Source organism: [Pseudomonas] carboxydohydrogena, assembly GCF_029030725.1.
GTDB classification, from domain to species: domain Bacteria; phylum Pseudomonadota; class Alphaproteobacteria; order Rhizobiales; family Xanthobacteraceae; genus Afipia; species Afipia carboxydohydrogena.
This window is the reverse complement of the sequence record NZ_CP113162.1, coordinates 228,196-283,998: the sequence shown is the minus strand read 5'-3', so window position 1 is coordinate 283,998 and position 55,803 is coordinate 228,196. Positions and strand designations below refer to the sequence as shown.

Genomic DNA, 55,803 nt, shown 5'->3' with positions numbered 1-55,803 from the left:
TCGCCTGGGGCAACTGACCCTCCGGCACTTATCAAATAGTGCCACGAATGGCTGCTTCTGATTTCCCTTGCCGGTAAAACGGACTAAACAGCGCGCAACGGCCGCGCCGTTCGCGGCCTTTATTCCTAATCAGGATTATCCATGAATATCGACGCCATTTCGGTGGGTGCCAACCCGCCGCACGAAGTCAATGTCATCATCGAGGTTCCGATCGGCGGCGAGCCGATCAAGTACGAACTCGACAAGACCGCGGGCACGCTGGTGGTCGACCGCTTCCTGCACACCGCGATGCGCTACCCCGGCAATTACGGTTTCATTCCGCACACGCTGTCCGAGGACGGCGATCCGTGCGACGTGATCATCACCAACACCCGCGCCATCGTGCCCGGTGCTGTGATGGCGGTGCGCCCGGTCGGCGTGCTGTTGATGGAAGACGAGGCGGGCGGCGACGAGAAGATCATCGCGGTGCCGGTGCCGCGGCTGACCAAGCGCTACAACCGCATCAAGACCTACAGCGACCTGCCGGAAATCACGCTGGAGCAGATCCAGCATTTCTTCGAGCACTACAAGGATCTCGAGCCCAACAAGTGGGTGAAGATCGTGCGCTGGGGCGATGCGGAAGAAGCGCAGAAGCTGATCCTCGACGGCATCGCCCGCGCCAGGAACGAGAAGAAGTAAGCGAAACTATGTGAAGCCTGCGGTCAGACCGCAGGCTTCGGCAGCTTGTGGATCGCGCAGGCCGCGCGCACGGTGTTGACCAACAGGCACGCCACCGTCATCTGGCCGACGCCGCCCGGGACCGGCGTCACCGCACCCGCCACTTCCATCGCCTCATTGTAGGCAACGTCACCGACAAGACGGCTCTTGCCGCCTTCGCCGGGCAGACGGTTGATGCCGACATCGATCACCGTCGCACCCGGCTTGATCCAGTCGCGCTTGACCATTTCAGGGCGCCCCACGGCGGCGAACACCAGATCGGCCTCGCGGCACAATGCGGGCAGATCGCGGGTGCGCGAATGCGCGATGGTCACTGTGGCGTTTTCATTGAGCAGCAATTGCACCAAGGGGCGGCCGACGAGATTGGAGCGGCCGAGCACGATGGCGTTCATGCCTTCGAGCGACGCATGCACGGTTTTCGCCAGAATGATGCAGCCGAGCGGCGTGCACGGCGTCAGCGCGGGCAGCCCGCTCGCGAGCCGTCCCGCATTGACCGGGTGCAATCCATCGACATCCTTCGCCGGATCGATGGCGTTGACGATGGTGTTGGCGTCTAACCCCTTCGGCAGCGGCAGTTGCACCAGAATGCCGTGAACGGCGGAATCGCGATTGAGCCTGTCGATCAGCGCCAGCACCTCGGCCTGCGGCGTGTCGGCGGCGAGCTTGTGCTCGAACGAATTCATGCCCGCAGCCAAGGTCTGCTTGGTCTTGCTGCCGACATAGACCTCGCTCGCCGGATCGCTGCCGATCAGCACCACGGCGAGACCGGGCGCAAGATCGTGATCGCGCTTCAGCCGCGCCACTTCCGCCGCCACGTCCTCGCGCAGCTTCGCCGCAATCACCTTTCCGTCGATCACACTGGCCGGCATCGATGTCCTTTCAATCCTTGTCGGTTGCGGCGGTCGCGGCCTTCAGGGCCTCGCCGAGTTGTTTGGGGTCGCCGTCGATCGTCAGTTGCTTGACGCGCGAGGTCACGCCGGAGGCAACGCGGACCCTGCTTTTCGGCACGCGCAGCAGACCTGCGAAAAGCTCGGTCACCGCGCGGTTGGCTTCGCCGCCTTCCGCCGCCACCCGCACGCGAACCTTGACTACCGACTTGCCGTTGGCGAGTTCCTCGATGCCGTCCACCGCGTCGCGCCCGCCGCGCGGCGTTACCCTTACCGCGACCATGACGCCGTGCGCCGCATAGCGCCAAGGGTCCATCATAGGTCCGCCATCGCCCGCGAACGATCAGATCACGTTCGGGTAGACGTAATAGGTGATGACCCGCTGGAGAAACATGATGATGAGGATGACGATGATCGGCGAAATATCGAGGCCGCCGAAATTCGGCATCAGATTGCGGATCGGCCGCAGCACCGGCTCGGTGATCTTGTAGAGAAACTCCGCGACCGAGGCGACGAACTGGTTTCGCGTATTCACGACGTTGAATGCGATCAGCCAGGACAGGATGGCGGAGGCGATCAGCAGCCAGACGTAAAGGTCGAGAACGATAAGGACGATATCGAGAACGGCGCGCATGGCGGGTTTTCCAGTTGAAGGCTCCTCTTATCGCCTCAGGGGGAACCAAACAAGAGAGCAGCACAGCCTCTGCGGCGGTCCGTGCCGCGGCCATAAATGTGGCTTTTCAGCCGGATCGGGGGGCCTCGGCAGAGTTCTTGAGTTGTCTTGACTTGGGGTTGGAGCGGATTGTAAATGACGCCCGCGCCGGAGCATCCCACCGGCCGACGGGGCCATAGCTCAGCTGGGAGAGCGCGTCGTTCGCAATGACGAGGTCGGCGGTTCGATCCCGCCTGGCTCCACCAATTCCCTCCCTTTCCTATCTCCCTCCAGATTGATCCGCGCCGGTATCGCCCTGCCTCGCGCCGATGCCGTTTGTCTGGCATCCTGCGCCGGACTTGCCGCACAATGGAGGTTGCCTTGCCAACCGAGCGTTTCCAGTTTCCCGGCGCGGAGGGGCAGCTTCTGTCCGCAGCGCTCGACCGGCCCGAGGGCACGCCCCGCGCCACCGCGCTGTTCGCCCATTGTTTTACTTGCAGCAAGGACAACCTCGCGGCGAAGCGCATCGCCGGCGAACTGGTGCGGCGCGGCTTCGCGGTGCTGCGGTTCGACTTCACCGGCCTCGGCAACAGCGAGGGCGAATTCGCCAACACGCATTTCTCATCCAACGTCGCGGATCTGATCCGCGCGGCCGACCATCTGCGCGCGGAGCATCACGCGCCCGCTTTGCTGATTGGCCACAGTCTCGGCGGCGCGGCAGTGCTGGCGGCGGCGGAACGGATCCCGGAAGCGAGAGCCGTCGTCACCATCGCAGCACCTTCCGATCCCGCCCATGTCGTCGGGCTGTTCAGGGATCACGTCGAGGCCATCCGTTCCGAGGGCGAGGCCGAGGTGTCGCTGGCCGGACGTCCCTTCAAAATCCGGCGCGGCTTTCTGGACGATGTCGCGAGCCAAAACCTCGCCAATCACATCGCCAACCTTAGACGCGCGCTGCTGATCTTCCATGCGCCGACCGACGACACGGTCGGCATCGAGAACGCCACGCAGATTTTCGTCGCGGCCAAGCATCCCAAGAGCTTCATCTCGCTCGCGGGCGCGGACCACCTGCTGACAAAACGCGAGGATGCGCTTTATGTCGCCGACATGGTGGCGGCGTGGGCGGAACGCTATGTCGATGCAGCCGCCGGTGCGGCGGAAGATCTCGCGGAGAAAGACGGCGTCATCGTGCAGGAAACCGGCGAAGGCCGCTTCCAGCAGATCGTCACGGCGGGCCGTCATACGCTGATTGCCGACGAGCCGGTCGGAGTGGGCGGGCTCGACAGCGGCCCCGGCCCCTACGACCTGTTGCTCGCAGGGTTAGGCGCCTGCACCTCGATGACGATGCGGATGTATGCCGAGCGCAAGGCGCTGCCGCTCGACCGCGTCACCGTGAAACTCAAGCATTCGCGCATCTACGCCAAGGACTGCGCGGACTGCGAAACCAGGGACGGCATGATCAGCCGGATCGAACGTGTCATCACCATCGACGGTGACCTCGATGCCGGGCAGCGCGGCAGACTGATGGAGATCGCCGATAAATGTCCGGTGCATCGCACGCTGACATCGGAGATCGACATCGTCACGCGCGCTGCCGATTAAATTTTAGCGGCGACGCTGCTGCACGTTCGCGACCGCCGCCAGCGCCCACGCGCGCGGAACGAACCGCAGCAGGAACGGAATGGCGCGAACCGCGAAGCCCGGCAGCACCACCTGCCGGTTCGCCATCAGGCCCTCGTACCCGGCACGGGCGACATCGGCAGCAGAGACGGTCAGCAGTTTCGAATCCATCCCCGGAACGAACCCGGCGCGCGACTGGAATTCGGTCGGCACCGGACCCGGACATAATGCGGTGACGCGCACGCCGCTCTTGCGCAACTCGGCCCGCATCGCCTCGGTGTAGGAGAGCACGAACGCCTTGGTCGCGTAATACACCGCCATCCCCGGTCCCGGCAGGAAGGCCGCGATCGATGCGACATTCAGAATGCCGCCGCGATGACGGATGATGCTGTCGGCGAAGCGCAGCGTGAGATCGGTCAGCGCGCGGACGTTGAGGTCGATCATCTCGAGCTGCTGCGCGCGATCGAGCGTCAGCGCCGCTCCCGCCAGCCCGAAGCCCGCATTGTTGACGAGATACTCCACCTCGAAGCCGAGCGCCGCGACGTCCTCCGCCAGCCGCGCGATGGCGCCTTCCGCCGCCAGATCGCAGGCAATGGCGATGGGCTTTTTGGCGCCGGTCGCGGCAATGATCTCCGCCAATTCCGAAAGCCGGTCCGCCCGGCGCGCGACCAGCACGCAGGCATGCCCTTTCGCGGCAAAGATGCGCGCCAGTTCAAGCCCGATACCGGATGAGGCTCCGGTGATGAGTGTCACACGTTCGGTCATCCGGTCCTGCCCGCGAGAAAGCCTGAACCAGCCATCAATTCACGGCGTCGGAGTCCAGCGCGCCATCCTGCACCTGCTGGCGCAGGTTGACCCGCTCGCGGGTGGAGACGCCGAGGAGATCGGCGGCACGCCAGATCACGTTTTCCTCGAACTCGCTGACATGGCCGTCGGCATAGACCAGTTCCCACATCATCTCGACGATCCGCAGCCGGCCCTCCTCGTTCACCGAGCGCATGATGACGCTGGTGAAATGATAGAGATCGACCGCCTCGCCCTCCACCCGCATGGCGTCGCGAACCAGCACGTCGGCGGTTCCGGGATCGAGATTGAAGCGATATTCCAGCAGGGCATGCAGCTTGCGCTTCTCGGCGGCCGACGGCTCGCCATCGAGCGAGATGACATGAATGAGCAAGGCGGTCGCCGCCAGACGATAGTCATCGTCGGCAAAACCGGCTTGTCCCGTTCCCGTGGGAGACACGACATCGGTGATGAACTGGCGCAATCTATCAAGCATCCGGGGTGGTCCTCGAATGGGGAACGGCGTTCTTACCCTATTCCGCGCCGTCTTGTCATTTCATGGCGGGAACATGAAACTCCGGCAATGAAGCCATGTTCCCGGGGACTTTCCCATAACCCCGGACCGGCCTTCTGAATCCGCGATTCTCCGATTAAGACATATTCTGGCCTCTCCGGTTCGAGCCCCGCCCGCCATGCTGCAAGCCTTTCAAAACCTGACCTGGCGCGAGGTGGTTTTCTCGCTGAAAAGTTTCGCGGCGGCGGTCCTGGCACTTTATATTTCGCTGCGGCTCAATTTCTCCCAGCCGATCTGGTCGGTCACCACCGTCTATATCGTGTCCCAGCCGCTCGCCGGCATGGTGCTGTCGAAATCGGTTTACCGGGTGCTCGGCACCGTGATCGGGGCCGTCGCCTCGCTGGTGTTCGTGGCGCTGTTCAACAACAGCCCGGAACTGTTCTGCCTCGCCCTGGCGCTCTGGATCGGGCTCGGCACCACGATCACCATCTATCTGCGCGATGCCCCGCAGGCCTATGTCGGCATGTTGTCGGGCTATTCGGCGGCGATCATCGGACTGCCCGCCGCGCTCGCCCCGGATACCGCCTTCGACTATGCGGTGTCGCGCTGTCTGGAAATCTCGATCGGCATCGGCTGCGCCACGTTGATGCATCACCTGATCCTGCCGCAGCGCGCCGGCGATGCGCTGCGCAGGGCGCTGAACGCGACCTTGCCGAGCATGGCGCGCTGGGCGCAGGACGCGCTGCAAGGCCAGCAGAACGAGATCACCGGCCTGCTCGACCGCCGCCGCATTCTCAACGCCGTGGTGTCGCTGGATTCGCTGCGGGTGTTCGCGACCTTCGACACGCCCGAGATCCGGGTGGTCGATCCGGCGATCCGCCAGCTCGAAGGCAAATTGCTGGCGCTACTGGCGATGCTGATGTCGGTGTACGACCGTTTCGCAGCACTCGTGCAGGAGCGCCCCGCCACCGCCGACGCGCTGCGGCCGCTGCTGGAGAAGGCGGCGGCGCACATGGCGCAATCGGCGGGGGCGAAAACCACAGCCGACGCGCAGGCGGAACGGTTCGATGAGACAGAACTTCACCGCGAGATCGACGCCCATCTGCCGGATATCGCCACGCTGCGCGCCGACACCCGTTCCTTCCTCGTGCGCAGCATGCTGCTGCGGCTCGGCGACGTGCTCGATCACTGGCGCGATGCGGTGTGGCTGCGCACCCATATCGTCAGCGGACGCCGCTTGCCCGGCAATCAGCCCGCGCCATCCTTTCGTCCCTACCGCGACCTGTCCGCAGCATTGCTCGGCGGCGCGATCGCGACATTCGCCGTCCTGTTCGCCAGCGCCTTCTGGATTTTCTCAGGCTGGCCGAACGGCCCGACCGCCGTCACCTTCGCCGCCATCATCTGCGCGATCATGGGCGGCCGCGACAACCCGGCCGCCGCATCGGCGGTGTTTCTCTGGATGAGCTTCGCCGGCATCGCCATCGCCGCGTTCTACCTGTTCGCGGTCTTGCCGCCGCTGTCCGGTTTCATCGCGCTGGCGGTGGCGCTGGCGCCGTTCTACCTTATCGCGGGCGCCTTTCTCGCGGTCCCGCAGGCGGTACGCTTCACCCTGCCGCTGATCCTGACCGCGGGCGGCCTGATGCCGATCGTCAACACCATGACCTACGACTTCGCCGCCTTCTTCAACAGTGCGCTCGGTTATGTCACCGGCATTGCCATCGGCGTCGCCTCGCTCGGGCTGCTCTGGCCGCTGCGGACCGACTGGGCGGTGCAGCGGCTGAAGCAGGGCATGTTTCGCGATCTCACCGCGATCAGCCGGAACGAACATGCCGACCGCGCCGCGTTCGAGAGCCGGATGTTCGATCGCAACAACGCCCTGTTCGCCCGGCTCGATCCGATGAAGGCGGACGAACGCGCAACGATCCAGGGCGGACTCGGCAGCCTTCGCCTCGGGCTGAACGTGATGGTGCTACACTCGCTGCAACATCACCTGCCGCTGTCCGCCGCGCGCGTCGTCGCCGCGGCATGCAGGGACATATCGGATTATTTCGCGGGCGCGGCGCGCAACCGCGCGGGCGGCGCGCCGTTGCCCTCGCTCGGCGCCGCCAGCGCCGAGCTTTTGAACTGCGACGGCGGCACGATGACGCTGCGGGCCGCCGAGGCGGTCTACAACATCGACATGCTGATGAAACGGCACGCGGTGTTTTTCGGCCAGCCGCCCCGGGATGAATCTCCACGGATGGAGACGGTGACCGCATGATCAAGGAAATCAACTTCGCGGGCGTGTTGCTGCCGCCCCTGATGGGATACGGCCTTGCGGCGGCATTGCTCTGGCTGGCCGCGCGCTTTGCGCTGTCGCGCACCGGCCTTTATCGTTTCATCTGGCATCCACCTTTGTTCAATACCGCCCTCTACGTCATTCTGCTCAGCATCGTTGTCGTCGCAACGCTCTAACCGGAAACCGATTCAACTGGAAATGTTGGGATGTCCGAACGCCTGCCGATCCTGCGTCTTTCCGTGACCCTGCTCACCCTCGCCGCCGCGGCGGTCGCGGGCTGGTTCCTGTGGCGCACTTACGAAGACAGCCCCTGGACGCGCGACGCGCGGGTGCGCGCCAATGTGGTGCAGGTGACGCCGGACGTCTCCGGCGTCGTGATCGACGTCCGCGTCACCGACAACCAGAGCGTCAAGGTGGGCGACGTGCTGTTTGTGATCGATCAGGCGCGGTTCCAGCTCGCGCTCTCGAACGCCGAGGCCGCCCTCGCCGGAGCCGTGAGCCTGCGCGACCAGCGGCAGCAGGAATATGAGCGGCGGCAAAGGCTTTCCTCCGCCTCGATCTCGGATGAGGCGCTGGCGCAGGCTCACAGCGCCGCCCTCTCCGCGCAGGCCGCCTACGATCAGGCGCAGGCCGCTCTCAACATCGCCAAACTCAATCTCGCCCGCACCCAGGTGCGCGCGCCGGTCAACGGCCACGTCACCAATCTGCTGCTCGACAAGGGCGATTACGCCACGGCAGGAAAGGCGATGGTCGCCGTGGTCGACAGCGATTCCTATTACGTCGCCGGCTATTTCGAGGAAACCAAACTGCGCTCGATCCATATCGGCGACAACGTCTCGATCCGGCTTCTCGGCTTCAGCCCCGAATTGCGCGGCCATGTCGCAAGCATCGCGCGCGCGATCACCGACCGCGACAACGCGCCGGGCAGCGAACTGATCGCCAACGTCAATCCAACATTCAACTGGGTGCGGCTCGCGCAGCGCATTCCGGTGCGCATCGCGATCGATCGCGTGCCCGACGGCGTCACGCTGAGCGCGGGCATGACGGCGACCGTGGTGGTGACGGGGCCGAGTGAGACGAAGCGCTCATCGTCCAGGACGCCGTAAGCGATTTGCTCACGACGCCGCGCTTTTCCCATGACAAGCACAGCGCGTTGAGAGCGGTTTTGCGCTCACTCCATATCGCTTAGCATAAACACGCGGGAATCCTGATGTCGCGTGTTTCTGGGAAGGCAGGGTTTCGAATTTACCGTAGCCCAGATATCAACCTGGTCGGTGCCAGGATGCATGGCGAGATCTTGCGATAGATTGCGGGTGCGGATTTCCGAGCGCTGCAAATTGATATTTCTGAGCCACCGGAACTCCTCGGAAAAATCCCTCACTACTTTGGGGTAAGTATCGTCGCCGACCGCCGCGGGTTGATCCGTGGCGCGGGCAAGCACCGTGACATAGTTGAAGCGATCCTCGCCGGGTTCGATGAACTCGACATCGATCGGCTCCAGTGAGCAAAGGCGCATCGCATATTCGAGGAACCCGACGGAGACGTACCAGAAGACATTGTAGTGGGGTTGCAGTCGTCCCCGGTCGTTGAACTCCATGAAGCATCCGGGCTTGAAGATTGCGATTGTCGCGATCTCCATGATCCCGTTCGGCTTGAGCAAGGCCCGCGCCGACGCGATCGCATCAAGCGGCGATGACACATGATAGAGGACGCCGGACAGGTTGATGAAGTCGAAGCCCTCCGGATATTTGCCGGCCAGCAGATGCACTTCTTCCGCCCTGAAAATCTCCTGGAACTCCATCTCGGCGCCGTGGAGATTTTGCAGGAAGCGCAATTTTTCATAAAAGCCGTAGGCGAGATTGTCCGTCGCGACGACTTTGCGTGCGCCGTTCTTCTTGCAGAGTATAGGGAGAAGCCCCTCGGCACTTCCGATGTCGAGACAATCCATTCCTGAAAAATCGACGCGTCTTTGCACGATCCTGGGCGGGAATGGCAGCTCGTCGGAATAGACACCCTGGATCACATCGCCAGCAGACATCTCGACCGTATAGTACCACCACGCAGCCTTCATCTGTGCGAGCGCGTCTTGGCTTTGCCCTCGTTCGTCCATCGCCAAATGTCTTCCCCTCACATGCAGGCGTCTTCCCGCGCGCCTTTTCCCTGGAGCACATCCGAATACCGAATTCATGGAGACGCGAGCACGTCGGCCTCTGAGCGAAACGACCGTGCCCCCCTGCCGCAATCCTTCGCACTTGCCGCGCCACCATAGCATCATACGGATACGCTCCTCACAAGCACCGGGCCGCGCATATGCGCGCCGAACGCTATCTGCGTGAGTGCACCAACTGCTGCTTCCGGTCTGAACAGGATGAAGGAATGAGGTGGTGCCGCAAGAGGGACTCGAACCCCCGACCCCGTCATTACGAATGACGTGCTCTACCAACTGAGCTATTGCGGCGAACCCTGATCGCTGACCGGAATCCGGCGCGAACAGGCGCGTGTTTATCGGTCGCAGCCCGGTTTTGCAAGATTTCCGGGCCGGTTTCAGCCGCCAAGTCAGCTCCCAAGCCGCGACACGAATCCCTGCCAGCCGCCGGGCTGACGGTCTTGAGCGGCATCCGGGTCGTCAGAAAAATCGTCCTCGGGAACACCCGGATCGTCGGGCGCGCGCACCAGCGGAATAATCGCGGGCGGCGCGGGGCTGCGGGCCTCGCCTGCCGGGCGCGCCCGGAATACCGGCGGAGCCACATTGTCCGGCTGGACCGGAACGGGGGCTGTTTCCACGGAAGTCTTTTCGACAACGGGTTCTGGCTCGGCGGGGACGGCTTTCGATTCGATCGCAACCGGAGCGGGCTGAGGCAGCGTTTCCGGAAGATCGAGGGGTTCCGCCGCGGCCGCCACATGATCGGAGGTCAGGGCCGCCACCGGCGTGACCCACTGAAACGCATCGAGCCGCCCGGAGACCGGCGACACCGGCCGCCAGCGATCCGACACATAGCCGTCCGCCGTCCACGCCGGATCGGGCGCGGCGCGCACCGCGCGCGCCGTCCATTCGCGGGCGCGGCCCTCGTCATGATTTCCGGCACGCTCCAATTCCGCCATCAACAGCGCCACGCGCTGCGTCGGCGCGGCCAGCAGCGGCGCGAGCGCGGCGCGGGCGCGGTCGAATTCGCTCGCCTCGATGGCGGCGCGCGCCACCGCCAGGAGACTCTCGCGATCCTCCGGCATCTTCCGCGCGAGAAGCTCGACGCGCGCGAGGCGTTCGCGCGCGGAATCGCCGAGCCGGACATGCGCGTAGGCATCGGCAAGATCGGGATGCGGATTTGCGTTCCACGCCACCTCGATGGCGCGCATGGCACGCCGAACCTGATTGTCCTCGCTGTAGAACTTCGCGGCCAGCACGGCGGCGGGCACCAGTTGCGGCGCGAACCTGACCGCCTCCATCGCGCTCTTGCGCGACAAATCGCGATCGCGTTCCTCCAGCTCGAGCGCGCGCGCCGTCAGCAGCACGCCCCGCTGGCGGCGATACGGCGCGTTCTCGATCAGGCCCGCCGAGTAATTGCTGTCGAGCAGAGCAAGCGCGCCGTCCCAATCGCTTTGCGCGCAGCGGAAACCGAGCACCGCATGCGAGGCCCAGGGCGAGCCCGGCGCGATCTTCAGGGCCTCCTCCGCCATCGCGACCGCCGTGTGAAGATCGTCGTTGCGTTGCGCCTCGATGAAAAGACCGCGCAGGCCGAGAAGCCGCATGTCCTTCCGTTCGGCCATGGCATGGAACGCGTGCTGCGCGCCGGGGCGGTCGCCCTCCAGTTGCGCGGTCTGGGCCTGCAACAGCAACGTCATCGGATCGTGCTCCGCCAGCCGCTTCGCCGTTCCCGCATGCCGCCGCGCGAGCGATGAATCGCCGGTGCCGACGGCGATCAGGCCATGCGTGATGGCGTGACGCACCTTGGCCTCGCGCTTCTCGTGCCGGTAGCGGCGCAACCGCGCGGGCGTCTTCCAGAACGCGCGGACGATCGTCCATACCAGGATCGCCGCGACGACAAGGATGAGGACGAGGAGCGCCAGAACCGGGAGCGAGGTCTCGGCCCGCCAGCCGTTCCACGACAGCACGACGCCGCCGCTCTGATCGGCGACCCATGCCGCGCCCAGCGCCGCCACCGTCAGCAGGATCAGGAAGGAGAAGATGCGAACCATGCGGATTCCGATCGCAACGCTACATCAGTGGGACGACGACGGCAGCGCCGCCGTTGCGGCCTGATTGAAAGCACGCGACGCCGCAAGTGCTGCCGCGCGCGCATGAACCTTGTCGATCCAGCCTTGCAGCGCGCTGCGATCATGCTCCGGCAATTGCGCGACGGTCTTCTCCGCCTCCCGCAGATCGCCGCGTTCCGCCGCCGTTTTCGCGCGCGACAGCAACGCCGTGCGATCCGAGCCCGCGTCGTCGATCCGCGTCACGCGCACGAGATGCGTGGCGCTGTTGCGCAACCGGTCGAGCCATCCGCTCGCCGCAGGCGCATTCTCACGCTTGGCCTCAAGGCGCGGCAATTGCGACAGCAGTTCGCGGCTCAGGGCGTCGGCGCCCGGCACGCCGGTCGCGGCAAAAGCCTCAAGCGGCTTCAGCGTATCGGCCGCGCCCTCGCCAAACCGCGCGGCGGTGGCCAGCGCGGTCGCATAGGGAAGACCCTGCTGCACGGCCTGATCGAGCGCGGACGCGGCCAGCGCGCGGCGCATCGCGGTATCGTCCGGCGGCGGAGCAACCGGCTTTGCGGCTTCCGTGCTCACAACCTGCTGTTCGAGCTTCGACAGACGGCCCTCGATGCCGGACATATCCGGCGCGGGCGCGGCCTTTCCGGCAGACGTTGCCGATGCGGCGGCCTTTTCCAGAGTTACGATTTTGGCGGACGCATCCTGCACTTGTTCGCGCAGCGCCGTCACGTCCTTGCGGATCGCGGCGAGCGAGCCATCGAGCGCATCGAGGCGTTTCATCAACGCGCCGACATCGGCAGACGCGGCCGGCTTGTCCTCGAGGCGGGTGACGCGCGTATTCAGCTCTTCGATGGTCGACGTCTGCGCGGGAGGAATGTCCGGATCGGAATTGTTCGGCGACAGCACATTCCACAAGCCGCTCACCAGCAGCGCCACCACGGCGGCGCTGAACGCGGCGGCCAGAATGATCCGCGACGGCACGATGGTCGCCGGAGGCGCCGCCTCTCCCGGCTCGGACTTGTCTTTCGATGAACGCGCGCCGCCGAAGCGGGCGCGCCAGCCGGTGCGCGGCTTGTCCGCCTGGATTTTCTCCTCAGCGCCGGGCGTGGTGTCGGTCACATCGGAAGGATCGAGATCGATGGTCGGCGCCGCGCGCTTGCGGGCGGCGGCCTCGTCGGTCTCGCGCTGGTCGTCGTCTGTAGCCATGGTCCGCCCGGTTTCCCTATCCTTTACCAGATTTGGTCGCGCGCCGCTTCACCGGAATCGCCCGATAAAGCGTCTCGAAGATTGCATTTTCGTCAGGTGACGCCGCGGCCAGCACCCGCGACGCGCCGGCTTCGCGCAACACCGCGGCCACCGCATCCGAAATACAGCATTGCGGCAACGCCAGCGCGGAAATCTCCAGCCCCGCCGCTTTCACCGCGCCGACAAACGATTGCGCGCTGCGCCGCGAGTAATGCAGCACGGCCTCGACGTCGCCCGCGGCCAGGGCCGCTTCCACGGCTTCCGAAAAATGTAACAGCGGTGTCATCCGATAGGTCGTCAGCATGGTGACGTTATACCCGCGCGTGCCCAGATCCGTTCCCAGATCGCGGCTGAGATCGGCGCCCGCGAGATAACAGATCCGGCCGGAGCCATGCAGCCGCCCCCCGACCAGTTCGCAGAGCGCCACGGCATCGCCGGACGCGCTTTCGACATTGCCAAAACCGAAGGTGCGGGCGGCTTCCGCGGTCGCATCGCCGACGGCAAATACTTTCGTATCGCGCAACCGCTCCAGCAGCGGCTGCCCGACGATGCCGCGCAAGGCATTCGCGCTGGTGACGACGACCGCATTATAATGTGCATTCGGCTCGTCGCGGATGGCGATCGGCTCGAACCGCAGCGCGGGCGACAGCAAAACGCCGTATCCGGCCTCGCGCAGGGCCGCCGCGGTCGCCTCGTTGTCCGGAAAAGGCCGCATCACCAGTATCGCCATTCATGCCTCAATTCGCGGAACTCCCTTTTACCGGACGCCCGCTAATGCTACCCGAGAACCAAGCAGAACGCCGCTTTGGCGGCAAACGCAAGTGCCCGGCCGATCCATCCGGCGACATGGCTTCCACTTGACTTCCACTTGGCTTGAAGGCTGATCTTGGCGCAAGACCCCGCAATGCTGGTTTTGGGAATAGAGACGACCTGCGATGAAACCGCGGCCGCCGTGATCGAGCGCCATGCGGACGGTTCGGGCCGGATTCTCTCCAATATCGTGCGCTCCCAGATCGCCGAGCATGCGCCGTTCGGCGGCGTGGTGCCGGAAATCGCCGCGCGCGCCCATGTCGAAATGCTCGACGTGCTGGTTGAAAAGGCCATGACGGAAGCCGGTGTCGAATTTTCGCAACTCGATGGCGTGGCCGCCGCGGCAGGGCCGGGGTTGATCGGTGGCGTCATCGTCGGCCTCACCACGGCCAAGGCTATCGCGCTTGTGCACGACACGCCATTGATCGCGGTCAATCATCTCGAAGCGCATGCGCTGACGCCGCGCCTCACGGTGCCGCTGGCGTTTCCCTACTGCCTGTTCCTCGCCTCCGGCGGACACACCCAGATCGTCGCCGTGCTCGGCGTCGGCGATTATGTCCGGCTCGGCACCACGGTCGATGATGCGATGGGCGAGGCGTTCGACAAGGTCGCGAAAATGCTCGACCTGCCCTATCCCGGCGGCCCGCAGGTGGAGCGCGCCGCCCGCAACGGCGACCCGGAGCGATTTTCGTTTCCGCGCCCGATGCTCGGACGGAAAGATGCGAACTTCTCGCTGTCGGGTCTCAAGACCGCCGTGCGCAACGAGGCTTCCCGGCTCGATCCGCTGGAGCCGCAGGACATCGCCGATCTGTGCGCGGGATTTCAGGCCGCCGTGCTCGAATCCACCGCCGACCGGATTCGCTCCGGCCTGCGCTTGTTTCGCGAGCAGTTCGGCACCCCGCGCGCGCTGGTCGCGGCGGGCGGCGTCGCCGCCAATGTCGCGATCCGTAACGCCTTGCAGGAAATCGCCGCCAACGACCAGATCACCATGATCGTGCCGCCGCCGCAGCTTTGCACCGACAACGGCGCGATGATCGCATGGGCGGGCGCGGAGCGGCTCGCGCTCGGCCTCACCGACGCCATGGCGGCCCCGCCGCGCGCGCGCTGGAAACTCGACGAGACCGCGGAGACGCCGACAAAATTCATCAATACCCGCGCGCGGCATTGACGAGCGCCCTCAAAGATTCCTCAATCGCACTCCACATAACGCCAAAGCAGTTTCATGGTATCCTTCAACACCATTTCGGTCATCGGCGCTGGCGCATGGGGCACGGCGCTGGCCAACGCCTGCGCGCGCGCGGGCCGCGCGGTGACGCTGTTTGGCCGCGATGCCGCAGCACTCGATGCGATGAAAACAGGCGGCGAAAATCCGCGCCTGCCCGGCATCAGGCTCGATCACACCATTCGGATCACCGACAGCCTTTCAAACGCCGCGAAGGCCGACGTCATTCTGCTGGTCACGCCCTCGCAAAGCCTGCGCGCGGCGATGACGGCGCTCGCGCCGCATGTCGCGGAAGGCACGCCCGCCGTGATCTGCGCCAAGGGCATCGAGCGCGGCACCCACAAATTCATGACCGAAATCGCAGCGGACGTGTTGCCGCAAGCACGGCCCGCGATGCTGTCGGGCCCGAGCTTTGCCAGCGACGTCGCGCGCGGCCTGCCGACCGCGGTGACGCTCGCCGCGGCGGAGGAATCGCTCGCCGTCGCGCTGACGCACGCGCTCGGCTCGTCATCGTTGCGGCCCTATCACACCACCGATGTGCGCGGCGTCGAGATCGGCGGCGCGGTGAAGAACGTGCTGGCGATCGCGGCCGGCATCGCCGCCGGAAAACAGCTCGGCGCGTCGGCGCTGGCCGCGCTGACCACGCGCAGCTTCGCCGAGCTGATGCGCTTCGGCCTCGCCTGCGGCGCGCGCAGCGAGACGATTTCGGGCCTCTCCGGCCTCGGCGATCTGATCCTGACATGCTCGAGTCAACAATCGCGCAACTTCGCCTTCGGCATGGCGCTCGGGCGCGGCGAAACATTTTCTCCCGGCATCCTGAGCGAGGGGCAATTCACCGCGCCGGTGCTGATCGAGATCGCGCGCGACAAGAAAATCGAAATGCCGGTGGCGCAAGCAGTCGCGCATGTGCTCGGCGGTGCGATCACGATCAACGAGGCGATCGAGATGCTGCTGACCCGCCCCTTCAAGGCGGAAGGATAAGCCATCCCGATGGCTGCCATCGCTTTTGCCAATAAATTCGACAGGACGTGATCGATGAACTACTGGCTCGTCAAATCCGAACCCTCGACCTGGTCGTGGGATCAGCAGGCCGCCAAGGGCAACAAGGGCGAAGCCTGGACAGGCGTGCGCAACCACTCCGCCAAACTCAACATGATGAAGATGAAGAAGGGCGACCTCGCCTTCTTTTATCATTCCAACGAGGGCAAGGAGATCGTCGGCATCGTCGAGATCGTGCGCGAGCATTATCCCGACCCGACCGATCAATCCGGCAAATTCGTCTGTGTCGACATCGCCGCGAAAAAGCCGCTGAAGAAGCCGGTGACGCTGGTCGCGGTGAAAGCCGAGGCCAAGCTCGCCGACATGGAGCTGTTGCGGTTGTCACGTTTGTCAGTGCAGGCCGTGACTCCCCAACAATGGGCGATCGTATGCAAAATGGGCGGCGTCTGACGCCCGCAATCACGCCATTCCCCCGGATGTTTCCTGGTCTGCGGCGTTTCGTCCAGCTTCGCACTTGAGCGACTGAGCGATTTTAATCGTGTCTCGACAAAAGTCCTAAATCTTCCAACTTGTCCCCCTCCCCCCGGGGGGCGCATAATCCCGCTCAATAAAATTAACCGCCCGCGTTCATGGGCGATCCGGGAGAAGACAATGTCCGAGACCATCCATCCAGTCACGCCAGAATGGGCCAAGCGCGCCTATATCGATGAGGCAAAGTACAACGAGATGTACGCGCGCTCGATCAAGGACCCGAACGGGTTCTGGAGCGAGGCGGCCAAGCGGGTCGACTGGATCAAGCCGTTCACCAAGGTGGAGAACACCTCGTTCGAACTCGGCAAGGTCTCGATCAAATGGTTCGAGGACGGCGTTCTCAACGCCGCCTACAACTGCATCGATCGCCATCTTGAGAAGCGCGGCGACCAGACCGCGATCATCTGGGAAGGCGACGATCCGTCCGAATCGCGCCACATCACCTATCGCGAACTGCACGACGAAGTCTGCAAGATGGCCAACATCCTGCGGCTGCGCAACGTCAAGAAGGGCGACCGCGTCACCATCTATCTGCCGATGATCCCGGAGGCCGCGTATGCGATCCTCGCCTGCGCGCGCATCGGCGCGATCCATTCGGTGGTGTTCGGCGGCTTCTCGCCCGATTCCATCGCCGGCCGCCTGCGCGACTGCAAGTCGCGCGTCGTCATCACCTCCGACGAGGGCCTGCGCGGCGGCCGCACCATCGCGATGAAGGCCAATGTCGATGCCGCGATCGAGAAGGTCAACGGCGAGGTCGATTGGGTCGTTGTCGTCAAGCGCACCGGCGGCAAGGTCAACATGGATCCGAAGCGCGACGTCTGGTACCACGAGGCCGCCGCCGTGGTCGAAAGCGAATGCCCGTGCGAGCCGATGAATGCGGAAGATCCGCTGTTCATCCTCTACACCTCGGGCTCGACCGGACAGCCGAAGGGCGTGCTGCACACCACCGCCGGCTATCTGATCTTCGTGTCGATGACGCACCAATACGTCTTCGACTATCACGACGGCGACATCTACTGGTGCACCGCCGACGTCGGCTGGGTCACCGGCCACAGCTACATTCTGTACGGGCCGCTCGCCAACGGCGCGACCACGATGATGTTCGAGGGCGTGCCGAACTATCCGGACAACTCCCGGTTCTGGAACGTCATCGACAAGCACAAGGTCAACATCTTCTACACCGCGCCGACCGCGATCCGCGCGCTGATGCAGGCGGGCGACGCCCCGGTGAAGAAGACCTCGCGCGCCTCGCTGCGACTGCTCGGCTCCGTGGGCGAGCCGATCAACCCGGAAGCGTGGGAATGGTACTACCGCGTGGTCGGCGATTCCCGCTGTCCGGTGGTCGATACCTGGTGGCAGACCGAGACCGGCGGCATCATGATCTCGCCGCTGCCGGGCGCGATCGCGCAGAAGCCGGGCTCCGCGACCCGGCCGTTCTTCGGCGTCGTGCCGCAGATCGTCGATGCCGACGGCAAGGTGCTGGACGGCGAATGCAGCGGCAACCTCTGCATCGCCAAATCATGGCCGGGACAGGTTCGCACCGTCTATGGCGACCACGAGCGCTTCGAGAAGACCTACTTCTCCGCCTACAAGGGCAAGTACTTCTCCGGCGACGGCTGCCGCCGCGACGCCGATGGCTATTACTGGATCACCGGCCGCGTCGATGACGTCATCAACGTCTCCGGCCACCGCATGGGCACGGCGGAAGTCGAAAGCTCGCTGGTGGCGCATGAAAGCGTGTCGGAAGCCGCCGTGGTCGGCTACCCGCACGACATCAAGGGCCAGGGCATCTACGCTTATGTCACGCTGATGGCGGGCGTGGAGCCGAGCGAGGCGCTGCGCAAGGAGCTGGTGGCTTGGGTGCGCAAGGACATCGGCCCGATCGCATCGCCGGACCTGATCCAGTTCGCGCCGGGCCTGCCGAAAACCCGCTCCGGCAAGATCATGCGCCGCATCCTGCGCAAGATCGCGGAAGACGAGCCCGGCAGCCTCGGCGACACCACGACGCTCGCCGATCCGGGCGTCGTCACCGACCTCGTCAACAACCGGCAGAACAAGAAGGCCGCCCACGCCTGATCCTATCGGGGTGAACGCGCGAAAGCCTCTCCTTCGGGGGAGGCTTTTTTCTTGACCGGGTCAACACCCATCACGGCATTGTTAGGCTCCCGCAAGGCTTTCCCGGCGGTTTGCCCGCGACTGTTGTTTTGCGGACATTTACACCGCCGCCGATTTTTCCTTTATGGCGGCGAGCCGCACGGCACGGATGGAAACGGTTTTCTCACCTGTGCGGCGCAGGCTGTGCGCGGCCCCGAAAACAAACCTTGAGACACAGGTTTTGGGACGCCGCGCCGCCTGAATGGATTTTGCGGAGACTGATCGCCATGCGCCCGTTCGCCTCATTCGTCGCAGCCACCCTTGCCGCCGGTTCGCTTGTTCTCGCCGCCGGCGCTGCCCCGGCCTTCGCGCATCCCGACATGGTACGCGCGCCGGCGGGCTATTCGCCCGGCACCATCGTGGTGAAGACCAGCGAGCGCCGCCTCTATCTCATTCTCGATGAGCAACACGCGATCCGCTATCCGGTCGGCGTCGGCAAGCGCGGCAAGGAATGGGCGGGTGCAACGCGCATCAGCGGCAAGTACCGCAACCCCGCATGGTCGCCGCCCGATGACGTGAAGCGCGATCATCCGAACATTCCCGACGTGATCGAGGGCGGCTCGCCGCGCAACCCGATGGGCGTCGCGGCGATGACGCTCGCGGGCGGGCAATACGCCATCCACGGCACCAACGTGCCGAAGTCGGTCGGCGGCTACGTCTCCTATGGCTGCGTGCGGATGTACAACCCCGACATCACCGACCTGTTCGAGCGCGTCTCGGTCGGCACACCGGTCGTGGTCACGTCGCGCTGACCACGAACGGCGTCCTTAAAGGGCACAGCCCGCCGAAGGCGGGCGGCTGGCCACAAATCTAGAATTTCGAGTCGTTCGCCCAGTTTTCCCGGCGCCCGATCTGAATCGGATCGTCACGCACGACGCGGGAAAGCTGCTTGTGGCGGCGGCGCGAAAGATACAACAGCAAACCGGTGACAACAAAAAGCGGCATCATCAATGCCGCGAGCATGAAAAGCAGTTTTCCAGGCCAGCCGAGAATACTGCCGCGATGGATGTCCAGCACGCGCGCAAGGATTCGATCGCCGAATCCTTTCTCGGCGTAAAGTTCCGAAGAAACGATTTTTGCCGTGGCGGCATTGACCCTGAACTCGTCTCGCTCGCCGCTGCTGCCATCGTATGGCCAGGACCTGATGCGCACGATTTTACTAGACCCGGTCGGCAGGGTCATTTGAGCAATGGCAAATCCCTGGGTTTGCTTCTCAAGAAACGCCGCCCATACGCGATCCAGATCTGACGAAGAAATAACGAACTTGCCTCCTGACTTTTCAGGCGGCTCCGGGCTCCGCACCGCCTTGGCCGTGGTGCTGGAAGATGGATGGGACAGGAGCCAGACCGCTCCCTGTCTGTACCAGTCGAACGAATACCAAAGTCCCGTCAGCGCTATTACGAGGTAGATCAGGAGCACCCATGTGCCAAAGACGGCGTGGAGCGATCGGTGGAGACCGCGGCCGCGCAAGGCAAAGCCCGGCTTAAGCCAGGCCCCAATGCTGCGTGCCCGGCGAGGCCAGCGCAGAACAAGGCCCGAAAGCAACATCAGGATCAGGCCAATTGCGCCAATGCCGGTAATCGGCCTGCCATAACCCTTGGCATCACCCGGTATGAGCAGCCAACGGTGCAGCTTGCGCACCGTGATGAAAAAGCCTTCTCCAACGGGAGTCCCGATGACTCTTGCATCGTATGGATCGACATAGACCGAAGAAGGGCGGACCCGGCGCTCATCGGGAGCGAACCGAATGCGTACCGCCGAGGTCGTGTTGCCGGTTATCGTCAACGACGATATTTTATTGGCGCCGAAGGTCTGCTGCACCCGTGCGATCAATTCACCCGGCATCAATTTTGGCTCGGCGCGGGCTTCGACACGCGTCATCCCGGCATTCAAGGCCGCCTGAATTTCATCCTCGAAGCTCATCGTTGCGCCCGTCAAGGCGACCAGAGCCAGCAGCAGAGAAAGTGCCAGGCCGGCAATGGAATGAACTTCCAGCAGAACAGCTTTGGTTGAGGATTTTGACATGAAATCCCTATGGGACCGTGGCCGCCATGGTTGCAAAACGGCTATTTTTGCAAGCTGGCACCTAGAACTTTACGGTCGCGGAAAGCGAGAAGCGCCTTGCGTCTCCCATCGCCACGTTCAGGGAGTTGACGGCGGATGGGTAATAGACGGTGTTAAACATGTTCTTGATGTTGAACTGGTAGACGACAGGCGTGTGATCGTACTTCGTCTCGTAAGTGGCAAAAGCGTCCGCCACTGTGTACGCCGGAAGAACAAAGGTGTTGGCGTTATCTCCGGGGCGATCCCCCACGTAACGGGCGCCGCCGCCGATACGCAGCCGCCCCGGCAGCATCGTTCCGAAATCATAAACCAGAAAGAGCGAGGCCGTGTTCATGGCCACGTTCTGCAACCGGTTCCCGATGAAGACCGGATCCTGAGTCACGACTGCATCGGTGTAACCGTAACTTCCAATCATGCTCCAGTTGTCGGTCAGCCTGCCCGTGACATCGATTTCCGCTCCTCGGGACCGGACCTTGCCCGCGGTCCGGTATTCGTTGAGCCCCGTCGATGAATTGAATTGCGAAACCAGCACGTTCCTTTTGTCGATGTCGTACCAGGCTATCGTGCCTGACAGGCGCTTGTTGAAATCGAATTTCATGCCTGCTTCCCATTGAGTGCCCTCCTCGGGAGCGACGTTGGAATCGATAACAAAGCCGCCAGTGAGTGGCGCGATCGTCGATGTGGGTTGAAGCGATTGAGTATAGCTTGCATAGAGCGATACTTGATCGTTGAGCTTCAGGATCGCCCCGCCGAGCGGAAGAATTTTACTTCCGCTTAAATCGGTGTTGGTGACGAAGGGACGGCCCTTCCCCGCCAACTGGTCGTATTCCATCCAGCGCAAGCCTCCCACCAAATAGAACCAGTTGGTCAGATGCAGCGTGTCCTGGAGGAAGATCGACCGCGTGGATAATTTATCGGTTTGATCGCTGTCGGATGGAGACACGGTGGTGCCGGGCTGAATCAGGCCATAAACCGGATTGTAGAAATTGAAGTTGGGCGCTGCCTGCCGGATGAGGTCCGCTCTGTAGATCGTTCGGTCTTGCGCATCGAAGCCAAGCATCACCTCGTTAAGGATATCGCCCGTCCAGACGCGGCCGTTGAGGTAACTGGTCCCGTAATTGATATAGCTAAGCGCGCCATGCGTGCCGTCATTGCTGCGCTTTTCGATGCCGGTATTGACATCGACCGAAGTGGCGCGAAGCTGATTGGCGTCGTAGCTCTCGGCGTTATAGGTGTAGGCTGCCGTAATCTTCCAATCTTCATTGAATTTATGTTCGAGCGACGTTTGAACGAGATCGGAGCGGCCCCAGAACTTATTGAAGGGCTCGTCCAGCCGCCGCGTCGCGGGAATCGGCAGCGGTGAGCCGTTGACAAATGCAGTGCCCCGGTTGAACGGGTAGCTGAATTCACGATGCTCATAGTTCAATTTGATCGTGGTGTTCTCGCCGTACCATGCGAGCGACGGAGCCACCAGCATTTCGCGGTTACGGCCGAAATTGCGCCAGTAATCCTCGTCCATTCCATAGCCTATAAAACGATAGGCCAGCCCGTTGTCGCCAATCGGGCCCGTGATGTCGAAGATTCCGTTCGCGCCGTTCTTTCCGCCCCCGAACGTGGACCCCAGCAAGGTAACCGATCCATGCTGGTACAACTCAGGCTGTTTACTGATCGTATTGACGATGCCGCCTGGAGATTGAATGCCGTAAAGCAGCGATGCCGGTCCCTTCAGGACTTCCACGCTTTCGACACTCGGACCAAGGCTGCGGCCTTGCACCAGCGGCATCCCGTTACGCATGATCGATCCGTCGCGGTTATCGCCAAAGCCACGGCGGATAATGGCGTCTTGGGTGCCCGCGAGCGTATTCGTTTGGGTGATGCCGGATATGTTTCCGAGCGCATCATCAAGATAACGCGGCAGCTGATCCTTCAGAACTTGCTCCGGGACGACATTTACCGACTGAGCCGTATCGAGTGGCGCCGCGCCTGTGCGTAACGTCGTGGCGCTTGGCATCGCCCGATATCCCAGCTTTGCCTCGTTCAATTTCACTGCCGCCGCCGCTGCACGTTCGGAGGCCGTGGGTGGCACGGGGCTTGGGTTACGATTCTGCCGGCGAGCCGCTTGCACACGATTGGGCGACGGTCTTGGTTTGACTCTTTTGGAGTTCGGCTTTGGAGCGTCGATGGTCAAAGCCGGGAGTTCCTGGCGTTCCTGTGCGTAAGCGCCATGCGGAAGAATCGAGAAACTTGCAAAAAGAACCGCCGCGCTGGCGAGCAGGCATCTCTTGTTTCCATTCAACGAGAAGCAGGAGACATCTTTGAGTCGAAGATTGAAATTGCGCGTCACGGAAAACATTCCAGGTGGTGGAAGCAAGCTGCGCGGCAACAGATACAACGCTTGATGCGCTATAAAAATGGAATGCCTCTAAGGAAAACGCGGCGCGCGAAAAGGTCGAATTCAAGCGGCTTTCTTTTCGATCGGATTGAAGCTGGCGTTCGATCTTCCGTTTCCCGATGATCGTCCGAAGCGCCGTTGCTGCGGCAAGCCGCGTGCGGCAGCGACATCTTCCATGGCTGCGTGGATATACAATCCCGTCATCACCGGCCCGTTCGCGCGCGTCTCGGTCGGCACGCGGCCGTGGTCACATCGCGATAGAGAGCGCCCGGCGCTTTCGCGGGCAGGCCCGATGAAGCGGTTTGATTGCGATCAATGACAATTTTGCCGAGATAACACTAAATGCATGGGTCTCGGTTCTACTGAGTCGCAAGATTTAGTAGCTAAGAGGGAAGCCGGTGAACCCGCGACAGCGGCAAATCCGGCGCTGCCCCCGCAACTGTCAGCAGCGAGTCGATTCCAACCACGTCACTGATGCGATCATCGCTTCGGGAAGACTGGAATCGACGCCGACCTGCAAGCCAGGAGACCTGCCGCGACACCAGAACGTCCACGGGCGGGGAGTCCGGCGGTCGCGTGTTCGTCTGCGGTTTCTCTCCGCATTGTTCATGCGCGCCTTTCGGCATCCGCCTTCCGCATCAGGAGGTGCCGATGTCTCTCTCTGTTTCGCATGATCAAGCCGAAGCGCACCTACCCCCGCTCGCTTTGCCGTCTCTCGTCATCAGGCGCGACGGCGCGTCCTCGCCTTTCGACCTCAACCGGATTCGCTCCGCGATCGCGCGCGCCGGACAGGCGACGGGCGCATTGGGCGATGACGAGTCGGATCGTCTCACGCACGAGGCCGCGCGCACCATCGGCACACGCTTCGCAAACAGCACGCCGGGGATCGAGGACATCCAGGACATTGTCGAAGGTGTGCTGATCGCGGCGGGCCATGCCGCGACTGCGCGCGCTTACATCGTCTATCGCGAGAAGCGCGGACAGGCGCGGGCCGACCGCAAGACCATGGTCGATGTCGCGTCCTCCATCAACGAATATCTCGACCGCAGCGACTGGCGCGTCAACGCCAACGCCAATCAGGGCTATTCGCTCGGCGGGCTGATCCTCAATCTCTCAGGCAAGGTGGTCGCGAACTACTGGCTGTCGCATGTCTATCCGCCGGAGATCGGGGAGGCGCATCGCGAGGGCGATATTCATATCCACGATCTCGACATGCTGGCTGGCTATTGCGCCGGCTGGTCGCTGCGCACGCTGTTAACCGAAGGCCTCAACGGCGTGCCGGGGAAAGTGGAAGCAGGACCGCCGAAGCATCTGTCCAGCGCTGTCGGGCAGATCGTGAATTTTCTCGGAACCCTGCAAAACGAATGGGCGGGCGCGCAGGCGTTCAGTTCGTTCGACACCTACATGGCGCCGTTCATCCGCAAGGACCGGCTGGATTATGCCGAGGTGCTGCAATCGATTCAGGAGCTGATCTACAACCTCAACGTCCCCTCGCGCTGGGGCACGCAGACCCCTTTCACCAATCTCACCTTCGACTGGACCTGTCCCGAGGACCTGCGCGATCAGGTGCCGGTGATCGGCGGCGAGGAGATGGGCTTCACCTACGGCGATCTGCAATCCGAAATGGACATGATCAACCGCGCCTACATGGAGGTGATGACCAAAGGCGACGCCAAAGGCCGCGTCTTCACCTTCCCGATCCCGACCTACAACATCGCCGCCGATTTCCCGTGGGACAGCGAGAACGCCGGCCGCCTGTTCGAGATGACGGCGAAATACGGCCTGCCGTATTTCCAGAACTTCATCAATTCCGAACTCAAACCGAACATGATCCGCTCGATGTGCTGCCGTCTGCAACTCGATCTCACCGAGTTGTTGAAGCGCGGCAACGGCCTGTTCGGCAGCGCCGAGCAGACCGGCTCGATCGGCGTCGTCACGGTGAACTGCGCGCGGCTCGGCTACCTCTATCGCGGCGACGGGGAAGGTTTATTCCACCGCCTCGACGCGCTGCTGGAGATCGGCCGCAACAGCCTCGAGATCAAGCGCAAAGTTGTGCAGCGCTACATGGACGACGGGCTGTTTCCCTACAGCAAGCGCTATCTCGGCACGCTGCGCAATCACTTCGCCACGCTCGGCGTCAACGGCGTCAACGAGATGATCCGCAACTTCACCGCCGATTGCGAGAACATCACCACGCCATGGGGCCACGCCTTCGCGGTGCGCCTGCTCGACCATGTGCGCGCGCGCATCAGGGAATTTCAGGAGGCGACCGGCAACCTGTTCAATCTCGAAGCGACGCCCGCGGAAGGCACCACCTATCGCTTCGCAAAGGAAGACCGCAAACGCTATCCCGGCATCCTGCAAGCGGGCACGGACGAAAATCCCTACTACACCAATTCGAGCCAGCTTCCGGTCGGCTTCACCGACGATCCGTTTGAGGCGCTGGAGCGGCAGGACGAACTGCAATGCAAGTACACCGGCGGAACGGTGCTGCACCTTTATATGGGCTCTCGCCTGTCATCGGGGGCGGCGTGCAAGAAGCTGGTGCAGCGCGCGCTGACGCGTTTCCACCTGCCCTACATCACGGTGACGCCGACATTCTCGATCTGCCCGACCCACGGCTATCTCGAAGGCGAACACGCCTTCTGTCCGAAATGCGACGCCGAACGGCTCGCAACCAAGCGGCAGGCGGCCGCGCATTGAAAGGAGACAAGGATGAACCAGCACGTAACGATTGATGAAAGGATCGCGCTGCGCGACGACGAGCGCCAGCCCTGCGAGATCTGGACCCGCGTGATGGGCTATCACCGCCCGGTGTCCTCGTTCAATCTCGGCAAAAAAGGCGAGCACAATGAACGCCGGTTCTTCAGCGAAACGCGCGCCGCGCTCCGCTGAATTGCGTGTCGGCGGATTCGTCCGGCTGTCCACCTGCGACTGGCCGGGCGAACTCGTCGCGACGATTTTCAGCCAGGGCTGCCCGTGGGCGTGCAGTTATTGTCACAACCTGCATCTCATTCCACCGAACGCGGAAACGGATATCGCCTGGCAAGACGTGATGTCGTTCCTCGGCAGCCGCCGGGGCCTGCTCGATGGCGTGGTGTTTTCCGGCGGCGAGCCGACCTTGCAGGCAACATTGCCGGAGGCGATGCGCGCGGTGCGCGCGCTCGGCTTCCGCATCGGCCTGCACAGCGCGGGACCCTATCCCGAACGGCTGGCCAATGTGCTGCCGCTGATCGACTGGATCGGCTTCGACGTCAAGGCCGCGTTCGACGACTACGCGCGGATCACCGGCGTTCCCGGCAGCGGCGACAAGGCGCGGGAGAGTTTGCGTCACGTCCTCGCCAGCGGCGTGACTTGCGAAATTCGCACCACGGTCCACACGGCGCTCCTGAACCCTCAACAGCTTGCCGCACTTGCGTCGGATCTGGCCGCGGCCGGTGTCGTGCAGCACAAAATCCAGCCGTTCAGGCGTTTCTCGAATGATGACGTTGTGCGTTAGCCGCACCAGCCTGCCCGGCGGCCGCCATTGTAGGGACGGCCGTGCCCGGCGGCGATCAGCGCGGCTGACACATTCGGCGTCGCGCGCGTGGCCACGTCCGCGACCACGCGACCATTATACTTGTCGGGGCCGACATTGAAGATGGTGACGTCGCCTTCCTTGAGCATGGCGGCGAGCGCGTCGCGTGACGCCTGCGCCATGCGCGATTCATCGAGGCATCGCGCCTTCAGTTCCGGCGCATCGACGCCGCGCAGCCGCACGCGCGTGGTGATGTCGAGCCCCTGCCACAGATGGACCCGCGCCTCGAAGGTGTCGCCGTCGATCACGTACATGACCTGTGCGGATTGACGAACGCCCGCGTCGCCGCTGCGCGAGGCTTCCACCAGCCGGTCGCGTTCCACCCGCACCGGATCGGTCGCGGAGCTGCTGAACCTGCCATGCGGCAGCCACGCACCTGCGACCAGCCCCGCGCTGAACATCACCGCGAGCAGCGTCCCCGCCCACAGGCGGTCGCGGCGCTGCGCGGACCGGGTCGTCATGCGATTCGGCGCATCTAGGAACATATCCCTAGATACCGCCGCAATGCGCCGCTGGCAAGCGGGTGTGGATTTTTACGTAAAGGCCGCCGGAGACCCCACGCTTCAGAAATCCGAGGCTATCCCCTTGATTTCCCAATCGCCGTAGCGCGTGGGCTCAGGGCCTTTCGGGCCGTTGATCTCTTTCGGTCCGCTGGGATGATGGCCGGGATCATTTTCCTTGCTACTTGCCTTGGCCGCTTCCGCCCTGCGGGCCTCGGCTTCGGCGAGCGCGCGCTGGGCGGCGGCAGGCAGCGGACGGCACGGCGGCACCGCCTCGGTATCGTTCTTGTTCGGTTCATCGGCCATGTCAGCCTCCGTATCACTCAGTGCACAAACAGCGATGAAACCCGCCGCTTCCAAATCGTCCCGCGTCTTACTTAAGCCGCGTCACGATTCTTACATTTGGCATATTCGCATGTCATCCCTGCGTCCTCGTTGCGGCATGTCCGTCCTTTCCTGCTTTGGTTGTACAGTATTCCATGAAGCCTTCGCGATTCGTTCCGCCGACCGAGGTGCCCGGCCTCGCCGCGCGCCGCATAGCCGCCGACATCATCGACGGCGTTCTCCACAAGCGGCGTACGCTGGACGATCAGCTTGAAGGCCCCGCCGCGCATCCCGTTCTCAAGACCTTGTCGGATCGCGACCGCGCGCTGATGCGCCGTCTCGTCGCCACCGTGCTGCGCCGTCTCGGCACGCTCGGCCATCTGTTGTCGCGTTTGCTCGATCGCGGCATTCCGAGCGATGCGCCGCGCGCGCAGAGCGCCTTGCTGATCGGCGCCGCGCAAATCCTGTGGATGGACGTACCCGATCATGCCGCCGTCGATCTGTCGGTGCGTCTCGTGCAGGCCGACCGCCGCGCCGCGAAATATGCCGGTCTTGTCAACGCGGTGCTCCGACGCTGCGCGCGCGAGGGCCTGCCGCTGGTCGAGGAAGTCAGGGACGAGATGATCGACCTGCCGCCATGGCTGGTGGCGCGCTGGATCAAGGCCTATGGCGAGGACAATGCACGCGCGATGGCCCGCGCCATCGGCCACGAGCCGCCGCTCGATCTCACGGTGAAGGCCGATTCCGAAAGCTGGGCGACGCGGCTCCACGGCGAAACGCTGCCGACCGGCACCGTGCGCACGCAACTGCACGGACCGATCACGATGTTGCCCGGCTTCTCCGAGGGCGCGTGGTGGGTGCAGGATGCCGCCGCCGCGATCCCGGCCCGGCTGTTCGGCGACATCGCCGGCAAATCCGTCGCCGATCTGTGCGCTGCGCCGGGCGGCAAGACCGCGCAGCTCGCACAGGCGGGCGCGCATGTCATCGCGGTGGACCGCTCCGCCGGACGGCTGGCGCGGCTGAAGGACAATTTCGCGCGGCTGTCGCTCGAAGCCGATTGCGTGGCAACGGATGCGACCGAATGGGACGGCGGTCCGTTTGATGCGATCCTGCTCGATGCGCCCTGCATGGCGACCGGCACCATCCGCCGCCATCCCGATGTCGCCTGGCTGAAGAACGAGGCCGATATGGGCGCGCTCAACGCCCTGCAAAAACGCCTGCTGCAAAGAAGCGTGACGCTGCTGAAACCGGGCGGCACGCTGGTCTATTGCACCTGTTCGCTGGAACCCGAGGAAGGCGAACAGGCGATCACATCGCTGCTCGCCTCCGAACCGCAGATGAAGCGCATGCCCGTCGAACCCGGCGAACTGGCCGGGCTGGCGGAACTCATCACCGCCGAGGGCGATGTCCGCACGCTGCCCTGCCACCTGCCCCATGCCGACCCGAAGCTGTCGGGGCTGGACGGCTTTTACGCCGCGCGCCTGACCAAGGCCTGACCTGATTTCTCCTTTCCGCACAGACGCCTCCCGGCTTTTGTCCCCATGCGGACGTGCCTTGTCCGGAATTCCGGACTAAAAAGGACACACGGAGATTCCCTCCGGCACGGGGACGATGTCGGTTACCGGACAAAGACGCATATCGGCACTTCTGCTCGGACGAGTCGGGCGGAAGGTGCTGGCGCGCGCCAGCGGTACATCGGTAGCCTTAACGCGCATCCTGCCCGGCCGCTCCGACCGCCTGCTGATTGCTCCGCACGATCTGCGCACCACCGATGCCACCCGTGCCGCCGAAATCTATTCAGGCCGCTTCGTGTTCGCGGGGAAAATCGTCACCTGCCATGGCCGCTCGGTGTTCGAACTCGATCCGCCCTCCGAGGAGTGGGAAGTCGCGCTGCTCGGCTTTGGCTGGCTGCGCCATCTGCGCGCCGCCGATTCGGCGATCACCCGCGCCAACGCCCGCGCGCTGCTGGACGACTGGCTCGCGCATCCGCGCAAGAGCGCGGTGGCGAAGCGCGCCGATGTGGTGGGACGCCGCATCATCTCGCTGCTGTCGCAGGCGCCGTTGGTGCTGCACGACGCCGATGCGCGCTTCTACCGCCGCTTCCTGAAAAACCTCACCCGCGAAATCCGTTTCCTGCGCTACACCAAGGCCGACATTCCCGATGGCCTCGCGCGGCTACAGGTTCTGATCGCGCTTTGCTACGCCTCGCTCTGCCTTGCCAACCAGGCCAAGCACATCAAGGGCGCCACGAAAAAACTCTCCGACGAATTGCAGCGCCAGATCCTCCCCGATGGCGGCCATGTCTCGCGCAACCCGGAAGCACTGGTCGAACTGCTGCTCGATCTGCTGCCGCTGCGCCAGACCTTCGCCGCGCGCAACATCGCGCCGCCGCCCGCGCTCCTCAACGCCATCGACCGGATGATGCCGATGCTGCGTTTCTTCCGCCACGGCGACGGCTCGTTCGCGCTGTTCAACGGCATGAACGCCGCCGCCCCCGGCGTGCTCGCCACGCTGCTCGCCTATGACGACACCCACGGCACGCCGATGCCGCACATGCCGCACACCGGATTCCAGCGGCTCGACGCGGGCACGCTCACCATCATCGCCGACACCGGCCCGCCGCCGCCGCCGTCTCTCAGCCGCGACGCCCATGCGGGATGCCTGTCGTTCGAGATGTCGAGCGGGGTCAACCGCATCGTCGTCAATTGCGGCATACCCTCGACCGGACGCGACAACTGGCGCAGCTTCGCGCGGTCCACGGCGGCGCATTCGACGCTGACCTATGCCGAAACATCGTCCTGCCAGTTCGTCGAACGCACGGCGATGAAACGGATGCTGCAAGGCTCGCCGATCGTCGCGGGGCCTGAGACCGTCGAATCCTATCGCGAAATCACCTCGGAAGGCACCGTGCTGACGATGTCGCACGACGGCTACCGCAAGCAGTTCGGCTTCATCCATCGTCGCGTCCTGACTATCGCCGCCGACGGCAGCCGCATCGACGGCGAGGACGAATTGGCGAAGGACCCCGGCTCGGCGTTTCGCGGCAGCATGGACGACTACGCCATCCGCTTTCACCTGCATCCCTCCATCAAGGTCAACCGCCTGAGCGACGGACGCGGCGCGATGCTGATGCTGCCCAACCGCGATGTCTGGACCTTCGAGGCTCCGCACCAGAAAATCGACCTCGAGGACAGCGTGTTTCTGGCCGGATCGGACGGCCCGCGACGGACCACCCAGATCGTGATCCGCCAGCATGCGCGGCAGGTGGCCACCGTGAACTGGAGTTTCGCCAAATCCGCCAGTGCGGCGGCCGCCAATGCCAGGCGCGACCCGCGCCGCGAGCCGGAATTACCGCTGTAGCGTTCTCGCTCCCCGTCATTCCCGCGAAAGCGGGAATCCAAGGTTTTGCCGGCGCACAAACTATGTTAGCGCGTAGCCGCAATCCCTTCCTGCTTCTGGACATCGCATGACCGACCATCCGCGCCGCGTGACCCGCGCCCTGCTTTCCGTTTCCGACAAGACCGGGCTGATCGATTTCGCCAAAGCCCTCGCCGCCCACGGCGTCGAACTCGTCTCCACCGGCGGCACCGCCAGGGCGATCGCGGATGCGGGCCTGAAGGTGATGGACGTCTCCGACCTCACCGGTTTTCCGGAAATGATGGACGGCCGGGTCAAGACGCTGCATCCGAAGGTACATGGCGGCCTTTTGGCGATCCGCGACAATGCCGACCATGCGAGATCAATGAAGGATCACGGCATCGCGCCGATCGACCTTCTGGTGGTCAATCTCTATCCATTTGAAGCCACCGTCGCAAAGGGCGCTACCGAAGAGGATTGCATCGAGAACATCGACATCGGCGGACCGGCGATGATCCGCGCCGCCGCGAAGAACCATGGCGACGTCGCCGTCGTCGTCGAAGCCTCCGACTATCAGGCCGTGCTCGACGAACTCACCGCCCACAAGGGCGCGACCACGCTGTCGCTGCGCAAGCGGCTCGCGGCGAAGGCCTATGCGCGCACCGCAGCCTATGACGCGGCGATCTCGAACTGGTTCTCGGCCGAACTGAAGATCGACGCGCCGGATTTCCGCGCCATCGGCGGGCGGCTCGCGGAAGCACTCCGTTACGGCGAGAACCCGCACCAGAGTGCGGCGTTCTATGTCAGCGCGGAAGCGCGCCCCGGCGTCGCCACCGCGCGGCAGGTGCAGGGCAAGCAGCTCTCCTACAACAACATCAACGACACCGACGCCGCTTACGAATGCGTTGCGGAATTCGATCCGGCGAAAAGTGCTGCCTGCGTCATCGTCAAGCACGCCAACCCGTGCGGCGTCGCCGAGGCCGATGACATCGTCAGCGCCTACAAGAAGGCGCTGGCCTGCGATTCCACCTCCGCATTCGGCGGCATCGTCGCGGTCAACCGTCCGCTCGACGCGGAGGCCGCGCGCGCCATCACCGGCATCTTCACCGAGGTCATCATCGCGCCCGACGCTAGCGAAGAGGCCATCCAGATCATCGCGGCGAAGAAGAATTTGCGGCTGCTGCTTGCGGGAAAACTGCCGGACCCGCGTGCAAAGGGTTTCATCGCCAAGACGGTCGCGGGCGGGATGCTGGTGCAGTCGCGCGACAACGCCGTGGTCGACGACATGACGCTGACCACTGTCACGAAGCGCGCGCCGACCAATGCCGAGCTTGCGGATTTGCGCTTCGCCTTCCGCGTCGCCAAGCATGTGAAGTCGAATACGATTGTCTATGCCAAGGATCTCGCCACCGTCGGCGTCGGCGCGGGCCAGATGAGCCGGGTCGATTCTGCACGCATCGCCGCGCGCAAGGCGCAGGACGCGGCGAAAGAACTGGGCCTTTCAGACCCGCTGACCAAAGGCTCGGTGGTGGCCTCGGATGCCTTCTTCCCGTTCGCCGATGGCTTGCTCGTGGCCATCGAGGCCGGGGCCACGGCGGTGATCCAGCCCGGCGGCTCGATGCGCGACGCCGAAGTGATCGCAGCAGCCGACGAGCACGGCATCGCCATGGTGTTCACCGGCACGCGGCACTTCAAGCATTAGGGCCGCGCGGGCTCCTTCACCCGCGACAGCAGCGCAAGCCCCGCCACAAAGAACACGATCAGCACCGCCATGCCGGCCTTCTGGCTGGCGGTGATCGCGGTGACGACGCTGACCGCGAGCGGCGCGAAGAACGACGTCACTTTTCCCGACAGCGCGAACAGCCCGAAGAACTGCGTGATGCGCTCATGCGGCGCCAAACGAATCAGTAGTGTGCGCGACGCCGCCTGCAACGGCCCCGCCGCGAAACCGATGAACAGTCCGAGCCCGAGATAGGCTTTCTCGGCGGGTGCTGCGAACAATCCGCCGCCCGGCGCGGGAGGGGTGACTTTCATGACAAAGAACAGCGTGTCGCGGTCGATCGAGAGAATCGCGAGAATCGCCAGCAACAAAATCACCATCGCGCCAATGATGACGGTCTTCGGTCCCAACAGATCGTCGAGCTTGCCGCCGATCCATGCGCCCAGCGTGCCGCTCACCGCGAGCAGAATGCCGAAGGTGCCGATCTGGATGGTCTGCCAGCCGAACGTGCCCGCCGCATAGATGCCGCCGAACGCGAACAGCGCCACCAGCGCGTCGGTGTAGACCATGTTGGCGATCAGGAACGTCGCCATGTTGGGCTGTGACGGCAGCGCGCGCAGCGTCTGGCGCAATTCGCGCAAACCTTCGCGCACCGCACCGAGCGCGGGTGTCTTCGAGGCGTGATCCGGCGTCAACAGAAACATCGGCAGCACGAACACGACGAACCACACCGCGGTGAGCGGTCCCGAGATGCGGTCGCCTTCATGCGTCAAGGGATCGAGCCCGAACAATGGCGTCAGCCCGAACAGCGTGCGCCCGGTCGCCTCATTGGCAGCGAGAAAGCCCAGCACCAGAACGAGACTGACGATGCCGCCGATGTAGCCCGTCGCCCAGCCGGTGCCGGAGAGGCGGCCGATTTTCTCCGGCGGCACCAGATACGGCATCATCGCATTGTTGAACACGGTCGCGAATTCCGCGCCGATAGTCGCGATGCCGAACGCGACCAGCACCGGCACGATTACCGAGGGATCTCCGGGCCTGCCGATCCACATCAGCGAGGAGCCGATCACCAGCAGCGCGCCGAACGCCGCGATCCACGGTTTGCGCCGCCCGCCCGCATCCGCGATGGCGCCCAAGACCGGCGACAGAAACGCGATCAGGAATCCGGCGATGGATGTGGCGAAGCCCCACAGCGACTGGCCGGTGGCGGGATCGGGCGCGACGCGGGTGGCAAAATAGGGCGCGAACACGAAGGTGGTAATCAGGGTGAAATAAGGCTGCGCCGCCCAGTCGAAGAAAATCCATCCGATCACCGCCGAGCGCGGCGGATAGGTACGCTGCATGGCTGGCGCAAGGCCTGATGCGGCTGACGTCATCTTCACCTTCATGTTCGTTGGCGTGAACGCGTGGGCGGGTTAGCCTGTCGCCATCTTATAGATCAATTCGCGATGATTATCGCGTTCTGACATTCCCCGAAACAGGAAGCTGCCATTTGAGCCGTTTCATTCTCGCCTTGCTGCTGATCCTCGTGCCCTCCATCGGGTCGGCGCAGGATGCCCGCATCTCGTCGCTGCCGATGCACGCGCAGCCGGCGTCCGCCCGCCATGGCATGGTGGTGGCGCAGGAAAAGATCGCGGCGAAAATCGGCGCCGATGTGCTCAGGCACGGCGGCAACGCGGTGGACGCCGCGGTCGCGACCGCCTTCGCGATGGCGGTGACCTATCCGCGCGCGGGCAATATCGGCGGCGGCGGCTTCATGGTGATCCATCTGGCGCGCGAGAACAAAGACCTCGCGCTGGATTACCGCGAGACCGCACCCGCCGCCGCCACGCCGACGATGTTTCTCGGGCCGGACGGCAAACCAGATGCAGCAAAATCGCGCGACGGCGCGCTCGGCATCGGCGTGCCGGGCACGGTCGCGGGACTGACTGACGCGCTGCAACGCTATGGCTCGGGCAATTTCACCCTGCGCGAATTGCTGCTGCCCGCGATCAGGCTCGCGCGTGACGGATTTGTGATCACCGACGATATCGCCGACACGCTGCCCGATGCGCGCAAGCGGTTCGCGCCATGGCCGTCGAGCGCCGCGCTTCTCGCGCGCGCGGACGGCACGCCGCTGCGCGAAGGCGATAAACTTATTCAACCCGATCTTGCGAACACGCTGCAAGCCATCGCCGATCATGGAACGGACGGCTTTTACGATGGACCGGTCGCGCAAAAGCTCGCGAGCGCCATTCAGGCGGCGGGCGGCATCGTCACCCGCGACGACCTGAAAGCCTATCGCCCGGTCTGGCGCGAGCCGGTGCGCGGAAGCTATCGCGGCTATGACATCGTCTCGATGCCGCTGCCCTCCTCCGGCGGCACGGTGCTGATCGAAACGCTGAACATTCTGGAAGGCTTCGATCTGCACAAGATGGGCGCGCAGACGCCCGCCTCGCTGCATGTGCTGATCGAGGCGATGAAACGCGCCTATGCCGACCGCGCGCGCTATCTCGGCGATCCGGCTTTCAGCAAAGCGCCGCTGACACGATTGCTCTCAAAAGATTACGCCGCGCAACTGCGCGCCGATATCAGCCCCGATAAATCGACGGCGGTGAAGGCGGCCGCCGCGCAGCCGCATGAAGGCACCAACACCACGCATTTCTCTGTGGTGGACGCGCAAGGCAACGCGGTCAGCAACACCTATACGCTGAATTTCAGCTACGGCGTCGGCCTCATCGCGGAGGGCACCGGCGTGCTGCTCAACAACGAGCTGGACGATTTCACCGCCGCGCCGGGCGCATCCAATGCCTATGGCCTCGTCGGCTATGAAGCCAACCTGCCCGGCCCCGGCAAGCGGCCGTTGTCGTCCATGACCCCGACCATCGTGCTGAAGGATGGCAGGCCCGTGCTCGTCACCGGCTCGCCCGGCGGCAGCCGCATCATCTCAACCACGCTTCAGGTCATCGTCAACACGCTCGACTATCGCATGAACATCGCGCAGGCGGTCAGCCTGCCACGGTTGCATCATCAGTGGATGCCGGACGAAGTGCGGATCGAACACGGTTTTCCGCAGGCGACGCGCGATGCGTTGCGCGCCATGGGCCATACGCTCGTGACGCCGATGGGCCAGACCTCGGCGAATTCGATTGCGGCTTCGAAAGACGGCTGGCTCGGCGCGGCCGACCCGCGCACGCGCGGCGCGGAGGCGGCGGGTTATTAAGCAAATTCGGGAGGCCACATGACATCCCTCAAAGGCAAGACGCTGTTCATCACCGGCGGCAGCCGGGGCATCGGCCTTGCGATCGCCAGGCGCGCGGCGCGCGACGGCGCCAATATCGCCATCGCCGCGAAGACCACGACGCCGCAACAGAGGCTCGAAGGCACGATTTTCACGGCCGCGAAGGAGATCGAACAGGCGGGCGGCCGCGCGTTGCCCGTCGCCTGCGATATCCGCGACGAGGCGCAGGTGATCGCCGCCGTCGATCAGACCGTGAATGAGTTCGGCGGCATCGATATCTGCATCAACAACGCCAGCGCCATCAGTCTCACGCCGGTGCAGGCGACCGAGATGAAACGTTTCGACCTGATGATGGCGATCAATACGCGAGGCACGTTTCTGGTTTCCAAGACCTGCATCCCGCATTTGAAGACAGCCGCGAACCCGCACATCCTGATGCTGTCGCCGCCGCTCGACATGCGGGAGAAATGGTTCGCGCCCTCGACCGCCTACACCATGGCGAAATTCGGCATGAGCATGTGCGTGCTCGGCCTCGCCGGCGAACTGAAGGACGACGGCATCGCGGTCAACGCGCTGTGGCCACGCACCACGATTGCCACCGCAGCGGTCGGCAACCTGCTCGGCGGCGAGGCGATGGTGCGCGCCAGCCGCAAACCGCAGATCGTGGCGGACGCCGCGCACGTCATTCTCACCAGGCCGGCGCGAGATTTCACCGGACACTTCTGCATCGACGACAAAGTGCTCGCCGCCGAAGGCGTCACCGATTTCGAGCCTTATAGAGTCGATGCCTCGGTGCCGCTGATGCCGGACCTTTTCGTGCCGGACGACGACACCCCGCCGCCGGGCGTCGTGCTCGGCAAGCTACCGGGCCTTCCAAAATAATACCCGGATAATATTGACAGCTTAATTTTACCCGGGTATATCATCGGCATCGTCACAACCATTCGGTTTGTCATGCCTTTTGCCCAGATTATCGCGTTCGACGAAGACCGCTGCGTCGCCTCCGGCGACATCGTGGACGTCGCCGCGCGGGTCAAACAGATCCTGTCGCCCCAGAGCCGGATCCTGCTGTTCGACCTTGAGACCAGCCGCCCGGTCGAAATCGACTTTCGCGGCTCGGTCGCGGACGTCACCATGCGGCTCAAAAACACATTGTCTCCCGAACCGGCCCCGCGCGGGCCGGGCCGGCCGAAACTCGGCGTCGTCGCCCGCGAGGTCACGCTATTGCCGCGCCACTGGGAATGGCTCGCCGCGCAACCCGGCGGCGCGTCGGTCACGCTGCGAAAGCTGATCGAGGACGCGCGGCGCAAGACCGCCGCCAAAGATGAAGCACGCGAGCGCCAGGAATCGGTGCATCGTTTTCTGTCGGCCATCGCGGGCAACAAGCCGCATTACGAGGATGTGCTCCGCGCGCTCTACGCCAATGACGGCGCGCGCTTTCATGCGCTGATCGCGGACTGGCCGACGGACGTGCGCCGCCACGTCGAGCGGCTGGCGTCGGATCTGTTCGACGGAGCTTCCGTCTCCGCAACGATCTAGGGCAACGCGCTGCCGATGAATTGCAGCACGATCTCGCGGCGGTGCGGCTGCGCGCGATGCTCGATCAAATAGATGCCCTGCCATGTGCCTAGCATCATCTCCGCGCTCTCCACCGGCACCTGCACGCTGCATGACGTCAGCATGGTCTTGATGTGGGCGGGCATGTCGTCGGGGCCTTCGCTGCCGTGAATCCAGCCGCCGTTTTCCGGCGCGAGACGGTCGAGCGCATCGGCGAGGTCGGTCAGCACGTCGGGATCGGCATTTTCCTGAATCGTGAGCGATGCCGAGGTGTGGCGCACAAACAGCGTCAGTGCGCCGGCCGCCGCCTGCGCCTCCCGCAGAAAATCGCGAGCTTCGGCGGTGATGTCGAAGAAGCCGCGCCCCGGCGTCTTCACCGTCAGCGCGGATGTGACGATCAGCCCGGGCTTGACGGTAGCAATGCGCGAGCGGTGTCCGCTGATTTTCATGACCTTCCGATCCTTGCGAGCGTTGCTTCATCAAACCGTCCGCCGAAATATTTTTCAATCGCCTCGTGAAACAGGCTGTGGCCCTTCGCCACCTGCGCGAACAATGTCATCGACGAGCCGAATTTGAGATCGTCGGGCGAGCCGAAGATGCCGTGCGCGGACTTTCCGCCAACCGCATTGACCAGCGCCGTGCATTCCTCCAATCGCCCGCCGAGCAAGGGATGCTTCAGATAGGCCGCCGCTTCCTCGCGCGAGGCGATGGCGTATTTCTGCGCCATCGCGCTGTGGCCGAGGCCCTCGATCTGCGGAAACACGAACCACATCCAGTGCGTGCGTTTTAGTCCGGCGCGCAATTCACAGAGGACCCGGTCGTAAAGCGGCCACTGCGCATCGATGAAGCGTTGCAGCTCTCCCGCATCCCGTCCCGCCATGGCCTTGCCTCCGGTCTCGCCGATAATAACGCCGAAGGAACCAAAAGTCGGGTACGCAAAAACGACGAAGCCGCCTTGCGGCGGCTTGCGTGGTTGCCAATTTTCTTCGCATGGCTGGAAGATTCTGGAGCGGGCGAAGGGATTCGAACCCTCGACCCCGACCTTGGCAAGGTCGTGCTCTACCCCTGAGCTACACCCGCATCAGAAATGGGCGGCTCGCGCCGCCGGGCGCAACCTATGCCAAACCCCGCGTGGCAATGCAACAGAGAAAGCCGGTCTTTTTGACCCCGGCATGGGCTTTAAGTTCATGTTCGGGAACGATTTCAAGCGCTTCCCCGATTGAAATCGTCACTTTCGCCGCCATTTTAGGACCGGGCATGGTAAACGTGCCCGACCACAGCCATCAGCCGGGATGAAACGACGTGACGATACTCGATAACGACGCCGCCACAGGCGCTGGACCGGACCTCATCAAGGACACCACAACGCAGACCTTCGTGCAGGACGTGATCGAGGAATCCAAGCGCCAGCCGGTGCTGATCGATTTCTGGGCCCCATGGTGCGGCCCGTGCAAGCAGCTCACGCCGATCATCGAGAAGGCGGTGCGCGCCGCCAAAGGCAAGGTCAAGCTCGTCAAGATGAACATCGACGATCATCCGGCGATCCCGGGGCAGATGGGCATCCAGTCGATTCCGGCAGTGATCGCCTTCGTCAATGGTCAGCCCGCCGACGGCTTCATGGGCGCGCAGCCGGAAAGCCAGATCAACGCCTTCATCGACAAGCTGACCAAGGGCATGCCGGGCGGCGACGCCGACCTGATCGCGGAAGCGGAGGCGCATCTGGCCGAGGGCGACGCCGCCACCGCCGCCGAGATCTATGCCGAAGTGCTGGCGCAGGATTCAACCAGCGTTCCGGCGATGGCCGGGCTGGCGCGCTGTTATGTCGTCGCGGGCTCGCTCGAGCAGGCCAAACAGACGCTCGCCATGGTGCCGGAGGCGAAGCGCAATGATGCCGCCGTTGCCGCCGCGCAGTCGATGCTCGATCTCGCCGAGCAGGCGCAATCGGTCGGCCCGGTCGCGGAGCTTGAGCAGAAGGTCGCCGCCAATCCGCTCGACCATCAGGCGCGCTACGATCTCGCCATCGCGCTGAACGCCAAGAACGCACGCGGCGACGCCGCCAATCATCTGCTGGAAATCGTCAGGCGCGACCGCAAGTGGAACGAGGACGGCGCGCGCAAACAGCTTCTGCAATTCTTCGAGGCATGGGGCGGCGAGGACGAGGCCACCGTGGATGCCCGCAAGCGCCTGTCCACCATTCTGTTCTCGTGATCGCGCAAAGCTGGCGGGGATCAGTCGAATGGCCATCAATTCCGAATATCACGGGCCGGGCGATCTTCCCGAAACCATCCCGGTGTTTCCGCTCTCCGGCGCGCTGTTGCTGCCGCGCGGGCAGATGCCGCTGAACATTTTCGAGCCGCGCTATCTCGAAATGGTGGACGACGCCCTGCGCGACGGCCACCGCATGATCGGCATCATCCAGCCCGACGCCGCGCATTCGCAAAGCGAGGAGCATCCGAAACTGTTTCGCGTCGGCTGCGTCGGCCGCATCACGCAGTTCGGCGAGACCGGCGACGGGCGCTACATTCTCGAACTGACGGGCATCGCGCGCTTTCAGGTGGTCGATGAACTGACGGTGCTGACGCCCTATCGCCAGTGCAAGGTCGATTTCTTTCCCTTCATCGACGATTTCGTCGCGCGCAAGGGCGAGGACGAGGTCGACCGCGACGCCGTGCTCGACACCCTCACCAAATTCCTCAAGGCCAACTCGCTGAAGGTGGACTGGGACGGCATCCGCGCAGCGCCCAACGAGGCGCTGGTCAACGCGCTGGCGATGATGTCGCCTTACGGCCCCGCCGAGAAGCAGGCGCTGCTGGAAGCGCCCGACCTCAAGACCCGCGCCGAAATCCTGATCGCGGTGACGCAGATGGACCTCGCCAAGAAGCAGACCTCGGGCGATCCGCCGGTGCAATAATTTTCGTTTGATGTGATGGACCGAACATGACGACCAACATTCCGCCCGCGAGCGATTCCGATCCCGTCGACTCCAAGCTGCTGGAAATTCTGGTGTGCCCGGTGACGAAGGGCGTGCTGGAATACGACGCCGCGAAGCAGGAACTGATTTCGCGCGGCGCGAAGCTCGCTTATCCGATCCGCGACGGCATTCCGATCATGCTGCCGGAAGAAGCACGGAAGATCGACTGATCCTCACAACGCCTCGCCGCGCAGCAGGCGCGGCACGTCGCCGGTGAGGCCCGCCGCCTGACGAATGAACGCGTTTTTCAGCGGCGGCATCCGATCGACGAGCCCAAGCCCGATATCGCGCACCGCGCGCAGCGGCGCGAAATCGTTCGAGAACATCCCGTTCAGGACATTGGTCGCAAACCCCATCGCCATGGTGTCGAACCGCCGCCAGCGCTGATAGTTTTCCAGCACGGCGGCGCCGCCGAAATCGGTGCCGAGCCGCGCCGCATCGACCACGACTTCCGCCAATGCGGCGACATCCTTCAGCCCCATATTGAGGCCCTGTCCCGCGATGGGATGGATGACGTGCGCGGCGTCGCCGACCAGCGCCAGACGATCCGCGATGAACGATCGCGCCACGAAATAGCCGAGCGGAAACGTGCGCGGTCTGTCGAGCACTTCCAATTCGCCGAGATGCAGGCCGAAGCGCGTCTCAAGCTCCGCCTTGAACTCATCCGCGCCGAGCGCGACGATCCGCGCGGCCTCTTTCGGCTGCTCGGTCCAGACCAGTGACGAGCGCCTGCCGGTGAGCGGCAAAATCGCGAACGGACCCGCCGGGAGAAAATGTTCTTCGGCGCGGCCTTCGTGCTCGCGCTCGTGCCCGACCGTGACGACGATGGCGGACTGATCGTAATCCCAGCCATGGGTGGCGATGCCGGCGCGCTGGCGCAGTTTCGAGCGCGCGCCGTCGGCCGCCGCCAATAGCCGCGCCGAAACGATGTCGCCGCCACCGAACACGACCTGCACGCCGTCGTCGTTCGCCTCATACGCGGCCACGGTATCGCTGCGCAGTTCGACGCCGCCCGCCTCGGCGTGATTGGTCAGCGCATCGATCAGGTGACGGTTCTCGACCATGTGCGCGAACGGCTCGCCGCCCGCGACTTCTCCTGAAAAAGTGAGAAACGCCGGCCGCGTCGCATCGCGCAATTTCGAATCCGTCACGACCATGTCGAGGATCGGTTGCGCGGTCGGCGCGACCTCGCCCCACACACCGAGCGCCTCGAACAGGCGGCGGCATGCCGCAACGATGGCGGAGGCGCGTTGATCGCGGCTCGGCCGCACGGCGAAAGCCGGGTCCGCGACGATCACTGGAATCTCCGGTCCCAGTCCCTGACGCAATGCGAGCGCGAGCGACAGCCCGGCCAGCCCGCCGCCGCCAATCACGATGCCCTGGTGTGTGCCCTGCGGTTTCGCCATCACTCTTTTCACCAATTGCCGTTACATCAACGCGCGAGACCGCTTGCGGAGCCCGGCCTTGAGCGTTTTATAGCGTGTTTATAGTCTGTTGCCTTCCCTGCGGATACCTCCGCGGCACCGTCATCCGCGCCGGACGCGCGCAAAAGGTCACGCCATGCCCGCTTCCCTTGCCGACCTGATCTCGATTCTCGATCTTGAGACGCTGGGGAACGACAGATTCCGCGGCTTCAGCCCGCAAAGCGGCTGGCAGCGCGTGTTCGGCGGTCAGGTCGTCGGCCAGTCGCTGGTCGCGGCCTGCCGCACGGTAGAGGGACGGCTGCCGCATTCGCTGCATGCCTATTTCATCCTGCCCGGCGATCCCGCCGTTCCGATCGAGTATGACGTGGCGCGGCTGCGCGACGGCGGCAGCTTTTCCACCCGCCGCGTCATCGCCTCGCAGAAGGGCGCCGAAATCTTTTCCATGATCGCCTCGTTCCATGTGCACGAGGACAGCATCTTCGAGCATCAGGCTTTGATGCCGCCGGTGCCATCGCCGGATGACGTGAGAACGCTCGATCTGCACAAACTGCTCGATGAAAAGCAGCGTAGCGAGATGCCGAACTTCATCCGCCGCTTTTTCGAGGCCGAGATGCCGTTCGAACTGCGCCCGACCAATCTGAAACGATATGTCGGCGAGACAATCGACGATGGCCATGTCACCATCTGGCTGAAGGCGGCAAAGCGGCTGCCGGACGATCCGGCCCTGCACATGTGCGCGCTGGCCTATGCGTCCGACTTCTCGCTGCTCGACGCCGCGCTGGCATGTTACGGCCGCACCGTGTTCGAGAACGGCATCACCGCCGCAAGCCTCGACCATGCGCTGTGGTTTCACCGCCCCTTCCGCGCCGACGAATGGCTGCTCTATTCCCAGGACAGCCCGAACGCCCGTGAAGGGCTCGGCTTCTCTCGCGGCGAGATCTTCCGGGCCGACGGCACGCTGGTCGCCTCCGTGGCGCAGGAAGGCTCAATCAGGGTGCGGCGGCCGAAACCGGCCGGCTGAGCCGACTGCCCTTTTTTTAATCACCCGATCTTCGGACGGCCGATGAATTCGATGGCACAGGTCCGCGCGCTTTTGTAAAGACGCGGAACCGCTTGCAGCAGAAGGACCGGCGTGCCCATGAAGCTCGTGACCGCGATCATCAAGCCATTCAAGCTCGACGAGGTGCGTCAGGCCCTCACCAACATCGGCATCCACGGGATGACCGTCACCGAGGTGAAGGGATACGGCCGCCAGAAAGGCCACACCGAGATTTATCGCGGTGCCGAATACGCCGTGCATTTCCTGCCCAAGCTGAGGATCGAAGTCGCGGTCACCAGCGAGCTCGCCGACAAGACGGTCGAGATCATCACCGGCAGCGCGCGCACCGGACAGATCGGTGACGGCAAAGTGTTCGTGACGCCCATCGAAAACGCGGTACGCATCCGGACCGGCGAAACCGACGCCGACGCCCTCTAGACCGCCCGCCCTGCTTCATTTCAAACGACTGCCGGAACCTTCCCATGACGATTTCTTGGCTTCGTAACCGCACCGCCGCAACCGGCTTTGGCGCGCTGATCCTTTCCGCACTGGCAAGCCCCGCTTTCGCGCAAAGCGGCGGGACCGGAATCAACACCAGCGATACCGCCTGGATGATCGTCGCCACCGCCTTCGTGCTGATGATGACGGTGCCCGGCCTTGCACTGTTCTATGCGGGCATGGTGCGCAAGAAGAACGTGCTGGCGACGATGGCGCAAAGCCTCGGCGCGGTCGCTGCGATTTCGATCCTGTGGGTCGCCTACGGCTACAGCCTGACCTTCGTCGGCGGCGGTAGCGGCCTCGGCACGCTGCAACGCTTCATGCTCTCGGGCATGACGATGGACAGCATCAACCCGCTCGCCAAAACTATTCCTGAATCGCTGTTCGTGCTCTACCAGATGACGTTCGGCGTGATCGCGGTTGCGCTGATCGCGGGCTCGGTCGCCGACCGGATGCGCTTCTCGTCCTACATGCTGTTCTGCGCCGGCTGGTTCACCATCGCCTATATTCCGCTGGCGCACTGGATCTGGGGCGGCGGCTTTCTCGGCCAGCTCGGCGTGCTGGATTTCGCGGGCGGCCTCGTCATTCATCTGAGCGCGGGCAGCGCCGGTCTTGTCGCGGCCATCATGCTCGGCAGCCGCCGCGGCTATGGCTCCGAGAATCTCGCGCCTCACGATCTGTCGCTCGCGGTGATCGGCACCGGACTGTTGTGGGTCGGCTGGTTCGGCTTCAACGGCGGTTCGGCATTGCAGGCGAATTCGCGCGCGGTGATGGCGATCCTCTCGACCCATCTCGCCGCCTGCGCGGGCGCGCTGACATGGAGCGCGATCGAGTGGATCAAGCGCCGCAAGCCCTCCGTGCTCGGCATGATCTCCGGCGCGGTCGCGGGGCTTGGCACCATCACGCCCGCGTCGGGCTTCGTCACGCCCGGCGAAGGCATCCTGATCGGATTGATCGCGGGCGGCGTGTGCTACTGGGCCTGCACCAGCCTCAAGCATCGTTACAAATACGACGATACGCTCGACGTGTTCGGCATTCACGGCATCGGCGGACTGATCGGCACGCTCCTGACCGGCGTGTTCGCCACGCAGGCGATCGGCGGCGTTCCGGGATTGCTGGAAGGCAACCCGCATCTCCTGCTGGCGCAGATCGTCGGCGTCGTTGTCACCATCGTCTGGTCCGGCGGCTCGACCTGGGTGCTCTTGAAGCTGATCGACACGCGGGTGCCGGTCCGGGTCTCGCACGAGCACGAGGTCGAGGGCCTCGACATCACCCAGCACGGCGAAGCGTTGCAGTAATTTTCCAAGGCCACTTTTCCTGAGCCCACGGCTCCCTCCGGACCATCCTTGGCTGCGGGGCGGCTTTTTTAAGAATGTCGTAACCCGCTGCCCGCCGTCTGTGCAGCTTTGCGGCGGATTTCTGTCCTGCCTATTTTGCAGGCTTCACTGTCGCTGTTTTGAGCGGCTGATTGTGCGGTGCCGTTCCCTCGCCTTGCACCCCGACAAAATCATCTGATTTTCCAAAGCGATAGCGCGCAGGCGCGCTCTGGCACAGCTTTTGATTCGTCATGTTCCGGCGGGTGCCCGCGAAGTGTCCTTCTTCGCGCGGTGAGTCCCGATCGAAAGCGCCCGGCACGCCGGGCCAAGCGGGGAACAGACATGAAGATCGTGATGGCTGTCATCAAGCCGTTCAAGCTGGAAGAGGTCCGCGATGCCCTGACCGCCATCGGCGTTCATGGCCTCACGGTCACGGAAGTGAAGGGGTATGGCCGCCAGAAGGGCCACACCGAAATCTATCGCGGCGCCGAATACGCCGTGAGTTTCCTGCCCAAGATCAAGATCGAGGTCGCGGTCGCCGATGCCCAGGTCGACCGCACCATCGAGGCCATCACCTCTGCCGCCAAGACCGGCCAGATCGGCGACGGCAAGATTTTCGTCACCGGCCTCGAACACGCGGTGCGCATCCGCACCGGCGAAGCCGATGACGCAGCCCTCTGATCTCCACGCCTTTCATCCCATTCAATCAGGAGTCTCCACCATGAGTTTTCACCGTCCCGCACGTCTGGGATCGGCCGCACTGATCGCAGCAATCGCCGTGATCGGATGCACCGGCATAGCCTTTGCCGCCGACGCGCCCGTTCCCAACAAGGGCGATACCGCCTGGATGCTCGTCAGCTCGCTGCTCGTGCTGATGATGTCGATCCCCGGCCTTGCCCTGTTCTACGGCGGCCTCGTGCGCGCCAAGAACATGCTGTCGATCCTCACGCAGGTGTTCGCCATCGTCGCGATGGTCGGCATCATCTGGACGCTTTACGGTTACTCGCTCGCCTTCACCGATGGCGGCAGCCTGACCAACTATGTCGGCGGCCTGTCGAAGGCGTTCCTCGCGGGCATCGATGCGAACTCCACCGTCGGCACCTTCTCCAACGGCGTCGTGATTCCGGAATACGCCTACATGGTGTTCCAGATGACGTTCGCGATGATCACGCCCGCGCTGATCGTCGGCGCGTTCGCCGAACGCATCAAGTTCTCGGCGGCGATGCTGTTCGTGTTCCTGTGGGTGAGCATCATCTACTTCCCGCTGGCGCACTGGGTCTGGTACGTCGCGGCGCCCGACGACATCGCGGCGGCCGCCAAGGCGGTTGCGGCGGCAACAGATGCCGCGGCAAAGGCTGCGGCGCAGGCGAAACTCGATGAACTCACCGGCGGCGTCGGCTGGCTCGCGGGCGCGGGCGCGCTCGACTTCGCGGGCGGCACCGTGGTGCACATCAACGCCGGCATCGCGGGCCTTGTCGGCGCGCTGATGATCGGCAAGCGTGTCGGTTACGGAAAAGAGATCATGGCTCCGCACTCGCTGACCATGACCATGATCGGCGCCTCGCTGCTGTGGGTCGGCTGGTTCGGCTTCAACGCGGGTTCGAACCTCGAGGCCAACGGCGGCGCGGCACTCGCCTTCGTCAACACCATGGTCGCGACCGCGGGCGCCGCGTTCTCCTGGCTGATGATGGAATGGATGGCGAAGGGCAAGCCCTCGCTGCTCGGCATCTGTTCGGGCGCGGTCGCGGGCCTTGTCGCGGTGACGCCGGCTGCGGGCTTCTGCGGCCCGATCGGCGCGCTGGTGCTCGGTCTGCTCGTCTCGCCGATCTGCCTGTTCTTCGTCTCCACGGTGAAGAACGCACTCGGCTATGACGATGCGCTCGACGTGTTCGGCGTGCACTGCATCGGCGGCATCTTCGGCGCGCTGATGACCGGCATCCTCGTCAACCCCGCGCTCGGCGGCGTCGGCATCACCGACTACACCAACATCACCGGCAACAACGCGGGCACGTACGACCTCGTCACGCAGATGATGGCGCAGGGCAAGGCGGTGATCGCCACGCTGCTGTGGTCGGGTATCGGTTCGGCGATCCTCTACAAGATCGTCGATCTGATCGTCGGCCTGCGGGTGCCGGTCGATGCCGAGCGCGAAGGTCTCGACATCACCGACCACGGCGAGCGCGCCTACAACATGTAAGCGCACGTCACAAAATCCGGTCGGGGCCTGTTTCCCGGCAACGCCCCGACCGTGGAGGGCTCCGGTTTCAAAGCCGGGGCCCTCTCTCTTTTTAACCGCAGTCCGGGCGCCTTCCGGCCGCCTTTCCCGGAGGGCTTAAAATCGCAGCGGCGCCCGATGGTTAATCGCGTCTTAACCTCAGCGCCGCTATGGTGGGACGATCCATTTCCTGATCCATTGGTGATGGCTGACTGATTGAAAGTGCTGGGCTTTTCGTAATGGTCTCGTCTGCATCCTTGCGCCCGGAGACCGCCGCCGCGCCCGCGGCCGGCGAACGCTCGCCGTTTGCCCGGCTGACGGAGCTGCTCGCGCCCTATCAGCCCGGCCAAAAGCTCATCAACCTGTCGCTCGGCGAACCGCAGCATCCGATGCCGTCCTTTGTCGGCGAGACGCTGATGCAAAGCCTCGCCGATTTCGGCCGCTATCCGGCTTCCAACGGCATTCCCGCCTTCCGCGCCGCCGCCGCCGCGTGGCTGTCGCGGCGCTACCAGCTGCCGCGCGCGGTCGACCCCGAGAGCGAGATCCTGCCGCTGAACGGCAGCCGCGAGGGACTGTTTCATGCCGCAATCGCCGCGGCCGCCTATGTCGGCAAGCGCAACGGTACGCCCGCGATCCTGATGCCGAACCCGTTCTATCCGGCTTACGCAGCAGGCGCGCGCGGCGCGGGCTGCGAGCCGGTGTTCCTGCCCGCGACGCGCGACAACGGCTTCCTGCCCGACCTCGATGCGCTCGGCGACAAGCTCTTGTCGCGCACGGTAGCGTTCTATCTCGCCTCGCCCGCGAACCCGCAAGGTTCGGTCGCAACGCCCGCCTACTTCGCGCGGTTGGCCGAACTCGCGCAGCGTCACGGCTTCATGGTGCTGAGCGACGAATGCTATTCGGAGATCTACACCCGCACGCCGCCGGGCAGCATTCTCGAAAACGCGGGTACTGATTTCAAGAACGTCGTCGCCTTCCAGTCGCTGTCGAAACGCTCGAACCTGCCGGGCCTGCGCGTCGGCTTCGTCGCGGGCGACAAGGCATTCATCCGCCGCTTCCATGAATGGCGCAACGTCGCGGCGCCTCAGGTGCCGGTGCCGTTGCAGCATGTCGGCATCGCCGCCTATGGCGACGAAGCGCATGTCGATGAAAACCGCCGCCTCTACGGGCTGAAATTCGATCACGCCGACGCCATCCTCGGCACGCGCTTCGGTTATCGCCGCCCGGCGGGCGGTTTCTGTGCCTGGCTCGACGTTTCCGCGCATGGCGGCGACGAGCAGGCCGCGATCCGGCTTTTCCGGGACGGCGGCGTGCGGGTGCTGCCCGGCAGCTATCTCGCGCGTCCCGGCGCCGACGGCTCCAATCCCGGCGCGGGCTATATCCGCGTCGCTCTGGTGCAGCCGGCCGACGCCACCAAAGAGGCGCTCACGCGCATGGTGGCTGTGTTGAACGATCACGAACCGCGGGGTTGAGGGCGGGATATGGCAATCGAACGCGTCGTTCCTCTGGTCGGACAACTCTCCGACCCCATCCGCGAGATGCTGATGCGGCGTCTGCGCGAACTGATCGGCCTTGCGGTGATCGTGTTCGCGGGCATCGTCGCCGCCGCGCTGATGACATGGTCGGTGCAGGACCCGAGCCTGAGCCACGCCACCTCCGGCAAGATCCGCAACCTGATCGGCTGGCCCGGCGCGATCGGCTCCGACCTCCTGATGCAGATTCTCGGCCTCGGCACCATCATGTTCGTGCTGCCGGTCGCGGTGTGGGGCTGGCGGCTTCTCACCCATCGTCCGTTCGACCGCGAGGCTGTGCGGATCGGCTGCTGGATCATGTGCGCGGTGCTGGCCTCGGGCTTCGCAAGTTGCTGGCCGCACAGCATGTCATGGCCGCTGCCGACCGGGCTTGGCGGCGTGGTCGGCGATGCCATCGTGCGCGTGCCCGCCGTGATATTCGGGCCGCCCGGCATTCTGTACCGGCTGTGCTTCGGCGTGCTGCTCGGCATCGGCGTCATCGTCACCTGCGCGATCGCGGGCGGTTACGGCGCGAAGGAAGCCGATCCCGAGGATGAAATATCCGCCATCGAGGACGACGAGGAAGCATTCGAGGAAGAGTCAGCACCCGGCCTGTTCTCGCTGGGCTTTATCCTGCATGCCGCGATCAGCACCAGGGCGCGGATCGGCCGCGCCCTGAAGGCGCTGTTCTCGCTCGCGGTCGGTCGCAGCGAATCCCCGCGCGGCCACTCCTTCGAGCGCACCGAACCAAACTTGCGCGGCCGTTCCAGCCCCTCGCTGGTGCCGAAGGACGTCGAAGAAGACGAAGAGGAGGACTACGAGGAAGAGGGGGAGGACGAAGAGGAGGAGGAGCCCGCTCCGCGCAAGCGCGCGGCGAAGACATCCAAATCCGCCTCGCGCAAATCGTCCGCTTTCGTGCTGCCGCCGATCTCCGTGCTGGCGACGCCGAAGGCCTCCGACCGCTTCACCCTGAGCAAGGATGAGCTTGAGGAAAATTCCCGTTCACTCGAAGGCGTGTTGCAGGATTTCGGCGTGCGTGGCGAGATCGTGAAGGCCAGTCCGGGGCCGGTGGTGACGCTGTACGAACTCGAACCCGCGCCGGGCATCAAGTCGTCGCGCGTGATCGGCCTGTCCGACGACATCGCGCGTTCGATGAGCGCGGTCTCCGCGCGCGTCGCGGTCGTGTCGGGGCGCAACGCCATCGGCATCGAGCTGCCGAACGCCAAGCGCGAGACGGTCTATCTGCGCGAACTTCTGACCTCCAAGGAAGCCACCGGCAGCACCGCGAAACTGCCGCTGTGCCTCGGCAAGACCATCGGCGGCGATCCGGTCATCGCCGATCTCGCGCGCATGCCGCATCTCTTGATCGCGGGCACCACCGGTTCGGGCAAATCGGTCGGCATCAACACCATGATCCTGTCGCTGGTCTACCGGCTGCGGCCGGACCAGTGCCGCCTGATCATGGTCGATCCGAAGATGCTCGAACTCTCTGTGTATGACGGCATCCCGCATCTGCTGACGCCGGTCGTGACCGATCCGAAGAAAGCCGTCGTCGCGCTGAAATGGGCCGTGCGCGAGATGGAGCAGCGCTACAAGAACATGGCCAAGCTCGGCGTGCGCAACATCGACGGCTACAATGCCCGCCTCGCCGAAGCGCGCGCCAAGGGCGAGGAGCTGACGCGCACCGTCCAGACCGGCTTCGACAAGGAAACCGGCAAGGCGATCTACGAGGAGGAAAAACTCGACCTCGATCCGCTGCCCTATATCGTCATCATCGTGGACGAGATGGCCGACCTGATGATGGTCGCGGGCAAGGACATCGAAGGCGCGGTGCAGCGTCTCGCGCAGATGGCGCGCGCCGCCGGTCTGCACGTCATCCTCGCGACGCAGCGTCCCTCGGTGGACGTCATCACCGGCACCATCAAGGCGAACTTCCCCACGCGCATCTCCTTCCAGGTCACCTCAAAGATCGACAGCCGCGTGCTGCTCGGCGAAATGGGCGCGGAGCAACTGCTTGGCCAGGGTGACATGCTCTACATGGCGGGCGGCGGACGCATCAGCCGCGTGCACGGCCCCTTCGTGTCGGATGAGGAAGTCGAAAAGATCGTGCGTCACCTCAAGACGCAGGGCGTGCCGGAATATCTCGAAGCGGTCACCGCCGAGGAGGAGGTTGACGAGGACGGCAACGCGGTGTTCGACAACACCAGCATGGGTGGCGGCGGCGAGGGCGATCTGTTCGCGCAGGCGGTCGCCATCGTCAAACGCGACCGCAAGGCATCCACCAGCTACATCCAGCGCAGGTTGCAGATCGGCTACAACAAGGCCGCGACGCTGATGGAGCGGATGGAGGACGCCGGCATCGTGGGGCAGGCCAATCACGCCGGAAAACGTGAGATTCTGGTGCCCGAGGAGGAAGGTTTTTGAGCACGGCGGGGCCATGGGCCGTGAAAACGCCATCACTCGCCGCTAAATAAGCAATCGATCTCCACCGTCCAGCAGGGCTTTCCTTGAAACACCAGAACGGCCTTCCTCCCATGCCCGGCACTTCCGTTTTCGCGAACTGGCAGAGCGCAGCACTCGCCATCGTTTTCGTGGCCGCGTCCGTCGCGCAAACCTATGCCGTGCCGCTGCCGCGTCCCGCGCCGAAATCGCGCGATATGCAGGTCGCGGCATCCGAACCGGCGGCACCTGCTCCGCCGGTCGCGCCAGGCAACGCGCCGCGGCAGCCGGCATCCGAGCCGATGCCGAATCCGATCATGCCGACGCTGAAGAAGCTGTTCGGCGGCGACAGTCCGGCGCCCAAGGTGCAGGCATTCGACGCCAACCAGCGCGCGCTGGCCGACAAGGTCAGCGCCTATCTGTCGTCGCTGCAAAACCTGTCGGGGAATTTCGTTCAGGTCGGTCCCGATGGCAGCCGCACCACCGGCAATTTCTATTTGCTGAAGCCCGGCAAGATCCGCTTCGAATATGACGATCCTTCGCCAATCGCGCTCGTCGCCGACGGCACCAGCGTGATCGTGCGCGACCGCCGCCTCGCGACGCAGGACGTGTATCCCCTGTCGCAGACGCCGTTACGCTACCTGCTCGCCTCGAAGCTCGATCTCTTGCGCGACACCAACGTCACCAGCATCAGCGCCGACGATCTCTATGTCAGCATCACCATCGAGGAAAAACAGGCGGTGACCGGCACCAGCCGCCTGACGCTGATGACCGGCGCCAAGGACGGCAAGCTCAAGCAGTGGACCGTGACCGACCCGCAGGGCTACGACACCACCGTCGCTGTCTATAATCTCGACACCACCAGGAAGCTCGACCCGGCGCTGTTCAAGATCGACTACACGAATTATCAGGGCGGCTCGAACTGAGGCGGCAGGCCCGGCACGGCTTTAGACATCCCGATCCGCCTGTGCGATAAGGCCCGCCTCGCCCTCGCACATCGCGCTTATGCCCTTCACGCTCACCACCTGGAATATCAATTCCGTTCGTCTGCGCATCGATCTGGTCGCCAGGTTTCTGAAAAGCCGGCGGCCAGATGTGCTGTGCCTGCAGGAAACCAAGTGCATCGACGACGCCTTTCCGCTGAAGCGGTTTCAGCGGCTCGGCTACGAGCACATCGCGCTGAACGGACAGAAGGGCTATCACGGCGTCGCCATCGTCTCGAAGCGGCCGTTCCTCTCGAAAGACGTGCGCACGTTCTGCGGCAAGGTCGATTCACGCCACATCTCGGTCGCGTTCGGCGAAAGCGCGGGTCTCGCCGCGCCGCTGGTGCTGCACAATTTCTATGTGCCCGCGGGCGGCGACATTCCCGACCCTGCCGCCAATCCGAAATTCGAGCACAAGCTCTCGTTCCTTGACGAGATGCGCGATTGCGCGCCGCTGCATCCCGGCGAGAATGCGCATCATGTCCTCGTCGGCGATCTCAACGTCGCGCCGCACGAGCATGACGTATGGTCGCACAAGCAGCTTCTCAACGTCGTCTCGCACACGCCGGTGGAATGCGAGAAACTTCTCGCCGTGCAATCGCAGGGTAACTGGATCGACATCGCGCGCCAGCGCATTCCGATGGACGAGAAGGTCTACACCTGGTGGAGCTATCGCGCCGCCGACTGGACCGTTGGCAATCGCGGCCGCAGGCTCGACCACATCTGGGTCTCGCCCGCGCTCGGCGACAAGGTCAGCGACTATAAGATCCTGCGTGATGCGCGAAGCTGGGAACGGCCCTCGGACCATGTGCCGGTGACGGCGGTGCTGGATATTTAGCGCACGCCGCGCGTCGACAGATCACACCAGCTTCGAGGTCAAACGCGCGATCGCGGTCGCCGCCGCGTTGGTGCGCGCGGCGAGATCGTCGCGAATCCGCCGCGCCGCCTCGGGATGACTTTCCAGCACGCGCTGGTATAGCGTGCGCGAGACACGCACCACCGTGGAATGCTCCAGCGCGGTCGCGGTCGCGGGACGGCGCATGTCGACGATCAGCGCCAGCTCGCCGATCAGTTCGCCGACGCCCACCACCATATCGGGGCCGTCCTCGGCGGCGACACGGAACGAGCCGCGCCGCACGACATAGCCCGCGTCGGCGATATCGTTCTGATGGAACAGCACGTCGCCATAGCCGTAGTCGCGCTGCTCCGCGCCGATCGCCAGCACCTGCAAGGCGGACATGCCGAGCAGGTTCAGCGCCGGCACGCGGGCAAGCAGAGCTATATCGTCTTCAATCGACATGAGGTCCTGGACTGTGGCCTGCGGGGCCGCGATGCGAACCCCGCATCATGCTATGCCACAGATCAGGGGACAAGTTTGTAGCCGCCGGACTCTGTCACCAGGATTTCGGGATTGGCGGCGTCCTTCTCGATCTTCTGGCGCAGCCGGTAGATATGGGTTTCCAGCGTGTGCGTGGTGACGCCGGAATTGTAACCCCACACTTCCTGCAACAGCGTCTCGCGCGTCACCGGCTGCTGGCCGGCGCGGTAGAGAAAGCGCAGGATCGCGGTCTCCTTTTCGGTCAGCCGTACCTTCTTGGCGTTGGCGCCGGTGAGCATCTTCGAGCCGGGGCGGAAGCTGTAGGGCCCGACCGTGAAAACCGCATCCTCGCTCGCCTCGTGCTGGCGCAATTGCGCGCGGATTCGCGCGAGCAGCACGGCAAAACGGAAGGGCTTCGCGACGTAATCGTTCGCACCGGATTCCAGCCCGAGAATGGTGTCGGACTCGCCGTCGTGCCCAGTTAGCATGATGATCGGCGCCTTGAAGCCGCTCTTGCGCAAGCCGCGCACCACTTCGCGCCCGTCGGTGTCGGGCAGGCCGACATCCATCAGCACGAGGTCGGGCGCTTCGGTCTTCGCCGCATGCGCGCCCTTCGCGCCGGTGTCGGCGGCAGTCGGCTCGAATTCCTCATGCAGCGCGAGCTGCTCCATCAGCGCCTCGCGCAGATCGTTGTCATCGTCCACGATCAGGATCTTGCGAGCGGTGGGCATACATTCAATCCTTTGAGACTATTGAAAATAAGAAGCTCGACCAAAGACGCTGAACCGGGGCAAAACAATGTCCGGGATAGCATTTGGCATCCGCGACGCAAGATAGGAGTTCGGCGTATTTATGAGAAGCCGAGCGAATCCATATACTTATCAGACAATCCTGCGTGATCGCCCGGTGCGGGAAATCATCATCCGGACGGCGGCCGGGAATAGGCAGCGCGGCTGGCTCCAGCTCGATGGCCGGGCCATTCCGGTGGCGCTCGGGCGCGGGGGCATCCTGACCGACAAGCGCGAGGGCGACGGCGGGACGCCGCGCGGGGTGTTTCATCCGGTGCGGCTGTGGTGGCGGGCTGACCGCCACGCGCGGCCGCGCACGGGTTTGCCCACGCGTCGCATCACCACCGTGGACGCCTGGTCGGAAGACCCTGCCGGGCGCCGCTACAACCAGCCGATCCGGATCAGGGACGGCGAGCCGGGCGACCGCCTGACGCGCGAGGATCATCTCTACGATTTCATCATCGAGATCGATCATAACACCCGCCCGACGATTCCGGGACGTGGCAGCGCCGTGTTCCTGCATCTGGCGCGTGGCAATTTCGCGCCGACCGCCGGATGCGTCGGCATGACCAAACGAGCGATGCTGCGGCTGTTGGCGCGCATCGGGTCGAAGACCCAAATCGTGATCGGGTGAGATCGTATCCGTCATTGCGAGCCAACGGGTCCGCACGAAGTGCGGCCCGATAACAGGCTCCGCGAAGCAATCCAGACCCACACATAAAAACTGGATTGCTTCGTCGCTTTGCTTCCCGCAACGGCGATTAAAAAAACTATCGTGTACCGAAAATCGCCGAGCCGACGCGGATGTGCGTCGCGCCGAATTGTATCGCCACGGCGAAGTCGGCGCTCATGCCCATCGACAGTAAATTCAAGTTGTTGCGCTTCGCGATCTTCGCGGTCAGCGCAAAATGCGGCGCGGGCGCTTCATCCACCGGCGGAATGCACATCAGCCCGGAGATGGTCAATCCATAGCGTTCGCGGCAGGCCGCGAGAAAACCGTCCGCGTCCTGCGGAATAACGCCGGCCTTCTGCGGCTCCTCGCCGGTGTTGATCTGCGCGAACAACAACGGATTTCGTTCCCGCGATTTGATTTCCTTGCTTAACGCTTCGCAAATGCTCGGGCGGTCCACTGAATGGATCGCATCGAACAGCATCACCGCTTCGCGCGCCTTGTTGGATTGCAGCGGTCCGATCAAATGCAGTTTGATGTCCGGCGTCGTCGCCACAAGCTCCGGCCATTTCGCTTTCGCTTCCTGCACGCGGTTCTCGCCGAACACGCGCTGCCCCGCTGAAATGACGGGGGAAATCGCGGCCGCATCGAAGGTCTTGGAGACCGCGATCAATTCCACCGAGGTCCGGTCCCGCCGCGCATCCGCGCAGGCGCGCGCAATCTCGCGCTCGACGGCCGCAAGGCCCTCTGGTGAATCCGGCGTTACCGAAGATGGTTTATTCTCAGTCATCCCGTTCTCGCAAATCCGGCGATAAACCCTGACTTAGATCAAATTTTATCGGATCGGAGAAATACTTCTTGAGGCCTTGGCTCTTAAATCCCGATCGGGGACAGGGAAGCTCATGTCGATTAACAGTTTCGTCGGCGATACGTCAAAGTTAAAGACGCTTGTCGGCATTCGCGCGCGCCTGATCCTGCTCGCGCTGATTCTTGTCGTGCCGATGATGCTCGACCGCGTGCGCCTGCTCGAGGAAAGCCGCCAGCAGCAGGTCCAGATCGCGAACAACGAACTCGCGGAGCTTGCGCGTCACACCGCCGACGCGCAGCGCGAAGTCATTCTCACCGTGCAGGCGGTCCTGAAGTCGTCGGCCTTCATCTATGGTCTGGCGCGCACGCCGGATCAGGCCTGCGACATCCTGCGCGCCAGCATGCGCTCGGATTTGCCCTGGATCAGAAGCATCTCGGTGGTCGGCAATTCGGGAAAAGTCTCCTGCTCGACCTCCGATCGCATCGTCGGCCTCGATC

52 protein-coding genes, 3 tRNA genes, 1 pseudogene and 1 riboswitch (2 of these 57 cut by a window edge) are annotated in these 55,803 nt (G+C 64.0%); of the genes and pseudogenes, 34 read left to right on the top strand and 22 right to left on the bottom strand.

What is annotated here, in order from left to right; all coding sequences use genetic code 11:
- Both AFIC_RS01325 and ppa read left to right on the top strand, forming a co-directional pair.
- On the top strand, positions 1 to 17 hold the final stretch of the coding sequence (locus tag AFIC_RS01325; RefSeq protein ID WP_009338487.1) for a GNAT family N-acetyltransferase. Its footprint begins 493 nt before the window's first position; only the last 17 of its 510 coding nucleotides appear in the window; its start codon lies beyond the left edge, outside the window; the stop codon is at positions 15 to 17.
- Positions 18 to 141: 124 nt separating this feature from the next.
- Positions 142 to 678, top strand: a complete 537-nt coding sequence (gene ppa / locus AFIC_RS01320) for an inorganic diphosphatase (protein ID WP_275247400.1) — start codon at positions 142 to 144, stop codon at positions 676 to 678.
- Positions 679 to 701: 23 nt separating this feature from the next.
- Here ppa and folD read toward each other — a convergent pair whose 3' ends face one another.
- From folD to AFIC_RS01305, 3 genes are read right to left on the bottom strand one after another with little or no spacing between them, the layout of a single operon-like run.
- On the bottom strand, positions 702 to 1,586 hold the full coding sequence (gene folD, locus AFIC_RS01315) for a bifunctional methylenetetrahydrofolate dehydrogenase/methenyltetrahydrofolate cyclohydrolase FolD (RefSeq protein WP_275247399.1): 885 nt from the start codon (positions 1,584 to 1,586) through the stop codon (positions 702 to 704).
- A gap of 10 nt (positions 1,587 to 1,596) precedes the next feature.
- Entirely contained in the window at positions 1,597 to 1,923 is a 327-nt protein-coding gene (locus tag AFIC_RS01310) for a DUF167 domain-containing protein (RefSeq protein WP_275247398.1), read from the bottom strand.
- A gap of 24 nt (positions 1,924 to 1,947) precedes the next feature.
- Positions 1,948 to 2,238, bottom strand: coding sequence for a YggT family protein (locus AFIC_RS01305; protein WP_275247397.1), 291 nt, complete (start codon positions 2,236 to 2,238; stop codon positions 1,948 to 1,950).
- 208 nt (positions 2,239 to 2,446) lie between these two features.
- Here AFIC_RS01305 and AFIC_RS01300 point away from each other — a divergent pair.
- Positions 2,447 to 2,522, top strand: a tRNA-Ala gene (locus AFIC_RS01300).
- Positions 2,523 to 2,637: 115 nt separating this feature from the next.
- Positions 2,638 to 3,855: a bifunctional alpha/beta hydrolase/OsmC family protein gene (locus tag AFIC_RS01295; RefSeq protein WP_275247396.1), complete on the top strand. Its 1,218-nt coding sequence runs from the start codon at positions 2,638 to 2,640 to the stop codon at positions 3,853 to 3,855.
- 3 nt (positions 3,856 to 3,858) lie between these two features.
- Here the strand turns inward: AFIC_RS01295 and AFIC_RS01290 are convergent, their stop codons facing one another.
- Together AFIC_RS01290 and AFIC_RS01285 are read right to left on the bottom strand one after the other, a co-directional pair.
- The gene (locus AFIC_RS01290) at positions 3,859 to 4,638 is read right to left on the bottom strand and encodes an SDR family NAD(P)-dependent oxidoreductase (protein WP_275247395.1); all 780 of its coding nucleotides are present in this window, start codon (positions 4,636 to 4,638) and stop codon (positions 3,859 to 3,861) included.
- Positions 4,639 to 4,672: 34 nt separating this feature from the next.
- Positions 4,673 to 5,152, bottom strand: coding sequence for a tellurite resistance TerB family protein (locus AFIC_RS01285; RefSeq protein WP_275247394.1), 480 nt, complete (start codon positions 5,150 to 5,152; stop codon positions 4,673 to 4,675).
- Positions 5,153 to 5,348: 196 nt separating this feature from the next.
- Here AFIC_RS01285 and AFIC_RS01280 point away from each other — a divergent pair, with 196 nt between their 5' ends.
- From AFIC_RS01280 to AFIC_RS01270, 3 genes are read left to right on the top strand one after another with little or no spacing between them, the layout of a single operon-like run.
- Positions 5,349 to 7,430: an FUSC family protein gene (locus AFIC_RS01280; RefSeq protein ID WP_275247393.1), complete on the top strand. Its 2,082-nt coding sequence runs from the start codon at positions 5,349 to 5,351 to the stop codon at positions 7,428 to 7,430.
- Positions 7,427 to 7,624, top strand: coding sequence for a DUF1656 domain-containing protein (locus AFIC_RS01275; RefSeq protein WP_275247392.1), 198 nt, complete (start codon positions 7,427 to 7,429; stop codon positions 7,622 to 7,624). Before AFIC_RS01280 ends, AFIC_RS01275 begins: the two co-directional genes overlap by 4 nt.
- A gap of 30 nt (positions 7,625 to 7,654) precedes the next feature.
- The gene (locus AFIC_RS01270) at positions 7,655 to 8,554 is read left to right on the top strand and encodes an efflux RND transporter periplasmic adaptor subunit (protein ID WP_275247391.1); all 900 of its coding nucleotides are present in this window, start codon (positions 7,655 to 7,657) and stop codon (positions 8,552 to 8,554) included.
- A gap of 65 nt (positions 8,555 to 8,619) precedes the next feature.
- On the opposite strand, the gene AFIC_RS01265 is transcribed toward AFIC_RS01270, so the two are convergent.
- The 5 genes from AFIC_RS01265 to AFIC_RS01245 form a co-directional block, all read right to left on the bottom strand.
- Positions 8,620 to 9,558 carry a class I SAM-dependent methyltransferase gene (locus AFIC_RS01265; protein WP_275248603.1) on the bottom strand — a complete coding sequence of 313 codons (939 nt, stop codon included), beginning with the start codon at positions 9,556 to 9,558 and terminating at the stop codon, positions 8,620 to 8,622.
- 272 nt (positions 9,559 to 9,830) lie between these two features.
- Positions 9,831 to 9,906: transfer RNA gene (locus tag AFIC_RS01260), tRNA-Thr, on the bottom strand.
- Between the two features lie 98 nt (positions 9,907 to 10,004).
- Complete coding sequence (locus AFIC_RS01255; protein WP_275247390.1) at positions 10,005 to 11,642, bottom strand: heme biosynthesis protein HemY; 1,638 nt, start codon at positions 11,640 to 11,642, stop codon at positions 10,005 to 10,007.
- Positions 11,643 to 11,666: 24 nt separating this feature from the next.
- Complete coding sequence (locus AFIC_RS01250; RefSeq protein ID WP_275247389.1) at positions 11,667 to 12,860, bottom strand: COG4223 family protein; 1,194 nt, start codon at positions 12,858 to 12,860, stop codon at positions 11,667 to 11,669.
- A 16-nt stretch (positions 12,861 to 12,876) separates the two neighbouring features.
- Complete coding sequence (locus AFIC_RS01245) at positions 12,877 to 13,629, bottom strand: uroporphyrinogen-III synthase (RefSeq protein WP_275247388.1); 753 nt, start codon at positions 13,627 to 13,629, stop codon at positions 12,877 to 12,879.
- Between the two features lie 174 nt (positions 13,630 to 13,803).
- On the opposite strand from AFIC_RS01245, the gene tsaD reads away from it, so the two are divergent.
- The 5 genes from tsaD (at position 13,804) to AFIC_RS01220 (ending at position 19,367) form a co-directional block, all read left to right on the top strand.
- Positions 13,804 to 14,877, top strand: a complete 1,074-nt coding sequence (gene tsaD / locus AFIC_RS01240; RefSeq protein WP_275247387.1) for a tRNA (adenosine(37)-N6)-threonylcarbamoyltransferase complex transferase subunit TsaD — start codon at positions 13,804 to 13,806, stop codon at positions 14,875 to 14,877.
- 54 nt (positions 14,878 to 14,931) lie between these two features.
- Complete coding sequence (locus AFIC_RS01235) at positions 14,932 to 15,912, top strand: NAD(P)H-dependent glycerol-3-phosphate dehydrogenase (RefSeq protein WP_275247386.1); 981 nt, start codon at positions 14,932 to 14,934, stop codon at positions 15,910 to 15,912.
- A 54-nt stretch (positions 15,913 to 15,966) separates the two neighbouring features.
- The gene (locus AFIC_RS01230; RefSeq protein WP_275247385.1) at positions 15,967 to 16,380 is read left to right on the top strand and encodes an EVE domain-containing protein; all 414 of its coding nucleotides are present in this window, start codon (positions 15,967 to 15,969) and stop codon (positions 16,378 to 16,380) included.
- 201 nt (positions 16,381 to 16,581) lie between these two features.
- Entirely contained in the window at positions 16,582 to 18,537 is a 1,956-nt protein-coding gene (acs, locus tag AFIC_RS01225) for an acetate--CoA ligase (protein ID WP_275247384.1), read from the top strand.
- A 305-nt stretch (positions 18,538 to 18,842) separates the two neighbouring features.
- A complete protein-coding gene (locus AFIC_RS01220) occupies positions 18,843 to 19,367 on the top strand; it encodes a L,D-transpeptidase (protein ID WP_275247383.1) in 525 nt (174 codons plus the stop codon).
- A gap of 58 nt (positions 19,368 to 19,425) precedes the next feature.
- On the opposite strand, the gene AFIC_RS01215 is transcribed toward AFIC_RS01220, so the two are convergent.
- Both AFIC_RS01215 and AFIC_RS01210 read right to left on the bottom strand, forming a co-directional pair.
- Complete coding sequence (locus AFIC_RS01215) at positions 19,426 to 20,640, bottom strand: PepSY-associated TM helix domain-containing protein (protein WP_275247382.1); 1,215 nt, start codon at positions 20,638 to 20,640, stop codon at positions 19,426 to 19,428.
- A 61-nt stretch (positions 20,641 to 20,701) separates the two neighbouring features.
- A complete protein-coding gene (locus AFIC_RS01210) occupies positions 20,702 to 22,954 on the bottom strand; it encodes a TonB-dependent siderophore receptor (RefSeq protein WP_420833375.1) in 2,253 nt (750 codons plus the stop codon).
- A 454-nt stretch (positions 22,955 to 23,408) separates the two neighbouring features.
- A riboswitch (cobalamin riboswitch) is annotated at positions 23,409 to 23,623 on the top strand.
- Between the two features lie 99 nt (positions 23,624 to 23,722).
- Between AFIC_RS01210 and AFIC_RS01205 the strand changes: the two are divergent.
- Positions 23,723 to 25,966, top strand: a pseudogene (locus AFIC_RS01205) (ribonucleoside triphosphate reductase).
- On the top strand, positions 25,923 to 26,570 hold the full coding sequence (locus tag AFIC_RS01195; protein WP_275247379.1) for an anaerobic ribonucleoside-triphosphate reductase activating protein: 648 nt from the start codon (positions 25,923 to 25,925) through the stop codon (positions 26,568 to 26,570). Before AFIC_RS01205 ends, AFIC_RS01195 begins: the two are co-directional and overlap by 44 nt.
- On the opposite strand, the gene AFIC_RS01190 is transcribed toward AFIC_RS01195, so the two are convergent.
- On the bottom strand, positions 26,567 to 27,133 hold the full coding sequence (locus AFIC_RS01190) for a thermonuclease family protein (RefSeq protein ID WP_275247378.1): 567 nt from the start codon (positions 27,131 to 27,133) through the stop codon (positions 26,567 to 26,569). The two genes, AFIC_RS01195 and AFIC_RS01190, sit on opposite strands and share 4 nt — an antisense overlap.
- Before the next feature lie 78 nt (positions 27,134 to 27,211).
- Positions 27,212 to 27,454, bottom strand: a complete 243-nt coding sequence (locus AFIC_RS01185) for a DUF1674 domain-containing protein (RefSeq protein WP_275247377.1) — start codon at positions 27,452 to 27,454, stop codon at positions 27,212 to 27,214.
- Between the two features lie 173 nt (positions 27,455 to 27,627).
- Here AFIC_RS01185 and AFIC_RS01180 point away from each other — a divergent pair, with 173 nt between their 5' ends.
- The 3 genes from AFIC_RS01180 (at position 27,628) to purH (ending at position 32,531) form a co-directional block, all read left to right on the top strand.
- Positions 27,628 to 28,968, top strand: coding sequence for an RsmB/NOP family class I SAM-dependent RNA methyltransferase (locus AFIC_RS01180; RefSeq protein ID WP_275247376.1), 1,341 nt, complete (start codon positions 27,628 to 27,630; stop codon positions 28,966 to 28,968).
- 115 nt (positions 28,969 to 29,083) lie between these two features.
- Complete coding sequence (locus AFIC_RS01175; RefSeq protein ID WP_275247375.1) at positions 29,084 to 30,832, top strand: heparinase II/III family protein; 1,749 nt, start codon at positions 29,084 to 29,086, stop codon at positions 30,830 to 30,832.
- A 106-nt stretch (positions 30,833 to 30,938) separates the two neighbouring features.
- A complete protein-coding gene (gene purH, locus AFIC_RS01170; protein WP_275247374.1) occupies positions 30,939 to 32,531 on the top strand; it encodes a bifunctional phosphoribosylaminoimidazolecarboxamide formyltransferase/IMP cyclohydrolase in 1,593 nt (530 codons plus the stop codon).
- On the opposite strand, the gene AFIC_RS01165 is transcribed toward purH, so the two are convergent.
- Positions 32,528 to 33,937, bottom strand: a complete 1,410-nt coding sequence (locus tag AFIC_RS01165) for an MFS transporter (protein WP_420833353.1) — start codon at positions 33,935 to 33,937, stop codon at positions 32,528 to 32,530. The two genes, purH and AFIC_RS01165, sit on opposite strands and share 4 nt — an antisense overlap.
- A 104-nt stretch (positions 33,938 to 34,041) precedes the next feature.
- On the opposite strand from AFIC_RS01165, the gene ggt reads away from it, so the two are divergent.
- From ggt to AFIC_RS01150, 3 genes are all read left to right on the top strand, one after another.
- The gene (gene ggt, locus AFIC_RS01160) at positions 34,042 to 35,751 is read left to right on the top strand and encodes a gamma-glutamyltransferase (protein WP_275247372.1); all 1,710 of its coding nucleotides are present in this window, start codon (positions 34,042 to 34,044) and stop codon (positions 35,749 to 35,751) included.
- 18 nt (positions 35,752 to 35,769) lie between these two features.
- Positions 35,770 to 36,651: an SDR family oxidoreductase gene (locus AFIC_RS01155; protein WP_275247371.1), complete on the top strand. Its 882-nt coding sequence runs from the start codon at positions 35,770 to 35,772 to the stop codon at positions 36,649 to 36,651.
- A 72-nt stretch (positions 36,652 to 36,723) separates the two neighbouring features.
- Entirely contained in the window at positions 36,724 to 37,308 is a 585-nt protein-coding gene (locus AFIC_RS01150) for a DUF2239 family protein (RefSeq protein ID WP_275247370.1), read from the top strand.
- Here AFIC_RS01150 and AFIC_RS01145 read toward each other — a convergent pair.
- The 3 genes from AFIC_RS01145 to AFIC_RS01135 all read right to left on the bottom strand — a co-directional run bounded on the left by AFIC_RS01145 (position 37,305) and on the right by AFIC_RS01135 (position 38,406).
- On the bottom strand, positions 37,305 to 37,775 hold the full coding sequence (locus AFIC_RS01145; protein ID WP_275247369.1) for a secondary thiamine-phosphate synthase enzyme YjbQ: 471 nt from the start codon (positions 37,773 to 37,775) through the stop codon (positions 37,305 to 37,307). The genes AFIC_RS01150 and AFIC_RS01145 overlap by 4 nt on opposite strands.
- Entirely contained in the window at positions 37,772 to 38,206 is a 435-nt protein-coding gene (locus AFIC_RS01140) for a DUF1810 domain-containing protein (RefSeq protein ID WP_275247368.1), read from the bottom strand. Before AFIC_RS01140 ends, AFIC_RS01145 begins: the two co-directional genes overlap by 4 nt.
- Positions 38,207 to 38,331: 125 nt before the next feature.
- Positions 38,332 to 38,406: transfer RNA gene (locus AFIC_RS01135), tRNA-Gly, on the bottom strand.
- 222 nt (positions 38,407 to 38,628) lie between these two features.
- Between AFIC_RS01135 and trxA the strand changes: the two genes are divergently transcribed.
- From trxA to AFIC_RS01120, 3 genes are read left to right on the top strand one after another with little or no spacing between them, the layout of a single operon-like run.
- Positions 38,629 to 39,534, top strand: coding sequence for a thioredoxin (gene trxA / locus AFIC_RS01130; RefSeq protein WP_275247367.1), 906 nt, complete (start codon positions 38,629 to 38,631; stop codon positions 39,532 to 39,534).
- Between the two features lie 28 nt (positions 39,535 to 39,562).
- Positions 39,563 to 40,237 (top strand): LON peptidase substrate-binding domain-containing protein, encoded by a 675-nt coding sequence (locus tag AFIC_RS01125; RefSeq protein ID WP_275247366.1) that lies wholly within the window; start codon positions 39,563 to 39,565, stop codon positions 40,235 to 40,237.
- Between the two features lie 26 nt (positions 40,238 to 40,263).
- Positions 40,264 to 40,467 (top strand): Trm112 family protein, encoded by a 204-nt coding sequence (locus AFIC_RS01120; RefSeq protein ID WP_275247365.1) that lies wholly within the window; start codon positions 40,264 to 40,266, stop codon positions 40,465 to 40,467.
- A 3-nt stretch (positions 40,468 to 40,470) separates the two neighbouring features.
- Here the strand turns inward: AFIC_RS01120 and AFIC_RS01115 are convergent, their stop codons facing one another.
- Positions 40,471 to 41,703: a ubiquinone biosynthesis hydroxylase gene (locus AFIC_RS01115; protein WP_275247364.1), complete on the bottom strand. Its 1,233-nt coding sequence runs from the start codon at positions 41,701 to 41,703 to the stop codon at positions 40,471 to 40,473.
- Positions 41,704 to 41,857: 154 nt separating this feature from the next.
- Between AFIC_RS01115 and tesB the strand changes: the two genes are divergently transcribed.
- The 9 genes from tesB to AFIC_RS01070 all read left to right on the top strand — a co-directional run bounded on the left by tesB (position 41,858) and on the right by AFIC_RS01070 (position 52,560).
- The gene (tesB, locus tag AFIC_RS01110) at positions 41,858 to 42,742 is read left to right on the top strand and encodes an acyl-CoA thioesterase II (RefSeq protein ID WP_275247363.1); all 885 of its coding nucleotides are present in this window, start codon (positions 41,858 to 41,860) and stop codon (positions 42,740 to 42,742) included.
- A 117-nt stretch (positions 42,743 to 42,859) separates the two neighbouring features.
- Positions 42,860 to 43,198, top strand: coding sequence for a P-II family nitrogen regulator (locus tag AFIC_RS01105; protein ID WP_275247362.1), 339 nt, complete (start codon positions 42,860 to 42,862; stop codon positions 43,196 to 43,198).
- Positions 43,199 to 43,242: 44 nt separating this feature from the next.
- Complete coding sequence (locus AFIC_RS01100; RefSeq protein WP_275247361.1) at positions 43,243 to 44,556, top strand: ammonium transporter; 1,314 nt, start codon at positions 43,243 to 43,245, stop codon at positions 44,554 to 44,556.
- A gap of 360 nt (positions 44,557 to 44,916) precedes the next feature.
- Positions 44,917 to 45,255, top strand: coding sequence for a P-II family nitrogen regulator (locus tag AFIC_RS01095; protein WP_275247360.1), 339 nt, complete (start codon positions 44,917 to 44,919; stop codon positions 45,253 to 45,255).
- Between the two features lie 40 nt (positions 45,256 to 45,295).
- On the top strand, positions 45,296 to 46,771 hold the full coding sequence (locus tag AFIC_RS01090; RefSeq protein WP_275247359.1) for an ammonium transporter: 1,476 nt from the start codon (positions 45,296 to 45,298) through the stop codon (positions 46,769 to 46,771).
- Between the two features lie 257 nt (positions 46,772 to 47,028).
- Positions 47,029 to 48,261, top strand: coding sequence for an aminotransferase class I/II-fold pyridoxal phosphate-dependent enzyme (locus tag AFIC_RS01085; RefSeq protein WP_275247358.1), 1,233 nt, complete (start codon positions 47,029 to 47,031; stop codon positions 48,259 to 48,261).
- Positions 48,262 to 48,270: 9 nt separating this feature from the next.
- A complete protein-coding gene (locus tag AFIC_RS01080; RefSeq protein WP_275247357.1) occupies positions 48,271 to 50,724 on the top strand; it encodes a DNA translocase FtsK 4TM domain-containing protein in 2,454 nt (817 codons plus the stop codon).
- A gap of 110 nt (positions 50,725 to 50,834) precedes the next feature.
- Positions 50,835 to 51,665, top strand: a complete 831-nt coding sequence (locus AFIC_RS01075) for an outer membrane lipoprotein carrier protein LolA (RefSeq protein ID WP_275247356.1) — start codon at positions 50,835 to 50,837, stop codon at positions 51,663 to 51,665.
- A gap of 79 nt (positions 51,666 to 51,744) precedes the next feature.
- The gene (locus AFIC_RS01070; RefSeq protein ID WP_275247355.1) at positions 51,745 to 52,560 is read left to right on the top strand and encodes an exodeoxyribonuclease III; all 816 of its coding nucleotides are present in this window, start codon (positions 51,745 to 51,747) and stop codon (positions 52,558 to 52,560) included.
- A 21-nt stretch (positions 52,561 to 52,581) separates the two neighbouring features.
- Here the strand turns inward: AFIC_RS01070 and AFIC_RS01065 are convergent, their stop codons facing one another.
- The gene (locus tag AFIC_RS01065) at positions 52,582 to 53,022 is read right to left on the bottom strand and encodes a cyclic nucleotide-binding domain-containing protein (RefSeq protein WP_275247354.1); all 441 of its coding nucleotides are present in this window, start codon (positions 53,020 to 53,022) and stop codon (positions 52,582 to 52,584) included.
- Between the two features lie 62 nt (positions 53,023 to 53,084).
- Entirely contained in the window at positions 53,085 to 53,771 is a 687-nt protein-coding gene (locus AFIC_RS01060; RefSeq protein WP_275247353.1) for a response regulator transcription factor, read from the bottom strand.
- Positions 53,772 to 53,892: 121 nt separating this feature from the next.
- Between AFIC_RS01060 and AFIC_RS01055 the strand changes: the two genes are divergently transcribed.
- Entirely contained in the window at positions 53,893 to 54,462 is a 570-nt protein-coding gene (locus tag AFIC_RS01055; RefSeq protein WP_275247352.1) for a L,D-transpeptidase family protein, read from the top strand.
- A 136-nt stretch (positions 54,463 to 54,598) separates the two neighbouring features.
- Here AFIC_RS01055 and AFIC_RS01050 read toward each other — a convergent pair whose 3' ends face one another.
- Positions 54,599 to 55,288 (bottom strand): YggS family pyridoxal phosphate-dependent enzyme, encoded by a 690-nt coding sequence (locus AFIC_RS01050; protein ID WP_275247351.1) that lies wholly within the window; start codon positions 55,286 to 55,288, stop codon positions 54,599 to 54,601.
- A 112-nt stretch (positions 55,289 to 55,400) separates the two neighbouring features.
- Here AFIC_RS01050 and AFIC_RS01045 point away from each other — a divergent pair, with 112 nt between their 5' ends.
- Positions 55,401 to 55,803, top strand: the 5' portion of a protein-coding gene (locus AFIC_RS01045; protein WP_275247350.1) for a diguanylate cyclase domain-containing protein. 1,289 nt of this gene lie beyond the right edge of the window; 403 of the gene's 1,692 nt are visible here — the first part of the coding sequence; the start codon lies at positions 55,401 to 55,403; its stop codon lies beyond the right edge, outside the window.

What these genes read in the sequence shown, in the direction of transcription:
- AFIC_RS01090 (WP_275247359.1), top strand. Translation starts at nt 45,296, where the DNA reads ATGAGTTTTCACCGTCCCGCACGTCTGGGATCGGCCGCACTGATCGCA.
- AFIC_RS01280 (WP_275247393.1), top strand. Translation starts at nt 5,349, where the DNA reads ATGCTGCAAGCCTTTCAAAACCTGACCTGGCGCGAGGTGGTTTTCTCG.
- AFIC_RS01235 (WP_275247386.1), top strand. Translation starts at nt 14,932, where the DNA reads ATGGTATCCTTCAACACCATTTCGGTCATCGGCGCTGGCGCATGGGGC.
- AFIC_RS01055 (WP_275247352.1), top strand. Translation starts at nt 53,893, where the DNA reads ATGAGAAGCCGAGCGAATCCATATACTTATCAGACAATCCTGCGTGAT.
- AFIC_RS01060 (WP_275247353.1), bottom strand. Translation starts at nt 53,771, where the DNA reads ATGCCCACCGCTCGCAAGATCCTGATCGTGGACGATGACAACGATCTG.
- AFIC_RS01125 (WP_275247366.1), top strand. Translation starts at nt 39,563, where the DNA reads ATGGCCATCAATTCCGAATATCACGGGCCGGGCGATCTTCCCGAAACC.
- AFIC_RS01075 (WP_275247356.1), top strand. Translation starts at nt 50,835, where the DNA reads ATGCCCGGCACTTCCGTTTTCGCGAACTGGCAGAGCGCAGCACTCGCC.
- AFIC_RS01215 (WP_275247382.1), bottom strand. Translation starts at nt 20,640, where the DNA reads ATGTCAAAATCCTCAACCAAAGCTGTTCTGCTGGAAGTTCATTCCATT.
- ppa (WP_275247400.1), top strand. Translation starts at nt 142, where the DNA reads ATGAATATCGACGCCATTTCGGTGGGTGCCAACCCGCCGCACGAAGTC.
- AFIC_RS01290 (WP_275247395.1), bottom strand. Translation starts at nt 4,638, where the DNA reads ATGACCGAACGTGTGACACTCATCACCGGAGCCTCATCCGGTATCGGG.
- AFIC_RS01185 (WP_275247377.1), bottom strand. Translation starts at nt 27,454, where the DNA reads ATGGCCGATGAACCGAACAAGAACGATACCGAGGCGGTGCCGCCGTGC.
- AFIC_RS01095 (WP_275247360.1), top strand. Translation starts at nt 44,917, where the DNA reads ATGAAGATCGTGATGGCTGTCATCAAGCCGTTCAAGCTGGAAGAGGTC.
- AFIC_RS01085 (WP_275247358.1), top strand. Translation starts at nt 47,029, where the DNA reads ATGGTCTCGTCTGCATCCTTGCGCCCGGAGACCGCCGCCGCGCCCGCG.
- AFIC_RS01310 (WP_275247398.1), bottom strand. Translation starts at nt 1,923, where the DNA reads ATGATGGACCCTTGGCGCTATGCGGCGCACGGCGTCATGGTCGCGGTA.
- AFIC_RS01070 (WP_275247355.1), top strand. Translation starts at nt 51,745, where the DNA reads ATGCCCTTCACGCTCACCACCTGGAATATCAATTCCGTTCGTCTGCGC.
- AFIC_RS01065 (WP_275247354.1), bottom strand. Translation starts at nt 53,022, where the DNA reads ATGTCGATTGAAGACGATATAGCTCTGCTTGCCCGCGTGCCGGCGCTG.
- AFIC_RS01155 (WP_275247371.1), top strand. Translation starts at nt 35,770, where the DNA reads ATGACATCCCTCAAAGGCAAGACGCTGTTCATCACCGGCGGCAGCCGG.
- AFIC_RS01220 (WP_275247383.1), top strand. Translation starts at nt 18,843, where the DNA reads ATGCGCCCGTTCGCCTCATTCGTCGCAGCCACCCTTGCCGCCGGTTCG.
- AFIC_RS01120 (WP_275247365.1), top strand. Translation starts at nt 40,264, where the DNA reads ATGACGACCAACATTCCGCCCGCGAGCGATTCCGATCCCGTCGACTCC.
- AFIC_RS01285 (WP_275247394.1), bottom strand. Translation starts at nt 5,152, where the DNA reads ATGCTTGATAGATTGCGCCAGTTCATCACCGATGTCGTGTCTCCCACG.
- AFIC_RS01270 (WP_275247391.1), top strand. Translation starts at nt 7,655, where the DNA reads ATGTCCGAACGCCTGCCGATCCTGCGTCTTTCCGTGACCCTGCTCACC.
- AFIC_RS01230 (WP_275247385.1), top strand. Translation starts at nt 15,967, where the DNA reads ATGAACTACTGGCTCGTCAAATCCGAACCCTCGACCTGGTCGTGGGAT.
- AFIC_RS01305 (WP_275247397.1), bottom strand. Translation starts at nt 2,238, where the DNA reads ATGCGCGCCGTTCTCGATATCGTCCTTATCGTTCTCGACCTTTACGTC.
- tsaD (WP_275247387.1), top strand. Translation starts at nt 13,804, where the DNA reads ATGCTGGTTTTGGGAATAGAGACGACCTGCGATGAAACCGCGGCCGCC.
- AFIC_RS01195 (WP_275247379.1), top strand. Translation starts at nt 25,923, where the DNA reads ATGAACGCCGGTTCTTCAGCGAAACGCGCGCCGCGCTCCGCTGAATTG.
- AFIC_RS01275 (WP_275247392.1), top strand. Translation starts at nt 7,427, where the DNA reads ATGATCAAGGAAATCAACTTCGCGGGCGTGTTGCTGCCGCCCCTGATG.
- acs (WP_275247384.1), top strand. Translation starts at nt 16,582, where the DNA reads ATGTCCGAGACCATCCATCCAGTCACGCCAGAATGGGCCAAGCGCGCC.
- purH (WP_275247374.1), top strand. Translation starts at nt 30,939, where the DNA reads ATGACCGACCATCCGCGCCGCGTGACCCGCGCCCTGCTTTCCGTTTCC.
- AFIC_RS01175 (WP_275247375.1), top strand. Translation starts at nt 29,084, where the DNA reads ATGTCGGTTACCGGACAAAGACGCATATCGGCACTTCTGCTCGGACGA.
- AFIC_RS01150 (WP_275247370.1), top strand. Translation starts at nt 36,724, where the DNA reads ATGCCTTTTGCCCAGATTATCGCGTTCGACGAAGACCGCTGCGTCGCC.
- AFIC_RS01190 (WP_275247378.1), bottom strand. Translation starts at nt 27,133, where the DNA reads ATGTTCCTAGATGCGCCGAATCGCATGACGACCCGGTCCGCGCAGCGC.
- AFIC_RS01050 (WP_275247351.1), bottom strand. Translation starts at nt 55,288, where the DNA reads ATGACTGAGAATAAACCATCTTCGGTAACGCCGGATTCACCAGAGGGC.
- AFIC_RS01100 (WP_275247361.1), top strand. Translation starts at nt 43,243, where the DNA reads ATGACGATTTCTTGGCTTCGTAACCGCACCGCCGCAACCGGCTTTGGC.
- AFIC_RS01105 (WP_275247362.1), top strand. Translation starts at nt 42,860, where the DNA reads ATGAAGCTCGTGACCGCGATCATCAAGCCATTCAAGCTCGACGAGGTG.
- AFIC_RS01145 (WP_275247369.1), bottom strand. Translation starts at nt 37,775, where the DNA reads ATGAAAATCAGCGGACACCGCTCGCGCATTGCTACCGTCAAGCCCGGG.
- AFIC_RS01165 (WP_420833353.1), bottom strand. Translation starts at nt 33,937, where the DNA reads ATGAAGGTGAAGATGACGTCAGCCGCATCAGGCCTTGCGCCAGCCATG.
- AFIC_RS01250 (WP_275247389.1), bottom strand. Translation starts at nt 12,860, where the DNA reads ATGGCTACAGACGACGACCAGCGCGAGACCGACGAGGCCGCCGCCCGC.
- folD (WP_275247399.1), bottom strand. Translation starts at nt 1,586, where the DNA reads ATGCCGGCCAGTGTGATCGACGGAAAGGTGATTGCGGCGAAGCTGCGC.
- AFIC_RS01180 (WP_275247376.1), top strand. Translation starts at nt 27,628, where the DNA reads ATGAAGCCTTCGCGATTCGTTCCGCCGACCGAGGTGCCCGGCCTCGCC.
- AFIC_RS01245 (WP_275247388.1), bottom strand. Translation starts at nt 13,629, where the DNA reads ATGGCGATACTGGTGATGCGGCCTTTTCCGGACAACGAGGCGACCGCG.
- AFIC_RS01080 (WP_275247357.1), top strand. Translation starts at nt 48,271, where the DNA reads ATGGCAATCGAACGCGTCGTTCCTCTGGTCGGACAACTCTCCGACCCC.
- AFIC_RS01265 (WP_275248603.1), bottom strand. Translation starts at nt 9,558, where the DNA reads ATGGACGAACGAGGGCAAAGCCAAGACGCGCTCGCACAGATGAAGGCT.
- AFIC_RS01115 (WP_275247364.1), bottom strand. Translation starts at nt 41,703, where the DNA reads ATGGCGAAACCGCAGGGCACACACCAGGGCATCGTGATTGGCGGCGGC.
- AFIC_RS01140 (WP_275247368.1), bottom strand. Translation starts at nt 38,206, where the DNA reads ATGGCGGGACGGGATGCGGGAGAGCTGCAACGCTTCATCGATGCGCAG.
- AFIC_RS01255 (WP_275247390.1), bottom strand. Translation starts at nt 11,642, where the DNA reads ATGGTTCGCATCTTCTCCTTCCTGATCCTGCTGACGGTGGCGGCGCTG.
- tesB (WP_275247363.1), top strand. Translation starts at nt 41,858, where the DNA reads ATGCCCGCTTCCCTTGCCGACCTGATCTCGATTCTCGATCTTGAGACG.